The organism is Burkholderia sp. MSMB1835 (genome assembly GCF_001526365.1).
Classification (GTDB): Bacteria; Pseudomonadota; Gammaproteobacteria; order Burkholderiales; family Burkholderiaceae; genus Burkholderia.
The window spans coordinates 395285-452955 of record NZ_LOYP01000054.1; the positions used below are offsets into that span (position 1 = coordinate 395285).

Here is a 57671-nt window from a genome sequence, read left to right on the forward strand (position 1 = left end):
CGGTCGCGGTGCTGCACTGGCCGCTGGTATGGACCGTGCTGATCGGCGGCACGCTGAGCGTCGCGCTCGAATACCGCCGTGCGACCGCGGCGCCGGGCGGGAGCGACGCACGATGAACGCGTCCGCACGTTACGCCGCGCTGTTCGGCGTGTTCGCCCCGCTGTCGATCGCGACGATCGGCGGCGGGCAGGCGGTCATCGCGGACATCCAGCGGCAGGTCGTCGACGTCCATCACTGGATGAGCGCCACGCAATTCGTAAACGACTTCGCGATCGCGCGAATGGCGCCGGGCCCCGGCTCGCTGCTGGCGACGCTGATCGGCTGGCAGGTGGCCGGTTTCTGGGGCGCGGTGATCGCGACGCTCGCGCTGTTCGGGCCGACCGCGTTCCTGATCTACGGTGTCGCGCATCTATGGCGGCGACACCGAGGCGCGCGCTGGCAGATCGCGCTCGAAGCCGGCCTGCGCCCGGTCGCGGCCGGCATGATTCTCGCGTCGGTGTGGGTACTGCTGCAGGCGCTCGACGGCGGCTGGCCCGCGCGCGCGATCGCCGTCGCATCGACGCTGTGCGTGATCTACACGCGCGTTCATGCGCTGCTGCTGATCGCGGTGGGCGCGCTGCTGCTCGTCGGCATACACGCGCTCGGCATGTGATGCGCGGCGACGCGGCACGCGACGGAGGCCGCGAACGACGCAACCGGTACCCGCGCAGCGACGCGAATGCGTCCGCGCGTTTTTCGCCGCTTGCGCGCCCCGCTCGCACAAGACATCACCTAGACGCCGCGAAACACCGGCGCGCGGCGTTCCGCGAACGCGCGCAACCCTTCGTCGAAATCCGCGCCTTCGCACGCCTGCCGACGCAACTCGGCGATGCGTTCGAAGGCGTCGGCCGGCAATGGCCGCGCGTCCTGCAGCACGCGCAACTGCTCTTTCACCGCGTGCACCGCGAGCGGCGCCTTCGCGGCAATCGTGCGCGCGACGTCGAGCGCCGCATCGTCGACCCCGCCGGCGTCGGCCAGCCGGTTCACGAGCCCGTGATGCGCGGCGCGTTCCGCGTCGAGCGGCTGCGCGCAGAAAAACATCTCCTTCAGCATGTGGATCGGCAAGTTGTCGTAGAAGCGCAGCAAGCCGCTCGTCGAATACGGCAGGCCGATGTTCGCGGGCGTCATCGCGAAACGCGCGTCGCGCGCGGCCACGACGAGATCGCAACTCATCGCGAGATCGACCGCCCCGCCCCACGCCGATCCGGCCACCGCCGCGATCACCGCGCCCGGATAGGTCCGCACGCGCCGCAGCGCGCGTTCGAGCGGCTTGCCGTATGCGAGCGGATCGCGATCGTCGGCCAGTTCGCGCAGGTCGTGCCCCGCGCTCCACACGTCGCCGCTGCCGTCGTTCGACAGAATCACGACCGGCGGCGGACGATGTCCGGCCAACGCATCGAGGTGTGCAACGAGGGCGTCGAGCAGCGGCGCGTCGAGCGCATGCCGTCGCGCCGGGTTCGCGAACCGCACGCGCGCGATCCGCTCGCCGATCAGGTCGACCGTCACGGTCGACACCCCATCTCGTTTCGTCGTGTCGGTCATTGCACGGCCTCCGCCACCGCATCCGCCTGGAAGATCGCGCGCTCCGCCAGCAGCGCGTCGATCGCGTCGTCGCCGTAGCCGGCTTCGCGCAGCACGTCGACCGTATGCTCGCCGAGCAGCGGCGGCGCGTGGCGCGTGCGCGGCGCCGGCGGGTCGTCGCCCATCCCGCCGAGCGGCGTGACGACCTGACGCAGCGTGCCGAGCGTCGGATGCACGACCGGCTCGACCAGCCCGCAATGCGCGAGCTGCGGATCGTCGAATACTTCGTCGAGCGTATGGATCGGCCCGGCCGGCAGCCCGGCCTCGACGAACCGCTGCGTCCATTCGCGCTTGCCGCGCGTGCGCAGCCGACTTTCGAGCAGCACCTTCAGTTCGTCGCGATGGGCCACGCGCGCATCGTTGGTCGCGAAGCGCGGATCGGCCGGCAGTTCGGGCAAGTCCAGCAACCGGCACAGCCGCTCCCACATGTCGGTCGTGATCGGTGCGAGGTTGAGCGGGCCGTCGGCCGTCTCGAACACGCCGTACGGCGCGATCACCGCATGCGCGTTGCCGGTGCGGCGCGGCACGTCGCCGAGGCTCAGGTAGCGTTGCCCGTGCACGCTCAGCAGCGCAACGAGGCTTTCGAGCAGCGACGTGCCGACATGCTGGCCGCGCCCGGTGCGCTCGCGCTCGAACAGCGCGGCCATCACGCCGGTCGCGACCCACATTCCCGAGCTGAGATCGCCGATCGCGGTGCCCGTGCGGGTCGGCTCGCCGTCCGGGAAACCGGTGAGGCTCATCAGCCCCGCATAGCCCTGCGCGATCTGGTCGAAACCCGGCCAGTCGCGCAGCGGGCCGCGCGGGCCGAACGCGGTGACGCTGCCCATCACGAGCCGCGGGTCGCGCGCGCTCAGTGCGGCGTAGCCGAGCCCCATCGCGTCCATCGTGCCGGCCTTGAAATTCTCGATCACGACGTCGGCCTGCGCGATCAGACGCCGCACGACGTCGAGGCCGGCCGGCTGCCGAAAGTCCACGCAGATCCCGCGCTTGTTGCGGTTGCAGGACAGGTAGTACGTGCTCACGCCGCGATCGAACGGCCCCCACGCGCGGCTCATGTCGCCGTGCGGCCCCGACTCGACCTTGATCACGTCGGCGCCGAGATCGGCGAGCACCATCGAGCAGAACGGCCCCGACAGCGCGCGACTGAGATCGACGACCCTGATTCCCGTTAATGCCTGCATTCCGGACTCCTGATATTGACGACTGAGTGTGGCGTGTTGGCGAACGACGGCGGCGTGCCGCTCATTCGGGCAGTGTCTGGTGGCGCGTTTCGACCGCGAACGGCAGGATCAGGATGCCGAGCCCGAACACGGCCGCGGTCCATGCGACCGGCACGCCGAGCGATCCGTAACCGTGAATCGCGGCGCCGAGCAGGAAGTTCACGCCCGCGCCGATGAAGCGGCCGACCGACGCGTTGAACGCGAACGCGGTGGCCCGCACGCGCGTCGGATATTGCTCGGGCAGCCACAGCGAGAAGATCGCGAAGTTGCCGCCGAAGAAGCCGAGGAACGCGAGCGACACCATGAACGCCGCAAGCCCGTTCGGCTGGTAGAACGCCCAGCCGAACGCGAACACGATCGAGCCGGCCATTCCCGCGAAATACACGCCGAGCGCGGTGCGCCGGCCGAGCCGTTCCGACAGCCACGGCGCCACCAGACAGCCGGCGATCGTCGCGCACGACAGGATCGCCGCCCCGATCGACGCCAGTCGCAGCGCACCGACGTGATCGATGCCCGCGCGTGTCGCCAGCGTGGTGACCGCGCTCGCCTCGTAGACGGAGCCGGCCCACAGCCCGACGATCGCGACGCCGACGAGGCTCGCGCTCGTCAGCGTGCGGCGCAGGAACGCCGGCGCGAAGATCTCGCGCAGCGGATGCGCGCGGCGCGCGTCGGCCACGCTGCCGTCGCGCGCGTCGTGCCGGCGCCACTGCCCGGGCTCCTTCACGCGCATGACCGTAAACACCGCGAGCAGCGCGGGCGCCAGCCCGCACAGGAACATCGCGCGCCAGCCGTAGGCCGCGCCGATCGTGTAGTTCAGGCAGGCCGCGATGAAGAAGCCGAAGTAGTAGCCCGTCTGCAGGTAGCCGGCGCCCATCTTGCGACGGTCCTCCGGCCAGCTTTCGGCGACGTAGGTGCCCGCGAGCGCCCATTCGCCGCCGACGCCGATCCCGGCGATCAGCCGGCACGCGGCCAGCGCCCATACGTCGTGCACGAACGCGGCCGCGCCGGTGAACACCGAATAGATCAGGATGCTCGCCGCGAGCGTGCGCACGCGGCCGAAGCGGTCGGCGAGCGGCCCCCAGACGAACGACAGCCCCCAGCCGATCAGGAACAGCGCGAACAGGATCGAGCCGTACATCCCCAGATTCGCGGGCGTCGCCGCGATGCCGGAGGCCGGCAGCAGTTCGGTCAGCGCGGGGATCAGCACGAGCGCGTAGATCACCGAATCCACGCCGTCGAGCACCCAGCCCGCGTACACGGCCCAGAAGCCCTTGACCTGCTCGCGCGTGAGCGGCGTGCGCCGCGGCTTCGCGCCGGCCGCCGGCGCGTCGATCGCCTTGAACATCTTCGTCTCCTTGCCGGCGGGGCCGGCGCTTTCGCCGCGTCCGGTCCGGGATGGCCGGCAGTCGGGCTCTTGTGTGAGACGAGTATAGAAACGCGATCGATCACCGAAAAATATGATATTCATCTTGCTCGATCGGATTGGCTTATGGCTCGAATCGAGCGCGAATCGGGAGACGGCGGCGATGGACTTGAGACAGTTGCGCTATTTCGTGAAGGTCGTCGAATGCGGCAACGTCACGCATGCGAGCGAGGCGCTGCACGTCGCGCAACCGGCCGTGAGCCAGCAGATGCGCAATCTCGAGCAGGATCTCGGGATGCAACTGCTCGAACGAAGCGTGCGCGGCGTCGCGCCGACCGCCGCCGGCCGCACGCTGTACCGGCACGCGCTCGAACTGCTGCGCCAGGCCGACGGCACGCGCGAGCTGCTGCGCCGCGACGCCGACACGCCGCAAGGCCGCGTGACCGTCGGCATGCCGTCGAGCACGGCGCGCGTGCTGGCCATTCCGCTCGCTCGCGCGGTGCGCGACCGCTTTCCCGGCATCATGCTGGAGCTGATCGAGGCGCCGAGCGCCGATCTCGACACGCTGCTCGAACGCGCACGCCTCGATCTCGCGATCGTCGTCGATGCGGTCGACACGCGCGGCATCGCGATCCATCGGCTGCTGACGGAAACGCTGTACCTGATCACGTGGCCCGGATTCCCGGTGCCGGACGCCCCCGTGCCGCTCGACGCGATCGCGCGGATGCCGCTCGTGTTGCCGAGCGCGCCGAACACGATCCGCAACCGCGTCGACTGGGCGATGCGCGAGGCCGGGCTGTCGTACGAGATCAGCTTCGAGGCAAGCTCGACCGGGCTGCTGTTCGCGGCCGTGATGGCGCAGCTCGGCGTGACGATCCTGCCGTGGACGGCCGCGCACGTCGAGATCGAGGAGCGCAAGCTCAAGCTGTCGACGGTCGCGCACCGGCTGTTCGCACGCGACCTGTCGCTGTGCTGGCACGACACGGCGCTCGTCAGCAACGCGGTGCAGAAGGTGAAAGCCGAAATCGTCCGGCTGTTCGACACGCTCGGGCAGCGGCCGGAGTGGGCGGCCGGACACGCCGGTCGCGCGTGACGGACCTTGTGCCGCCCCGCCGCGCGTACTAAGCTCGTTTCATCCTGGGTACCGCTGACACCCCACTTTTCCTCGCCGCTCGGTATAAGCGTCGGGGGAAGGAGGCCGTCCGTGTCCCCGTTCCAGTTTGCCTGGCTTCTGCTGGGCGTCAGTGTCCTCGCCGAAGTGCTCGGCTCCGTTGGCCTGAAGTGCTCGGCCGGTTTATCCCGCCCGTTGCCGTCCGCGATCGCGATCGTCTGCTATGCATGTGCGGTATGGCTGATGGCGCTCGCGACGAAGCGAATCGAAATGGGGCTCGCGTATGCGAGCTGGGCCGCTGCCAGCACGGCGGCCACGGCCATGATCGGCATCGTCTGCTTCGACGAATCGGTGTCGTCGCTGAAGCTCGTCGGCATCGCGCTGACCGTCTGCGCACTCGTCGCGCTCAATCTCGGCGATGCGGCGGCACGTTGATCCATGCGCACGCATCCGGCGGGGGCATTGACAACGCTCCCCGCCAACCCTTAACGTTTCCCTCATCGTAACCATCACCGGTTCAGCTTAAGAGGTTGTCGGCCCGCTCGTGCTCGACACCTCCGCCTTCCTCGAAGGCCTGCTGCTTGGCGCCGGCCTGTTCACGTCGGTCGGTCCGAAGGACGCCTTCGTCATCAAGCGCTCGATTGCGAGCCCTCACCTGCTCTCCATCGCCCTCGTCTGCGCGGGCAGCGACGCACTGCTGATCGTGCTCGGCGCGCACGGGCTGTCGTCGTTGCTGTCGCGCCATCCCGGTGTGGTGGCGGCCGCACTGTGGGCCGGCATCGCGTATCTCGCCGGTTACGGGCTGCTCGCGCTGCGCGCGGCGCTCGTCGGACGGCGGCCCGCACACGTCGGCAGCGCGTCCGCTCGCCACGAACCCATCCGGTCGCGCACGGTGCTCGCGGCCGCCGCGGTTTCGCTGCTCAATCCGTATGCATGGATCGATACGGTGCTGCTGCTCGGGACCGTGATCGCGAGCCACGCGCCGTCCGCACGCGAGCCGTTTGCGATCGGCGCGATGACGGCTTCGCTCGCGTGGTTCCTGATGCTCGCGTACGGCGCACGCGCGTGCCGTGCGTGGTTCGCTCGGACGCTCGCATGGCGTGTGCTCGATGGCTTCGTCGCGATGACGATGCTCGGCTTCGCGGTGCGTTTCGCGATCGACGCGCTTTAGGCGTCAGCGGCCCGACGCCGAAACCGTGCGGAATGCGTCGTGCGCGCGGGCATGCAGTTCGAACCCGATACCCGGCGCCTGCGGCACGCGCGCGTATCCCGCGTCGACGATTTCGCCATCGGCGAGGCCGCTGAACGGATGGAAGGCGAACGGGCTGACTTCCGCGCCGCCGAGCCCGAGCGCCGCGACGACGTGCAGCGAGAACAGATGGCCGCCATGCGGCCAGAACGCGTCGCGCCGCCAGCCGCGCGACACGAAGTGATCGACGATCTGCAAATAGCCCGGCAGCCCGTAGCTGTGCACCGGATCGAACACCAGCACGTCGCGGTCGGCACGCAGGCCGCCGTAACGGTCGAGCAGCTTCGCTTCCGCAAGCGAGAACAACGCTTCGCCGGCCGCGATCGGCGGTGCGTACCGCGTAGCGACGTCTGCCTGGAGCGGCAGGTCGAGCGGGTCGCAGATGTCCTCGAACCACCAGAGACCGAACGGCGCGAGCATGTCCACGGCCTGGCAGGCGGTCGTCGCGTCGTACGTGTTCATCGCGTCGACCGCGAGATGCGATGAGCCGGCAAGATGCGCGGCCGCGGCTTCGATACGGCGCCGGTCCTGATCGAGATTCGCGCCGCCGATCTTGATCTTCGCGTGCGTGTAGCCGAGATCGACGATCCGGCGCATCTCGTCCGACAGGCGCGCGAGATCGTCGTGCGGATAGCGGTAGCCGCCGCCCGCGTACACGCGCACGCGCGGTGCCGCCGTGCGCTGGAGGCGGTCGGCGAGAAAGCGGTGCAGCGGCAGGTCGGCGATCTTCGCGGCGGCGTCCCAGATCGCCATGTCGAGTGTGCCGACCGCGACGCAGCGTTCGCCGTGTCCGCCCGGCTTCTCGCCGGCCATCATCGCGCGCCATGCGCGCAACGGGTCGAGGTTCGTGCCGGCTTCGTCGGCGAGCGTGTCGGCCGCGGTCAGCAAACGCGGCGCGAACCGTTCGCGGATCAGGCCGCCCTGCGCGAAGCGGCCGATCGACGCGTAGCCGTAGCCCGTTACCGGGCGGCCGGCGCGCACGACGTCGGTGACGACCGCGACGACGCTCGTCGTCAGGCCACCGGACGCAATCGCCGGATCGGCATAGCGGGACACGGGAATCGCGCGTTCGTGAATCGCGGTGATGCGCATGGTCGGGCTCCGGAGGGACGTCCGGCGCAGGCGGAAGAGTCGCGCTGCAGCGGAAACGATGGGCGGATCGCTGCATCTTAGGGGTTTGTGCGGCAGCGTGCAGGGCCGGCGGCGCGCGTCATCGTGTCGTCGCCGGACAACCGCGTGTCGCACACGTTACGTCGCGGGTTGCAGCCGGATAGCGGAGCGCGCCGAGCCCGTCACCACGCTCGGCGCGCCGTTTCCGAACCGGTCGACCTTCATTGAACCGGAATCCCGCGTTTGTCCGGCCGGCTTCGTGAACCGGGAGGATGGGGGGCTGGTATACGTGGGGCGAGGCGAATCAGCCGGCCCGCTCAGGCGAACACGAAGTACTTGCGCACCGTCTCCACCACTTCCCACGTCCCCTTCATGCCGGGCTCGATCACGAACACGTCGCCGGCTTTCAGGTGCACCGGCTCCTCGCCTTCCGGCGTGATGATGCAGTAACCGTCGAGGAAGTGGCAGTACTCCCATTTTTCGTAATTCACCTCGAACTTGCCCGGCGTGCAGATCCACGTGCCCATGATCTTGCTGCCGTCCTTCGAGACGTACGCGTTGAGGTTCACGGTGTGCGGATCGCCGCCGATGCGCTTCCACTTGGTCGCGTCAAGGACAGGCGTCGGGCAGGTTTTGCGCAGAACGGTGATGAAATCGGACATGTCGGCTCCAGGCTAACGATCGTGTGAGAGGCCTGTCACGTTAGTTCGAAAGCGTTGTCGCGACTTGTATGCGTCCGACACCGACTCGTCAATTTTCGACATCGGCTGGCGTGCAAGCTCGTTGCCCCCTGGTTCGGGCGAAATCCTCCTGCACAGCTGCGGCCAGTTCGCGAATCTGTTCGATGGCCAGTGATGCGAAGTCGTCGTGCGGTTGGATGTAAGTCCATGTAACGACGATCCCCGCGATATAGGCTGTCCCGCAATGGCCAAGCATCCCTCAGATCGAGAGTCCCCTTTCCAATAACTGGCTTTATCTCGACATCAGCAAGGCGACCGAGGACGCATGGAAATTCGAGCGCCACCGCGCTGCCCCCTTCATGAACAATGGATGGAGGCACTCGGGAGAGAAATAGAGCGGGAAACCAATCCTCATGCACTTTATGATCGAGTCATAAGGTGCCATTGCCTCTTGTCTCAACCGCTATTCAATTGTCCGGCTGAGGATCTGAATAGTGCCAAATGACCATCCCCCATGCCATGCGCTGAGGTCCCGGCATAGGCGCTCCAGCCCCGACATAAACCGAATCTTTCATGGCAGGGCTTTGCCAATAACCAGCGCGCGGACAGGGCTCCCCGGGCAGGACACGTAGCCTGGGTTGTGCGACAGGCTTGGGGAAGTAGGTTTCTTCTTCTGTCGGAATGCTGCCATCCCGGTAACGCTTGTCTTCCCACAACAGCCGCCAGCGCACCACATGTTCGTCGTTGGTACCTTCCAACAGGTACTTGTGGGCAATACTGCCTTTGAGAAAGTAGTTCGGACATCCGACCTTGCCAGCCGGAAACCATGGCTCCCAGATACCCTCGACAGGAATCTCTTGATCACTGTAGACCTCGCCGACCCCGGATTCATTCTTGGGCGGACAAGGAGGAAGTTCTGCGGGATAGCTTCGACCGGGCGGCCAATACCGCCATGCCGGAAGGGGCACATCTTCGAACATGGATTCGTAGGTCCAATGCTCAAAAACACGGGTTCCTCCATCCCCACGTGTTCCGTATGCAAGCATGCCAGTAAATCCGAATCCAACCGTGCACTTGAGCGCGTAGCAAATCAATCCCTCAATCCACACTCCCTCTGCGAACCCAGTGGCATACACGGGGTCCGCGAAGTTGGTGTCCTTCAGTCCTAGCGAATGAAAAAAAGGATCGTACTTCCGACCGATTTCAAGTGCACTCCGTCCAAATAAAAGGTCGCCACCTTGCTGGCTTCCTATAACCAGCGCGTCGTATGCCGCTCGTTTGTCAAAACCTCGGCGCAATGCATCAATGCCCTGGTCCATTTGCACCAGTGCCCCCAAGAAATCATGCGTGTACGCTTCCTCAAGCTCCCCCTGATTTGGGCTCGGCATATCCAATTGCTTGGCATACGCACCGAGAAAATCCCGATATAGTTCGACGGCGTGCTCCAGGAACGTGAAACTCGTCCATTTCTTGAGCAGATAAAACGCCTTCGCCCGAGCATCCTGCTCCTGATCGAGGGTCATGGTGAAAGTATTCAACATCATGGGGCCTGTTCGTCCGTCGGTTGTTTGCCAGCATCGGCTAATGCTCGCCGCGCATAGCCTTCCTGCCTGATCTTGGCCGATCGCTCGCGCTCTGCCAGCATAAGCGCTCGCGCAGTTGCTTGATTAGGCAGCTTAACGTCGGTCCAATGCGTCCGAAGCGCCTTGAGCTGCCCATTCGCAAGCTGCGCTTCTATCCATTTCTTCACTGGTGCATTGGACGAGTGAAGAAAGTCCACAAAGAACTGAACATCGCCCCCGACCAGCAAGCGCATAGTGGCAACCTCTTTTTCGTTGTCCCATTGCTCAGCAATCCGGCCCTTCCATAAGCGCATCCCGTCCCATCCAGCCGGGACTTCAATGCCAAGCTTTTCCATTGCCTCGCGCGTTGGCACTTGCATCTTCACATAGCTGCCATTCATGCTCCAGGCGTGTTTGATCGCGCTTCGTATACGCCATAAAAGTCCATTAGGAGCAAGGCGATCGGTCCAAAATTTGCCCGGAATTGTCCAGATAACGAGTGTCGACCACACGAATCATCATCTGGCCCGGCGCCTCCGTAATCGCTTCAAGCGGCACCTTGGCGCTGAACGTACCTATGGCCTCCCCCTCTTCCCAGTTGCGGAGATCAGGCCACCCTTCCTTATGCACGTATTGCTTGACGGTCATCGGCTTATGCCCCAGGCTCTTTGCATCCTCGGCCAGATGAGCCAAGCGCGCCTCCTCGGTCATCGTCCGAGTAGTCCCGCCCCCGACCTTCACGTCCGCCCAGGTGCCCTCCACCAAATGGCTTCGCACATGATCCAGCAAGCGCATCAGATCCTTGAAGGCCTGTGCGATTCTCGTGTCCCCAGCTTGCGCAGTTCCTCCAGCATGGGCAGCAGTTTCCGAATATAACTCTCCACCCTCGCCGGGATGACAGAACCGAGCCTGCTCAGAATGAAATTCAGCGCCTTGCCGATGCGATCCAGCATCATGCCGAATGCGTTGCTCACCACCAATTGATACTTGGTGAGGTCCAGTTGCCTGAACCACTGCACAGCGTCGCCGAAGCCGGCCTTGCGGATCAAGGCCAAGATTTCCTGGCATAGCTTGACCAGATCTTCGGATTTACTGACTGCTCGCATCAGCAACTTGCCTATGCCCTTGAGCAGACCTCCGACCACCGGAACGACCGCGATAAGGCAAAGCTCGAGCGCCACCCACTCCCAGCCGATGGGAGCGTTGCACTCGTGTGCCGACTTTGCATCGGCTCCAGCAGCTTAGTGACGCGTTAGACTGCTCCGTAGACCAGCTATTGCAGCGTGGATCGAGACGGCCGGACGACCAACTGGCCATGATCGCGGATGCACTTGATGGGCTGAATAGTGACGAACGGGGACTCGTCGTGAATTTCGTTCAGCAATTTGCCGACATGCTCAAGGCCAAACATCCAGCCAAGAGCAAGCGGCGCAAATAGCGATCAGGACTCGAAGCGACGGGCGCTGTATTCGGCACACGCCGATTCGATCAAGTCCGCAGGGACATCGCCCGTCTCGTAATCCGGCACGTCTTCCAGTAGAGCTAGTAGATGGTTGGCGAATATGGCTCGCGAGAAGTCATTGCCGAACGCGTCTTGAATGGATTCCACCAGATCCCCAATCTGGTCGGCAGTCAGCGGCGGGAAGTCGTCGTGGTGTTTGATGTCGTCCATGCGACGACTATCCCGGCAGCTCCGTGGTCAATACAACGAAGTCTCACCGGCTCAACCAGCTGTATGTCATCGTCGCGATATGTGATACTTCCACAAAAATTGAACTAGATACGGGGCGTCATCGTGGGGCTGATATTCAGAAAATCGATTAAAGTAGGGCCATTCCGCTTCAATCTTTCCGGGTCCGGCGTTGGAGTGTCTGTCGGGGTGCCGGGATTTCGGATCGGAACTGGCCCACGCGGTAACTACATATCAATGTCAGGCGGAGGATTTACCTACCGCACTTCTCTCGGCTCCCGAAGTCCTCACGGAGTATCATTCCCTGAGGCTATCCCCGCATCTCGCGAGGATGCAGAACCTCGTCAGGGACAACGTTTTATCCCAAGCGGTAGCACTACAGTCGCGCCGCTCGAGGTTATTCAGTCAGCTGATGTCCGGCAACTTTCTGATACTGATTCCGCGGACTTAGTCGAGGAAATCAATGTCAAGCGGCGCAAGTTCGCCGTTTGGTACTGGCCTCTCGTACTGCTTGGCGTACTTTGGTTTGAAGCACTGCAAGTTGATGGCGCTTCGAACTCCGTCTTTATCGGCGTACTGGCCGTGCTATCGATCGCGACACTTGCCGGATGCTACTGGTTGTATCTATGGGACGAGGCTCGCCGCAGCACCGTCCTCTTTTACGACTTTGACGACGTTGCTGCACGGACATATGAACATGTTCTGAGTGCCTTCGAAGCGCTACGCGACTGTCGTGCCGCATGGCGTATTTTAGCGAGCGGACAAGTTCTGGACGGACGATACAACGCAGGGGCGGGGCAGACTCTGAAACGCAAACCTACTTCGCTAGATACTGGCGGTGTGAAGCATGTCAAGTGCAACATTGATGTGCCTTGTTTGGAAGCCGGCCGCAATCGGTTCTATTTTTATCCAGACCGAGTATTCATAGTCAGCGGAAGACATGCAGCCGTGTGTACTTACGACTCGCTCGACATCCGGACACGACCGACACTCTTCGTTGAAGAAGAGCAGGTTCCATCCGACTCTAATGTCGTGGACCACACTTGGCGCTTCGTCAACAAGAATGGTACGCCGGATCGGCGCTTCAAGAACAACCGGCAGATCCCAATTGCTCAGTACGAGGAACTGCGGATGTCTTCTGCACAAGGCATCCAAGAGTGCTTCCAGTTTTCGAAAGTCGGTGCGGCGAAATCATTTGTTAGCGCGCTGACGCCACTAGGTCGATACGGAGCAACTGTCGGACGGTATTCGCCGCAACGCAGCCCACGTTGAGTTATCGACGCAGCTGACTTGGGCTCTCCTCAGCACGAAGATGCTCTCTCCAATGTCGAACCAGCACGACCTGCGAGGCACCAAGTTCTTGCTTGTCGTGGGTACGGGTCGCTAGCTATAGATCGACCGCGCCCGGCCGGCGCCATAGCAGCGGAATCTCACGTCGGCCACCAGCTTCAGCATCCTCTACTCCACGCCGCTCATTTCTTTCTAGTCGTTTGCCGCTGCGAAAGCGCCGAGCCAGCTGCACTCTTTGAAGCCGCACTTGTTCGACCATCACGAAGTACTTTCGAAGCACTGGATGCAGCACTTGATGATGTGACTTTCTTGGGAGCGGCCACCTGCGAGAGAGCACTGCCCGCAGCAGTTTTTGAATTTTTACCAGTGGAGCCGTTCGAGAGAACCTGCGACGCACTGTGAGCGGCCTTCGGTCCCGTAACTTTACTTTTCATGTTTTCCCCGAATAGATTGATCGTTTGGGATTATTACTGCACTCCAGTATCACACATCCCTTCCCAATCCCCCTGCATCGTTTACCCGAACCGGACTAGTGGCCGGAATCGTCCCGATATTGGGAACTCATCCATGCGACAATCCCTCTGATGGAGCGCCCGCTCAACGCAACGACTTAGGTCATTGGGATTTGATAGTCAGCTCGTGTCATCCCAATACGACCGTTCGAACCTACGACATCAGAGCCCGTGCCACGATCAAGCGCGTAATCACTGATAGGTCACCGTGCGCCTATCGATCGGCGCCCCTCTAGCATAGAAGTGTATCCCTACTATAACGAAGGAAAGGAGTTAGCAGTGTCAGAAGCACTGGATATTGCGGGAGAAGTAATTTTAGCAAGCCTGTTCACGGACTTTACCCAACGCAACCTCGGTTCCGAAGCATTGCATAGCGGGTACATTGGGCCCACTATCTCTGCAATCAAGCACGAGATTCTTGCGTCCGATAATTTCACGAATGTTGACTTCGATCTGGCGCTGAAGCAGTTGGAGGAGCAGAGATTCGTCGATACCGGGCCGTGGAAAGCGTTTGAAAACGACCCCTACTCGTCGGTAGTCTTTATCGGTGGTTTCTCTGCGCGAGAATACGTCTATCTAACCGAGCGTGGTTATCGACAGGCGAAACCGTCACCTCGGTCTAGTGGCAGTGGCCACAGTGTGGCCAGCGTCCATATTTCTGGCGGGACGTTTCACCAATCGCAAATCGGAATCGGAGATAACGTACATCAGCATCTTTGCGTTGATATCTCGAACGATGCAGCAACTGTCGACTATCTGCTCGACCTGCTAAAACGCTCAGGACAGCCTGTGGATGACGCAGCACGATCACATATCACGGAAATGGTAAGCAACGCGAACGCTGGAAATCTTGCGACAGTCAAGCCGGTATTTCAGCGCTTCTTCGGGGCGGTTGCGGACGGTGTGAAGCAGATCGCCTGGGGAGTGATCACAGCGATTATCACCAAGCAAATCGGCATGAGCTAACTGGTTATCATCTCCGCAGCCGAAGATCGTCGGCGGCCAAGGTGTATGCGCGGCCCGCTGGTTAGTTAACGGACCAAGCAACGCGAACAAAGACCCGTTAGGCGGCGCAATGTGCGCTGCCTAATTAGAGCGACAAGACGCTCTCTAATCTCAGGGGCTACATACTAGGCAACGTCCGCCACCCGCACTCAGTGGCAGTAGTAAGTGCTGCCAGCGACGCCCCCGCCCCAGCATCGAGCCATGCCAGTTTCGCTGCCACCGCCCAAAACCGCCCGCTTGCCATTCCCGCCGAAACCCCTGTACAATCACCCGTTCTGCGGGCGTCGTATAATGGCCATTACCTCAGCTTCCCAAGCTGATGACGTGGGTTCGATTCCCATCGCCCGCTCCACTTTCCGGCTGCACGGCAGCCTGCGCAAAAGCCGCCTCGTCGAAGGCGGCTTTTTTGTACCATGTGCCGGTTCCCCGGCGCACTGCTGCGCGCAACGGGCCCCAAGCCCGCAACAACGCCTTTCTCTGTACCGATGATGCACGACGATCCGAACGAAGCCGGCCTGCCGCCACGCGACGACGCCATTCCCGACGAAGCGCCCGAAGGCGCCGACGCAGTCAACCCGCTGCACCACCGCCGTATCCGCAGCTTCGTGACGCGCGCCGGCCGCGTGTCGACCGGCCAGCGCCGTGCGCTCGACGAATTCGGCCCGCGCTTCGTCGTCCCATATGCGCCGGCACTACCCGACTGGGACGCGATCTTCGGCCGCAGCGCGCCGCGCATCCTCGAGATCGGCTTCGGGATGGGCGCATCGACCGCGGAGATCGCCGCGAACCGCCCCGGCGACGATTTCCTCGGCGTCGAGGTGCACGAGCCGGGCGTCGGCGCGCTGCTGAAGCTGATCGGCGAGCAGGATCTGACGAACATCCGCATCATCCAGCACGACGCGGTCGAGGTGCTCGAGCACATGATCGCGCCGGAAAGCCTCGACGGCGTGCACATCTTCTTCCCCGATCCGTGGCACAAGGCGCGTCACCACAAGCGCCGGCTGATCCAGCCGCCGCTCGTCGCGCATCTCGCGTCGCGGCTGAAGCCCGGCGCCTACATTCACTGCGCGACCGACTGGCAGAACTACGCGGAACAGATGCTGGACGTGCTCGGCGCGGAACCGACGCTCGAAAACACGGCCGCCGACTACGCGCCGCGCCCCGACTACCGCCCGGTGACGAAGTTCGAGCGGCGCGGGCTGCGGCTCGGCCACGGCGTGTGGGACCTGGTGTTCCGCAAGCGCGCAGGCTGAGCGCCCGGCCGGCGCACTACCCGGCGGCCCCGCCAAATAAAACGGCCTGATCGGCAATTGCCGATCAGGCCGTTTTTCATGACGCCCGCGATGCGCGCCGGACGCGCCCGGCGTGTCCGCCCGGCATCACGCCCAATTCAACCACCCGCTGTACCCCACCAGCAGCACGAACAGCCCGAACGCGATCCGGTACCACGCGAACACCGTGAAGTCGTGCGTCGCGACGTAGCGCAGCAGCCAGCGCACGCACACGAACGCGCTGACGAATGCCGCGACGAGCCCGAGCGCGAACAGCCCGAGCGAATCGACGGTGAACGCCTGCCAGTCCTTGACGGTTTCGTACAGCGTCGCCCCGAAGATGATCGGAATCGCGAGGAAGAACGAGAATTCGGTCGCCACGCGCCGGTCGAGACCGAACAGCATCCCGCCGATGATCGTCGAGCCCGAACGCGACATGCCGGGCACGAGCGCGAAGCACTGCGCAATACCGACCTTGAGTGCGTCGAGCGGCGTCAGCGCCTCGACCGACATCACGCGCGGCGGCTCGCTGCGTTCGCGCTGCCGCGCCTCGGCCCACAGGATGATCGCACCGCCGACGACGAGCGCGAACGCGACGGGCACCGGCGAGAACAGCACGGCCTTGATCTTCTTCTCGAACAGGAGGCCGAGCGCGATCGCGGGAATCGTCGCGATCACGACGTTGAGCGTGAAGCGTTGCGCGTCGGGCCGGCTCGGCAGCCCGGACACGACGGACACGATCCGTTGCCGGTATTCCCAGCAGACGGCGAGGATCGCGCCGAACTGGATCACGACGTCGAACGTCTTCGCGTGCGAATCGTTGAAGTTCAGGAAGCTGCCCGCGACGATCAGGTGACCGGTGCTCGACACCGGCAGGAATTCCGTCAGCCCCTCGACGACGCCGAGGATCAATGCCTTGCAGATCAGGATCCAGTCCATCCGTGGCCCAACTCCGAAATGGTCGAAAGAAAAGGCCACTCTTGCGCGCGCGGCCCGCCCGGCCGTGCGCGCCCCGTCGTCACTTCTCGACGATCGCCACGCGTATGCCGTTTGTAAGGATCGTAATTGTACCGGGTTCGTAGTTCACCCCGGCAAATTGCAGTTGTTCCGGCTTGAACGTGTAGATCGGATAGTTGGTCAGCAGCTGCGTCGCGAGCAGGCCGGCGGCCGCGCCGACCTGCTGCGCGTACATCTGCGCGTCGCCGTCGAGCGCGAGGCTGTCGACGGCCGGCGCCTTCAGCACGACCGAGCGGCTCGGCGCGTCGTACGCGAGCTGGCCCGACACGGTGAACTTGCCGCTGACGGGGCCGCGCAGGAACGGGCTCGCGAAATGGGCATCGAGCTGCACGGCGACGCGGTTCTGGTCGGGCAGCAGGTTGACGGCCGGGTTCGCGAGCGACACGTCGACCACCTGCGCGACCGTTTTCTGGTACGGAAACTTGCGCGCGACGGCCTTCTGCACGTCGCCGCGCGAGAACGTGTAGTGATCGGGGATGAACGGGAACGTCGACGCGCACGCGGCCAGCGATACGCACACGCCGACGGCGCCGACAGCGGCAGCGAGAAAACGGCGCCGACCGGGCGCGCGAGGGATGGTCATGCTGAACGCTCTCCTGGATGCGCCGGCCGCGTCGCGACCTCGAGGCGCGTGAGCCACGCGAGCGCGTCGTCGCGCGACGCGCCGCACATGTCGGCGGACGGCTGCAGCCCGGAACAGCACGCAGGGCGCTCGGGCCGCCCGAAAATCATGCAGCGGAGGTCGTCGCCAAGCTGCGCGCAGCGCACGCCGGCCGGCTTGCCGCCGGGCATGCCCGGAATCGGGCTGGAAATCGACGGCGCGATGCAGCACGCGCCGCAGCCCTCGCGGCACGCGTGCGGCGGCGGGACTTCGGCGGGCGCCGGGCGAACAACAAGCATTTCGACGGACACTCGGCTCTCTCGACGAACAACGAAAAACGGTGCGGCAACCGGACGCGGCATCCGGCAGCCCCACCCCGCATTGTGCCATCGCCGGCTGCGACGTTATTACACAATGCAGCCCGATCGGGCGTTCATATACTCGAAAGCATCTAAAAAACGCGAGACCGTCATGCGTTCTGGTTCTGCCGACACGATGTTCCGTCCCGATTTGCTCGCGAAATACGGCGCGAACGGGCCGCGCTACACGTCGTACCCGACCGCACTGCAATTCCGCGACGATTTCGATCCGGCCGACTACGTCCGCGCGGCCGGCGACCCCGGCGCATCGTCGAGCGACCTGTCGCTGTACTTCCACATCCCGTTCTGCAACACCGCGTGCTTCTACTGCGGCTGCAACAAGATCGCGACCAACAACCACCGCCGCGCGCGCCCGTATCTCGACCAGCTCAAGCGCGAAATGGCGCTGCAGTTCGCACTGTTCGATCCGTCCCGCCCCGTCACGCAACTGCACTGGGGCGGCGGCACGCCGACCTTCCTGTCCGACGACGAAACGGCCGAGCTGATGGCGGCCACGCGCGAGCATTTCGCGCTCGCGCCGGATGCCGACGCCGAATTCTCGATCGAGATCGATCCGCGCACGGTCACGCCGGCGACGCTCGTCCACCTGCGCACGATCGGCTTCAACCGGCTGAGCCTCGGCGTGCAGGATTTCGACCCGGTCGTGCAGCAGGCGATCAACCGCATCCAGCCGCGCGCGATGACCGCCGACCTGCTCGCCGCCGCACGGGCGACGGGCTTCCATTCGGTGAGCGTCGACCTGATCTACGGGCTGCCGCACCAGACGGTCGCCGCGTTCGCGCGCACGCTCGAGACGATGATCGAGCTCGCGCCCGACCGCCTGTCGGTGTTCGGCTACGCGCACATGCCGCACCTGTTCAAGATGCAGCGGCAGATCGACGATGCGGCGCTGCCGCCGCCGGAAACGCGCATCGCGCTGCTCGGCCTGGCGATCGACATGCTGACGTCGGCCGGCTACGTGTACATCGGGATGGATCACTTCGCGCGGCCGTCCGACGAACTCGTGCGCGCGCAGCGCAACGGCACGCTGCAGCGTAATTTCCAGGGCTACAGCACGCGCGCGGATACCGACCTGATCGGCTTCGGCGTGTCGTCGATCGGCAAGGTCGGCGACGTCTACGCGCAGAACGCGAAGGACCTGCCCGCCTACGGCGCCGCGCTCGACGCGGGCCGCCTGCCGATCGCGCGCGGCGTACGGCTCACGCCGGACGACCGGCTGCGCCGCGACGTGATCACGCAACTGATGTGCAACCTCGATCTGCCGTTCTCGCATGTCGAGGCCGCGCACGGCATCCGCTTCGCCGATCATTTCGCGCGCGAGCTCGACGCGCTGCGCCGGTTCGAGCGCGACGGGCTGCTGACGATCGCACGCGACCGGCTGACGATCCATCCGGCCGGCCGGATGGTCGTGCGCAACATCGCGATGTCGTTCGATGCGTACCTCGGCCAGACGCCGCGACAGCGCTATTCCCGCACGGTCTAGGGTGCGGTTCGCGCGGGCGCCGGCCGCATGCGGGCGGCCGGTTTGATAGAGTGTGAGGCTTACATCCGCTTCGCCAGCCCCCAAGATGCGCACCACCAAAGCGACCCACGCGGTCGAACGCCTGAAGACCCGCTCCGGCAACCCGCAATTCGCGGCCGTCGCGATGGCGGGCGGCCTGTTCTATCTCGTCGACCGCTCGGGCGGCACCGCCGAGAAACGCTGCGAGCCGCTGCCGCTCGACGAGTTCGTCAAGTTCGTCGACGAATTTGGCCCCAAAAAGCCGCGCAAGGCGAGCAAGCTCGACCTCGCCTTCGAGGCGCAGATCAAGAAGAGCAAAGGGTAAAGGTCTGTTGCAGGCCGCCTGAAGGCTTCGCGGCCGTGCCGTTTGGTACAATCACGAAGTTTCTCTATCCCCGCTGATGGCCGACCAGGCTGCGTGACCACACCATGAATATCGAAAACGCGCGTTTCAACATGATCGAACAGCAGATCCGTCCGTGGGACGTGCTGGATCTGGATGTCCTGGGCCTGCTGTCGATCGTCAAGCGTGAAAACTACGTGCCGGCCGAATACCGCGATCTCGCGTTCGCCGATCTCGAACTGCCGCTGCCCGGCGGCGCCAGCAAGATGCTGTTCCCGCGCGTCGAAGCGCGCGTGCTGCAGGAACTGGCCGTCAAGAAGCACGAGAACGTGCTCCTGATCGGCGCGGGCTCGGGTTACCTGGCCGCGCTGTTCGCGCACCGCGCGCAGCACGTGACGGCCGTCGAGATCGATCCGACGATCGCGAAGTTCGCGGAAGACAACCTGCGCAACGACGGCGTGACCAACGCCGAAGTCGTGCTCGGCGACGGTTCGCGCGGCTGGGCCGCGAAGGCGCCGTACGACGTGATCTGCGTCGCGGGCGGCCTGCCGGTCGTGCCGCAGGAAATGCTCGAACAGCTGAAGATCGGCGGCCGCCTGTCGGCGTTCGTCGGCGGCCGTCCGGTGATGAAGGCGCAGATCATCACGCGTATCGACGACAAGCAGTACCGCGTCGCCGACGTGTTCGAAACGTACATCGACCACCTCGTCAACGCGATCGAGCCGTCGCGCTTCAAATTCTGAGCGGCGGAGCCTCCATGCAGATCCTGACACCCGCGATGCTCGCGGAATGGCTCGGCGACACGGCGCGCCCCGCGCCGATCGTGCTCGACGTGCGCGAGCCGTGGGAAATCGCGACCGCGCAGATCGCCGGCAGCGTGGCGATTCCGATGCAGCAGATTCCCGCGCGCAGCGAAGAGCTCGACGACGAAGCCGAAATCGTCTGCGTGTGCCATCACGGGATGCGCAGCGCACAGGTCGCGATGTTCCTCGAATCGCGCGGCTTCACGAAGCTGTACAACCTGCAAGGCGGGATCGACGCGTGGTCGCGCGACGTCGATCCGTCCGTGCCGCGCTACTGATCGATCCTCCCGGCGGCGCATCGTGCGCCGCCGCGCCGCCCGGCACCCTGCCGCCGGCCGCACGAAATCGCCGAACGGGCGCGCACTGCGCGCCCGTTTCTCTTTTCCGCTCCTGCGTTTCCTGCGTTGCGACGCCGCAGCACCGCCGTGCACCATTTGCGCCCGTACGTCTGCACCGCAACGGACCGCGCATGCTGCACGGCGCGTCATCCGCACCGTCCCGATGCTCGCCCGCACCCCGCGCAGGCACGCCGGGCGTGCATCCGCACGACTGGCACATGCCTTGCGTTACACGATGGCCGGCGCCGCCACGGCGCACGCACATCCAACACGACAAGGGGATCCCGATGAAACGTCGCAGTCTGTTGAAGTTCGGTTCGATGGCCGGTGCACTCGCGCTGGCGGGCAAGAGCCCGTTCGCGCACGCGGCCGATGCGGGCACCGGCCCGATCAAGGTCGGCATCCTGCATTCGCTGTCGGGCACGATGGCGATCTCGGAGACGTCGCTGAAGGACACCGCGCTGATGACGATCGCCGACATCAACAAGAGCGGCGGCGTGATGGGCCGCAAGCTCGAACCTGTGGTGGTCGATCCCGCGTCGAACTGGCCGCTGTTCGCCGAGAAGGCGCGCCAGTTGCTCACGCAGGACAAGGTCGCGTGCGTGTTCGGCTGCTGGACGTCGGTGTCGCGCAAGTCCGTGCTGCCGGTGTTCGAGGAACTGAACGGGCTGCTCTACTACCCGGTGCAGTACGAAGGCGAGGAAATGTCGCGCAACGTGTTCTACACGGGCGCCGCGCCGAACCAGCAGGCCATTCCGGCCGTCGAGTACCTGATGAGCGCGGAAGGCGGCGGCGCGAAGCGCTTCTTCCTGCTCGGCACCGACTACGTGTATCCGCGCACGACCAACAAGATCCTGCGCGCGTTCCTGAAATCGAAGGGCGTGAAGGACGCCGACATTCAGGAGGTCTACACGCCGTTCGGCCACAGCGATTACCAGACCATCGTCGCGAACATCAAGACTTTCTCGCAAGGCGGCAAGACGACCGTGGTCTCGACGATCAACGGCGACTCGAACGTGCCGTTCTACAAGGAGCTGGGCAACCAGGGGATCAAGGCGACCGACGTGCCGGTCGTCGCGTTCTCGGTCGGCGAGGAAGAGTTGCGCGGGATCGACACGAAACCGCTCGTCGGCCACCTCGCCGCGTGGAACTACTTCATGTCGGTGAAGAACCCGACCAACACGAAGTTCAAGGACCAGTTCGCCGCGTGGGTAAAGGCGAACAACCTGCCGGGCGGCGCGAAGCGCGTGACCAACGATCCGATGGAAGCCACCTACGTCGGCATCCATATGTGGAAGCAGGCCGTCGAGAAGGCGAAGAGCACCGACGTCGACAAGGTGCGCGTCGCGATGATCGGCCAGACGGTGGCCGCGCCGTCGGGCTTCACGCTCGCGATGGACGGCAACCATCACCTACACAAGCCGGTGATGATCGGCGAGATCCGTGGCGACGGGCAGTTCAACGTCGTGTGGAAGACGAAGACGGCCGTGCGCGCGCAGCCGTGGAGCCCGTTCATCGCGGGCAATCAGGGCAAGCCGGACGTCGTCAGCTCGATTCCGGCGTTCCTGCGCCGGCAACGCGCGGCGCTGGCCTGATGCGGTGCGGCGCGTCGCGCTTCGTGCGCGACGTGCCGCTCGGTCGCCCGCTGCCGATGCGCCGGCCGCGCTTGCCGTGACGCACCGCTCGCGCCGGCGCCGCTCCACTTCCCCACGCCCGACAGGACTTCCCGATGCCTACACGCTTTCGCCGAGCCGCCCGCGCGATCGCGGCATGCGCCGCCCTCGCGGGCATGCTGCCGCACGCCGCGTTCGCGCTGACGGCGGCCGATACCGCCGCGCTCGCCGGCGACGACTTCGACGCGAAGACGGCCGCGATCGAACGGCTCGCCGCCGACACCGATCCGCGTGCCGTTGCGGTGCTCAACGCGCTGTCGAGCGGCGATGCGCTCGCGACCGGCGACGGCCGCCTGCTGATCCAGGCCGGCGACACCGCGCACGACGCGCTCACGCAGGCCGCGACGCCGGCCGGCGACGCGCAGCCGGTGATGCTGAACAACCTGCTGCGCACGAAGATCGCCGGCGCGCTGTCGGGCCTCGCGCTCGCGTCGCCCGACGTCGCCGCGCGCCGCGACGCGATCGACGCGCTGCTGAAGTCGCCCGACCCGGCGCTCAAGCCGATGATCGACCGCGCCCGTGCCAAGGAAACCGATCCGGCATTGAAACGTCGTCTCGACGCGCTGTGGGCGATCGCCGCGTTGCACGACGCCGATCCGGCCAGGCGTCTCGAAGCCGTGCAGGTGGTAGCCGCACGCAGCGATCTCGACATGATCGAACAACTGCGCCCGCTGGTCGCGAAGAACGCCGACGGCAGCTACGCCGAACCCGATGCGCAGGTCCGCGCCGCGGCGCAGCAGGGACTCGACGCGCTTCACGCGCTGCAGCGCCGCGGCGAAATCGCCGGCACGCTGTTCGCCGGCCTGTCGCTCGGCAGCGTGCTGCTGCTCGCCGCGCTCGGTCTCGCGATCACGTACGGGCTGATCGGCGTGATCAACATGGCGCACGGCGAATTCCTGATGATCGGTGCGTACGCAACCTATGTCGTGCAGACGCTGATCCAGCGCTACGCGCCCGGCGCATTCGACTGGTATCCGCTCGTCGCCGTGCCCGTGTCGTTCGCGGCGGCCGCGCTCGTCGGCATCGTGCTCGAGCGGCTCGTGCTGCGGCACCTGTACGGCCGCCCGCTCGAAACGCTGCTCGCGACCTTCGGCGTGAGCCTGATCCTGATCCAGGCGACGCGCATGCTGTTCGGCGCGCAGAACGTGCAGGTCGTGAACCCGTCGTGGATGAGCGGCGGCGTGACGGTGATGCAGAACCTGATCCTGCCGTACAACCGGCTCGCGATCCTCGCGTTCGCGCTCGCGGTGGTGTTCGTTGCGTGGGCCGTGCTGACGAAGACGCGGCTCGGGCTGTTCGTGCGCGCGGTCACGCAGAACCGCCGGATGGCCGCCTGCGTCGGCGTGAAGACCGCACGCGTCGACGCGTATGCGTTCGCATTCGGCGCGGGCATCGCGGGCCTCGGCGGCTGCGCGCTGTCGCAGATCGGCAACGTGGGCCCCGATCTCGGCCAGAACTACATCATCGATTCGTTCATGGCCGTCGTGCTCGGCGGCGTCGGGCAGATCGCCGGCACCGTGCTCGGCGGCTTCGGGCTCGGTCTCGCGAGCAAGGCGATCGAACCGTTCTGGGGCGCCGTGCTCGCGAAGATCGCGGTGCTCGCGATGATCGTGCTGTTCATCCAGAAACGCCCGCAGGGCATGTTCGCCCCGAAGGGCCGCAGCGCGGAGGCTTGACGTGACTTCATTCACCGATTCGATGCCGAACCCGGTCACCGATACGTCGAAGCCCGCCGCCGGCGCGCGCGCGGCGGACGGCTTCGCGCTCGGTCTGCCGCCCCGCCCGGCGCTGCTGTCGCGCCGCGCCTGGCTCGCGCTCGTCGCGCTGTGCGTGGCGATCGGCATCGGCGTGCCGCTCGCCGCGCTCGTCGTGCCGGAAACCAGCGCGCTGCATCTTTCCGCGTACACGATGACGCTCGCCGGCAAGCTGATGTGCTACGCGATCGCCGCGCTCGCGCTCGATCTCGTGTGGGGCTACTGCGGAATCCTGAGCCTCGGCCACGGGTTGTTCTTCGCGCTCGGCGGCTATGCGATCGGCATGTACCTGATGCGCGAGATCGGCCGCGACGGCAAGTACGGCAGCGACCTGCCCGACTTCATGGTGTTTCTCGACTGGCACCAGCTGCCGTGGTACTGGAGCGGCACGCAGCATCTCGCGTGGGCGCTCGCGCTCGTCGTGCTCGTGCCGGCCGTGCTCGCGTGGGTGTTCGGCTTCTTCACGTTCCGCTCGCGCGTGAAAGGCGTGTACCTGTCGATCATCACGCAGGCCATGACGTTCGCCGCGATGCTGCTGTTCTATCGCAACGAGACGGGCTTCGGCGGCAACAACGGCTTCACCGATTTCAAGCGCATCGCCGGCTTCGCGATCACGTCGCCGGGTACGCGCACGGTGCTGTTGCTGCTGACGTTCGCGACGCTCGTGCTGGCGTTCATCGCCGCGCGCGCGATCGTCACGAGCAAGCTCGGACGCGTGGTGACCGCCGTGCGCGACGGCGAGACGCGGCTGATGTTCCTCGGCTACAGTCCGCTCGCGTACAAGCTGTTCGTGTGGACCGTGTCGGCCGTGCTGTGCGGCATCGCCGGCGCGCTGTACGTGCCGCAGGTCGGCATCATCAACCCCGGCGAGATGTCGCCGGGCAATTCGATCGAAATGGCGATCTGGGTCGCGGTGGGCGGGCGCGGCACGCTAATCGGGCCAATCGTCGGCGCGTTCGCGGTGAACGGCGCGAAGAGTTTCTTCACCGCATACTTCGCCGAATACTGGCTGTTCTTCCTCGGCCTGATCTTCGTGCTCGTGCCGCTGTTGCTGCCGCGCGGCATCATGGGCCTCGTCGAAACCGTGCTCGCAAAGGGGAAACGCGCATGAACGGAACGGCGCTCTACCAGTTCACGCCGCCGCCCGAGGACGAACTGCTCGCCGTCAGCGGCAGCGCGTCGATGGGGCGCGTCGTGCCGCCCGGCATCGACACGTCGCACGGCACGATCCTGTATCTCGAGGATATCGAGGTGAGCTTCGACGGCTTTCGCGCGCTGAAGAAGCTGTCGCTCGCGATCGACGCGGGCGAGCTGCGCTGCGTGATCGGCCCGAACGGCGCGGGCAAGACGACGATGATGGACGTGATCACCGGCAAGACGCGGCCCGATGCGGGCAAGGTGTTTCTCGGCCAGACGATCGACCTCGCGCGGATGAACGAGCCCGAGATCGCGCGTGCGGGCATCGGCCGCAAGTTTCAGAAGCCGACCGTGTTCGAACAGCACCCGGTGTGGGAAAACCTCGAACTCGCGATGCAGACCGACAAGGGCTGGCTCGCGTCGCTGCGCGCGCGGCTCGACCGCACCGCGCAGGCGAAGATCGAGGAGACGCTCGCGCTGATCGGCCTCGAAAGCCACGCGTATCGCGCGGCCGGCGAACTGTCGCACGGACAGAAGCAACGGCTCGAAATCGGCATGCTGCTGATGCAGCGCCCCGCGCTGCTGCTGCTCGACGAGCCGGCGGCGGGGATGACCGACCACGAGACGATGGAGCTCGCCGAGCTGCTGAACACGCTGCGCGGCACCTGCTCGATGATGGTCGTCGAGCACGACATGGAATTCGTCGCGGCGCTCGCGGGCGACACGGGGCGCGTGACGGTGATGGCCGAAGGCGCGGTGCTCGCGCACGGCACGCTCGACCAGGTCAAGCGAGACGACGCGGTGATCGAGTCTTACCTCGGACGATGATGCGATGCTGAAAATCGAAGCGCTGAACCAGTACTACGGCGGCAGCCATATCCTGCGCAACGTGAACCTCGCCGCCGACGACGGCAAGCTCACCGTGCTGCTCGGCCGCAACGGCGTCGGCAAGAGCACGCTGCTGCGCTGCCTGATGGGCGTCGTCGCCGCGAAGAGCGGCAGCGTGTCGTGGCGCGGCACCGCGCTCGCCGCACTGCCGCCGTATGCGCGCGTCGCGGCCGGGCTCGCGTATGTGCCGCAGGGCCGCGACATCTTTCCGCGGCTCACCGTCGAGGAGAACCTGCTCGTCGGCGCGGCGAGCCGCAAGGCGCCCTCGAAGGTGCCCGATCGCATCTACGACCTGTTCCCGGTGCTCAAAGACATGCGCGCACGGCGCGGCGGCGACCTGTCGGGCGGCCAGCAGCAACAGCTCGCGATCGGCCGCGCGCTGATGAGCGAGCCGCAGTTGCTGATCCTCGACGAGCCGACCGAAGGCATCCAGCCGTCGATCATCCAGGACATCGGTCGCACGCTGCGCCAGCTCGTCGACGAATCGAAGATGACCGTGCTGCTCGTCGAACAGTATTACGATTTCGCGCGATCGATCGCCGATCGCTACTGGGTGATGAGCCGCGGCGAGATCGTCGCGGGGGGCGATGCGCGCGACATGGAGACGAACGGCGTGCGCGAGCTGATCGCGGTGTGATGCGCGGCACGGCGGTAGGCACCGCGCATGACGACGCAGGAAACACGGGCGGCCGGCTCGCGAAGCGTGCGCACGCGGTGCTTTCGACGAACGCGGCATCTGCATTATTGTTCCGGTAGCATCCACGTTCTTCACGCCCGTTTCCTTCGTTTCCCGTTCGCCGCCGATGTCCGCCCCCGATTCGCAAGCCCCGCTGTCCCGCCCTGCCGTCGCCAAGTCGTGGCGCGGCCGCCTCGAGCTCGGCTTCGAGCGGCACGGCGCGCGCACGACGCTCGTTCACCGGCTGCACGATGGCCCGCTGCGCGTGCAGCGGCCGCTGTATCCGGAAGGCGACGCGATCTGCCACGCGGTGATCGTTCACCCGCCGGGTGGCGTCGCGGGCGGCGACCGGCTCGACATCGACGTCGCGCTCGGCAACGGCACGCACGCGGTGCTGACGACGCCCGGCGCGACCAAGTGGTACAAGTCGAACGGGCTCGATGCGACGCAGCGCATCGGCGTGACCGTCGGCGAGAACGCGAAGCTCGACTGGCTGCCGCAGAACAACCTGTTCTTCGACGCCGCGCACGCGTCGCTCGACTTCACGGTGACGCTCGGCGCCGGCGCGAGCGCGATCGGCTGGGACGCGACGCAGCTCGGCCGGCAGGCGGCCGGCGAAACCTGGTCGGCGGGACGCCTCGCGTCGACCTCGGCGCTCGTCGATGCCGACGGCCGGCCGCTGTGGACCGAGCGCGCGCTGCTCGACGCGCGCGACCCGCTGCGCGGCGCGCTGCAGGGCCTCGCCGGCTTTCCCGTCTACGGCACGCTGTGGGCCGCGGGTGCCGCGTGCGACGCCGCGCTCGCCGAATCGCTTGCCGCGCGCATGCCGTTCGACGACACGCTACGTGCGGGCGCCACCTGCGTGACGCCGGGCGTCGTGCTCGTGCGTGCGCTCGCGACGTCGATGGAAGCGCTGCAGCGCCACTTCGCCGATTGCTGGCTGCAGTTGCGGCCGATCGTGCACGGCGTCGACGCGCGGCCGCTGCGTCTCTGGCAAACCTGAGCGCGCTCGCGCCACGCACCGTTTCGGCGCATTCCACGTCGAGCGCCGCACGTTACTCATGCATCGCGCACCACGAACGCGCATCGCGCTGCATTCGATGCACATGGCACGCGCCTTGCTGCTTACATAACCGATACACGGCGCGCACCGAACAGCGCGGTGCTACGATGCCTCGTGCGTCCGTCCGGTCACGGGTGCACCGACAAAAATTACGTTTTACTGAACGTTTGCCTTCATGAAACTGACTCCCCGCGAAAAGGACAAGCTGCTGATCTTCACGGCGGCGCTGCTTGCCGAACGCCGCCGCGCGCGCGGCCTGAAGCTCAACTATCCGGAGGCGGTCGCGTTCATCACCGCCGCGCTGATGGAAGCCGCGCGCGACGGCAAGACGGTCGCCGAGGTGATGCACTACGGCACGACGCTGCTCACGCGCGACGACGTGATGGACGGCGTGCCGGAAATGATTCCCGACATCCAGGTCGAAGCGACCTTCCCCGACGGCACGAAGCTCGTGACCGTCCACCACCCGATTCCGTGAGGCAACGCATGATCCCCGGCGAAATCCTCACCGACGACGGCGAGCACGAACTGAACGCGGGCCGCGAAACACTGACGCTCGTCGTCGCGAACACCGGCGATCGCCCGGTGCAGGTCGGCTCGCACTATCACTTCTTCGAGGTCAACGACGCTTTGTCGTTCGACCGCGCGGCCGCGCGCGGCTTCCGGCTCAACATCGCGGCCGGCACGGCCGTGCGCTTCGAACCGGGCCAGACGCGCACCGTCGAGCTCGTCGCCCTTGCGGGCGAGCGCGCCGTCTACGGTTTTCAGGGCAAGGTGATGGGGCCGCTGTAAGCCGCGCCCCGCTCTTCAGGAACAGCAACATGACACTACGCTTGAGCCGCCGCGCGTACGCGGAAATGTTCGGGCCGACGACGGGCGACCGCGTCCGGCTCGCCGATACCGAACTGCTGATCGAGATCGAGCGCGATTTCACGACCTACGGCGAGGAAGTGAAATTCGGCGGCGGGAAAGTGATCCGCGACGGAATGGGCCAGTCGCAGCGCGTGGCCGCCGACGTGCCCGACACGGTCGTCACGAACGCGGTGATCCTCGATCACTGGGGTATCGTGAAGGCCGACATCGCGATCAAGCACGGCCGCATCGCCGCGATCGGCAAGGCCGGCAACCCCGACATTCAACCGGGCGTGACGATCGCGATCGGCGCGGCCACCGAAGTGATCGCCGGCGAAGGGCTGATCGTCACCGCGGGCGGCATCGACACGCACATCCACTTCATCAGCCCGCAGCAGATCGACGAGGCACTCGCATCGGGCGTCACGACGATGCTCGGCGGCGGCACGGGGCCGGCCACCGGCACCAACGCGACGACCTGCACGCCGGGCCCGTGGCACATGGAACGGATGCTGCAGGCCGCCGACGGCTGGCCGATCAATCTCGGCTTTCTCGGCAAGGGCAATGCGAGCCTGCCGCAGCCGCTCGTCGAGCAGATCGCGGCCGGTGCGATCGGCCTGAAGCTGCACGAGGACTGGGGCACGACGCCCGCCGCGATCGACAACTGCCTGTCGGTTGCCGACGATACCGACACGCAGGTCGCGATCCATACCGACACGCTGAACGAAGCCGGCTTCGTCGAATCGACGGTCGCGGCGTTCAAGGGCCGCACGATCCACACGTATCACACCGAAGGCGCGGGCGGCGGCCATGCGCCCGACATCCTGAAGGTGTGCGGCGAGGCGAACGTGCTGCCGTCGTCGACCAATCCGACGCGCCCGTACACGATCAACACGCTCGACGAGCATCTCGACATGCTGATGGTGTGCCATCACCTCGATCCGTCGATCGCCGAGGATCTCGCGTTCGCCGAATCGCGGATTCGCCGCGAGACGATCGCGGCCGAGGACATCCTGCACGATCTCGGCGCGCTGTCGATGCTGTCGTCCGACTCGCAGGCGATGGGCCGCGTCGGCGAGGTGATCATCCGCACGTGGCAGACCGCGCACAAGATGAAGGTGCAGCGCGGCGCGCTGCCGGAAGACGGCGCGCGCAACGACAACTTCCGCGCGAAGCGCTACGTCGCGAAATACACGATCAACCCGGCGCTCACGCACGGCATCGCGCACGAAGTCGGCTCGATCGAGCCCGGCAAGTGGGCCGACCTCGTGCTGTGGGAACCGGCGTTCTTCGGGATCAAGCCGTCGATGATCCTGAAGGGCGGGATGATCGCCGTCGCGCAGATGGGCGACCCGAACGCGTCGATCCCGACGCCGCAGCCGGTCCACTATCGCGAGATGTTCGCGACGCGCGGCGGCGCGCTCGCGCGCACGTCTCTGACGTTCGTGTCGCAGATGGCAGCCGATGCGGGCATCGCGCAGCGCTATGGTCTCGCGAAACGGATCGTGCCGGTGCGCAACTGCCGCACCGTGACGAAGGCCGACATGATCCACAACGCATGGCGCCCGTCGATCAGCGTCGATCCGGAAACCTACGACGTGATCGCCGACGGTCAGTTGCTCACCTGCGAACCGGCAACGGTGCTGCCGATGGCGCAGCGCTACTTCCTGTTCTGATTCGGAATCCTTGGTTTCATGCGCACCCTCGACAAACGCATTGCCCCGAACGTGAAGCTCGCCGCGTCGCTCGTCGCACGCGCGCCGACGCTCACGCTCGCCTATGACGCCCGCTGCAAGAGCCGCCTCGCGGCGACGCTCGACACCGGCGAGGACGTCGCGGTCCTGCTGCCGCGCGGCACCGTGCTGCGCGACGGCGACGTGCTCGTCGCCGACGACGGCGCGCTCGTGCGCATCGCCGCGGCGCCCGAAACCGTGCTGCTCGTGCGCGCGGCCGACCCGCTCACGCTGATGCGCGCCGCGTACCATCTCGGCAACCGCCACACGCCGGTCGAGATCGGCGAAGGCTACCTGAAGCTCGAGGCCGATCCGGTGCTCGCGGACATGCTGCGCCGGCTCGGCACGCAGGTCGAATCCACGCATGCACCGTTCCAGCCGGAAGCCGGCGCGTACGGCGGCGGCCACAAGCACGGACACGACGCGACGTTCGCCGAGGATTACGCGCTCGCGCAGCAGGTGTTCGGCGAACACCACGGGCATTCGCATTCGCATTCGCACGATCACGATCACGATCACGATCACGATCACGATCACGATCACGATCACGATCATCAGCATGGTCCCGGCTGCACGCACGGCCACCACGGTCATGACCACCACTGAACTCGTCGCGCTGCTGCACCTCGCGTCGCCCGCGTTGCCGATCGGCGCGTACAGTTACTCGCAGGGGCTCGAAGCCGCGCTCGACGCGAACCTGATCCGCGATGCCGATTCCGCGCGCGACTGGATCGCGAGCGGCCTGACCGACGTGCTCGCGCACGGCGAATTGCCGTTCCTCGCGCACCAGCTCGCGCGCTGGCAGACGCACGACACGCACGCGCTCGCCGCAGAAAACGCCTGGTTCGTCGCGAGCCGGGAATCGGCCGAACTGCGCCGCGAAACCGAACAGATGGGCTGGTCGCTCGCGCAGCTGTGCGCGTCGCTCGAATGGGGCGACGCCGCACGCCGCGCGACGCTCGCATCGCTGTCGCCGGTCGCGCTGCCGACCGCGTTCGCGTATGCGGCCGCCGCCCACGACGCCAGCGCCGACGCGACGCTCGCCGCGTATGCGTTCGGCTGGGTCGAGAACCAGACGTCCGCCGCGCTGAAGGCCGTGCCGCTCGGCCAGCTCGCCGGGCAACGCATCATCGTCGCGCTGCGCGGCGCGATCGACGCGGCCGTGCGCCGCGCGCTCGCGACGCCGCCCGACGCCGTCAACACGTTCGCGCCGCAGCTCGGCATCCTGTCCGCGCGGCACGAAACCCAGTATTCGCGGTTGTTCCGCTCCTGAACCTCATCGCCCGACCATGAACGCACCTGCTCCCTCCTCCGCTCGCCGCACGAAGAAACTGCCGCCGCTGCGCGTCGGCATCGGCGGCCCCGTCGGCTCCGGCAAGACCACGCTGCTCGAAATGCTGTGCAAGGCGATGCGCGAGCGCTACGACCTCGTCGCGATCACGAACGACATCTACACGAAGGAAGACCAGCGGCTGCTGACGGTCGCGGGCGCGCTGCCCGAGGAACGCATCATGGGTGTCGAGACGGGCGGCTGCCCGCACACGGCGATCCGGGAAGATGCGTCGATCAACCTCGAAGCCGTCGACCGGATGCTCGCGCGCTTTCCCGATGCCGACATCGTGTTCATCGAGTCGGGCGGCGACAATCTCGCGGCGACCTTCAGCCCCGAGCTGTCGGACCTGACGATCTACGTGATCGACGTCGCCGGCGGCGAGAAGATTCCGCGCAAGGGCGGCCCCGGCATCACGAAGTCCGACCTGCTCGTGATCAACAAGACCGACCTCGCGCCGCTGGTCGGTGCGAACCTCGACGTGATGGCGTCCGACACGAAGAAGATGCGCGGCGAGCGGCCCTACGTGATGACGAACCTGAAGGCGCTCGACGGCGTCGCGGACGTGATCGCGTTCATCGAGAAGAAGGGTTTGCTGACGGTGTGAGCCGCGTGGCGGCGCGCGGCGACGCCGCCGCGCGTGTCCGGGCGGCATCGCGCCGCCCGTCCCGCCGTCTATGCGTCGTCGGCGGCGTCCGGCAGCGCACGCGCGCCGGCTTCGGGCGGCGGCAGCAGCGCGGCGAGCACGTCGACCGTGCGCGCGGTCGCGCCGCGGTGACGCGACGCGAAGGCCGCACCGGCCGCGCCCATCGCGATGCGCCGCGCCTTGTCGGCGAACAGCGCGTCGAGCACGTGTGCGAGATCGAGCGGATCCTCGACCTGCATCGCCGCACCTGCCGCGACCGCATCGGCGGTCGCCTGCGTGAAGTTGAACACGTGCGGCCCGATCAGCACCGGCACGCCGACCGCGCACGCTTCGATCAGGTTCTGCCCGCCGAGCGGCAGCAGGCTGCCGCCGATGAACGCGATGTCGGCCGCCGCGTAATACGCGCCGAGCTCGCCCATCGAATCGCCGAGCAGCACCGTCACGTCGTCCGGCAGCGGGTCGGCGGCCGGACGGCCCGCCGCGAGCGCGGCCGCATCGGCGGCCCAGACCGAGCGCCGCACGCATTTGAGCCCGCTGCGCGCGACGAGCGCCTCGACTTCGGCGAAGCGCTGCGGATGACGCGGCACGAGCACCAGCAGCGCGCCGGGCGTGCGCATTTCCGCGAACGCCTGCAGCACCAGCGCCTCTTCGTTCTCGCGCGTGCTGGCGGCGACCCACACCGGCCGCGCACCGATCGCGTCGCGCCACGCATGGCCGCGCGCCGCGAGTTCCGGCGGCGTCGTCATGTCGAACTTCAGGTTGCCGAGCACGGCCACGTTGCGTGCGCCGAGCGACGTCAGCCGCTCCGCATCGGCCGGGCTCTGCGCGAGCACGCGCGAGAAGCCGCCGAACACGTCGCGCGTCGCCGCGCCGAACTTCGCCGCGCGCCGGAACGAACGCGCGGACATCCGCGCATTGGTCAGCACGAGCGGCACGTCCGCGCGGCGGCACTCGTCGATCAGCGTCGGCCACACCTCGGTTTCCATCACGAGGCCGAGCGTCGGCCGCCATGCGTGCAGGAAGCGCCGCACCGCGCCCGGCATGTCGTACGGCAGGTAGCAGCGCAGCACGCGATCGCCGAAGATCTGTTCGCCGGTCGCGCGGCCGCTCGGCGTCATGTGCGTGAGCAGGATGCGTGCATCGGGACGCGCACGCAGCAGCGCATCGATCAACGGCTGCGCCGCGCGCGTCTCGCCGACCGACACCGCATGCACCCAGATCAGCGGCGCGCGGTCGTCGCGCGAGCGGCCCGCGACGTGGCCGAAGCGCTCGCCGATATGCTCGCGATAGCCGCGCTCCTTGCGCGAGCGCACGTAGAGCCGGATGACCGCGGCCGGCGCGACGAGCCACCACAGCGCGCGATAGATCGCCCTCAGCATGCGGCCGCCCGGGTGTGGCGTCGAAGCAGGTGCGCGCTCAAACCAGCGCCCTGCCCGTCAGGCGTTCGAGAATGCCGAGCGGCGCGCACTCGCGGCGGACCATCGCATCGACCGGCAGGAAGAAGGTCTGCTCGAGCATGAACTGGCCGGACATCACAGCGTGCGAAGTCTGATCCGAGAAACATATCCACACGCTGCCCGGCGGAAACGGCATCGTTTGCTGCGGGCAAGTCTTCTGATAGTCGAGATCGGCCTTCATCCCGTCGTGCAGGTTCAGCATCAGATGGTCGTACGCGCTGCGCGGCGATTTCGTCACGTGCAGCAGGTTCAGCAGCCACGCCGAGCCCGGGAGCTGCGGCCGGATCGTCGGCAGGAAACGCTTCGCGACGTCCTCGAACGGCTCGCCGACCCGCCACACGCGCGGCACGCCGGCCGGATTCACGTTCGTGAACACGCGCAGGATGCGCTCGCCGTAGTTCGGCCGCGACGGGAACGCGTCGACGTGCAGCCGGCTGTCGTCCTTGCGCCACGACGTCTGGCGCGTCTCGACCTGCATCAGCCGCAGGCTCGTCGGCGCGACGCGCAGCTTGCCGCGGTATTCGGGAAAGAGGCCGTCGACGAGCGTGCCGGCCTGCTGCTGGAAGCGCGCGACGAGCGCGCGCACGGCCGATTGCGTGACGCTGTCGCCGAGCACGCCGGCGAGCGCGCCGCCGTTCGGCGCGAGGCTGATGTTCTTGCGTTTCGGATCGGCGAGCGCCGGATCGAGCAGCGCTTCCTCGCCGCCTTCGATCGCGAAGCGCAGGTGCGGGAAATACAGCACCTTGCCTTCCTCGACCGCGGCCAGCAACTGCTCGCGCGGCGCCGACAGGTTGTGTCCGCTCCAGTCGGCGGACGGGACTTCGATGATCTGGGATTCGCTCATGATCGGTTCGCGTGTGGACAGCGTTACAGGAGACCGAAGCCCGCGAGCGCCGACTTCACCTGCGCGATCGACGGGGGCTGCCCCGCCGTGCCGAGATTGACGACGTTCGGCGACCAGTAGCCGCCGGTCCGCCAGGCCGTCGCGAAATTGTACAGTTCGATCGTCGGACGCTTCAGCGCGGCCGCGATGTGAACCAGACCTGTATCAACCCCGACCGTCGCGGCCGCACCGTCGATCAGCCCGACCACGGCCGGCAGCGACAGCTTCGGCGGCACGATCGCCGCCGCGCCGAATTCCTTCGCGAGCCGCTCGCTGGTCGCGCGCTCCGCGTCGTTGCCCCACGGCAGCACGAGCGACGCACCGCGCCGCACGAGCGCCTGGCCGAGCTCGATCCATGCGGCGTCCGGCCACTGCTTGTCGGCGCGCGACGTCGCATGGACGAACACGACGTACGGCACCGGCAGGTTCAGGCCGAGCGCGGCTACCGCGAGCGCCGCCGCGCGCGTGTCGAGGCCGAATTCGACCGGATCGGCCGGGGTCGGCGCCGGGTCGTCCAGCGCGGCCGCGACGAGCTGGCGCGAGCGCTCGACCACGTGCGTGCGCGGCGCGATCGGCACGCGCTTGCGGTAGAAGAAACGCACCGGCCATTCGTAGCCGGCGCCGTCGGTGCGGTTGCCGAGCCCGACGAGCGGGCCGCGCGCCCAGCTCGCGACCCACGCCGTCTTGATGAGGCCCTGGCAGTCGATCACGAGGTCGTACTGCTCGGCCGCGAGGCGCCGGCGGAAGGCGCGAATCTCGCGCCACGTCGCGCCCGAGAACGGCTTCTTGCGCCAGCGGCGCAGCGAGAACGGCAGCACGTTGCGCACGCCGTCGACGAGCCGCACGAGGTCGACGAAGCTTTCCTCGACGAGCCAGTCGATCTGCGCATCGGGGTGACGGCGCCGGATATCGGCGATCACCGGCATGTTGTGCACGACGTCGCCCAGCGACGACACGCGCACGATCAGGATCTTTTGCACGCTGAAAAAACGCCGGCTGGCAGCCGGCGACGGACATAAAGGGGGGATTTTATCCCGGCCGAAGGGCCGGATAGACAAAAAGCGGCCGCGCGCCGGGGGCGCGCGCCGCTTTTCGGGACGAGCACGGCCGACGAACGGCCGTCGTACGGGCGGCCCGCCGGCCGCCGGCGCTCAGAACGGCAGCTTGACGTCCGGCTTCGCGGCCGTCAGCACGCGGCGGAAGTCTTCCTGGATGCGCTTGAGCCCTTCCTGCGTCTCGGCCTCGAAACGCATCACGACGACCGGCGTCGTGTTCGACGAACGCGCGAGGCCGAAGCCGTCCGGGTACTCGACGCGCAGGCCGTCGATCGTCACGACTTCCTCGGCGCCGTCGAACTTCGCCTCTTTCTGCAGCTTGTCGATCAGGCGGAAATTCTCGCCTTCGTCGAGCCAGAGCTGCAGTTCGGGCGTGCTCATCGCGTCCGGCAGGCTGTTGAGCAGCGCGCTCGGATCGGCCGTCTTCGCGAGGATCTCGAGCAGCCGTGCACCGGTGTACAGGCCGTCGTCGAAGCCGTACCAGCGATCCTTGAAGAACACGTGGCCGCTCATTTCGCCGGCGAGCGGCGCACCGGTCTCGCGCAGCTTCGCCTTCACGAGCGAGTGGCCCGTCTTCCACATCAGCGGCTCGCCGCCCTTCGACTTCACCCACTGCGCGAGGTGGCGCGTGCACTTCACGTCGTAGATGATCTGCGCGCCCGGATTGCGCGACAGCACCTCTTCCGCGAACAGCATCAACTGGCGGTCCGGATAGATGATCTGACCGTCCTTCGTGACGACGCCCAGGCGGTCGCCGTCGCCGTCGAACGCGAAGCCGAGCTCCGCATCGGTGTCCTTCAGCGCCTGGATCACGTCCTGCAGGTTTTCCGGGTGGGCCGGATCGGGGTGGTGGTTCGGGAACGTGCCGTCGATGTCGGTGAAGCGCTCGACGAGTTCGCAGCCGAGCGCCTTGAACAGGCGCGTCGCGAGCGGGCCCGCGACACCGTTGCCGGCATCGACCACGAGCTTCAGCGGCCGGGCGAGCTTCACGTCGCCGACGATGCGTGCGATGTATTGATCCGCGACGTCGATCGCTTCATACGTGCCGCTGCCCGTCTCGAACCGCTCGTCGACGATGCGGCGGTACAGCGCCTGGATCTGCTCGCCGTAAATCGCGGCGCCGCGCAGCACCATCTTGAAGCCGTTGTAGTCGGGCGGGTTGTGACTGCCCGTGACGACGATGCACGAATCGACGCGGCGCTCGCCGCCCTTCAGCGCCAGCGGCACGTTCGCCGCGAAATAACCGACCGGCGTCGGCACCATGCCGACGTCCACGACGTCGACCCCGGCCGCACGCAGGCCGTCGGCCAGCGCGCCGACCAGCTCCGGCCCGGACAGGCGGCCGTCGCGCGCGACGACGACCGCATCGCCGCCCTGCGCACGCACTTCGCTGCCGAATGCCCGACCGATGCCGCGCGCGGTGTCGACGTCGAGTGTCTTGCCGACCACGCCACGAATGTCATATGCCTTGAAGATGGATTGGGAGATCATCGATTCTCTTCTCTCGGTTGCGTGCATGGAAAATTGTCTGGCTTGCGCGGCCGCCGCTCGCGGGTCCCGCACATGATACGTGCCTGCCGGCACGACACGGCGAGCAACGGCTGGAGCAGCCGCGATCCCACTTATAATCGCGGGTTTTGATGACGCGCATGTCGCCCATTTTAATGCCTAGCCGTCCCGCCGCCGCCCACCCGCCGTTTCCGGCCGCCCGCCGCGCGCGCCGCCGCTGCCGCGCATGCTGAAGCGCTTCGGCAACCCGGACGTCGCGAAGGCCGTCGCGAACCTCGTCTGGCTGGGGCTCGAACGGCTCACGCAGATCGGCGTCGCGATCGCGATCAGCGGCCTGCTGGCCCGTTATTTCGGGCCAGATGTGTTCGGCAAATGGCAGTATGCGAATACGCTTCTCCTGGTACTGGCGCCGCTCACCTGGGTGTGCGGCGCGGAAATCCTCGTCCCGACCATCGTCCAGCGCCCGCCCGCCCAGCTCGGCGCGGTGCTCGGCAGCGCGTTCGTGCTGCGCATCGCCGTGTCGGCCGCCGCGCTCGTCGCGACCTGGATCGCGATCGCCGCGGGCGCCTTCGACCCGCTGGTCGGCGCGATGCTCGCGGGCCTGGCGGTCACGATGGTGTTCCGCGAGCCGTTCGTCGGCGTGATCAACGCGTGGCTGCAGAGCATGACCTACAGCAAGCCGCAGCTCGTCACCAGCATGGTCACCGCGCTCGCCAAGGCGCTGCTCGTCTGGCTGCTGGTGCGCGCGGCCGCCGGCCCCGCCCGCTTCGCGTGGCTGTGGGCGCTGGAAGCCGCCGCGATCGGCTTCGCACTGCTGCTGTACTACCGTCACCGTAACGGCGGTGCGCTCGGCTGGACGTTCGATACCCCGCTGTTCCGGCACTTTGCGACGGCCGGCACCGTGTTCTGGCTCGGTCTCATCTGCATGTACCTGTTCCTGAAGCTCGACCGCCTGATGCTCGAGCGCCACGTGTCGTTCGCCGACCTCGGCCGCTATTCGGCCGCGCAGCAGCTCAACGAGAACTGGATCACCCTCGCGCTGATGCTCGCGCAGACGATCGCGCCCGCCTTCGTCTACCGCGTGCAGGACGTCGCCCGGCTGCGCCGCAACATCGTCCGGCTGATCGCGATGACGGCCGGCCTGATGACCGCCGGCGCGCTCGTGCTCGACGCGGCCGCCCCGCTGATCGTCGGCAAGGTGTTCGGCCGCGGCTACGAGGCGTCGGTCGACATCTTCCGCTGGGCCGTCTGGCTGTCCGTGCCGGCCGGCATCGAGGCGATAGGCAATCTTATCGTTCTCAAATATCAAGCAAAATTCGTGTTGCTGACGAAATGGCTGCTCGCGCTGGCGATCGCCGCGCTCGTCAACCTGTTCGCGATCCCGCGGCTCGGCCTGTACGGCGCGCTCGTCGGGCTGGCGGCCGGCTACCTGGCCGCCGCCGCCGTCAACTTTTATTACATCCGTTTCAAGCTGCGAACATGACGTCCCCCGATTGCCCGCCCCCGCTCGACGACGTGGCCGTGCTGATGCCGGCCTACAACGGGCACGACGACGTCGTCCGCACCCTCGCGTCGTTTCGCGAGGATGCGCCCGTGCACGTGCTGATCGTCGACGACGGCAGCACGCCGCCGATCGTCGCGCCCGACTTGCCGGGCCTGTCGATCGACGTGCTGCGCATGCCGCGCAACGGCGGCATCGAACGCGCGCTGGCGGCCGGCATCGATGCGCTCGCGGCGCGCGGTTTCCGCTACGCGGCCCGCATCGACGCGGGCGATCTCGCCGCGCCGCAGCGCCTCGCGAAAGAGCGCGCCTATCTCGGCGCCCACCCGCGCGTGGCCTGCGTCGGCATGTGGACGCAGGTCGTGTCGCGCGCCGGCGAGCCGCGCTTCATGCTGACGCCGCCCGCCGATCCGCGCACGCTGCGCCGCACCCGCTTCCTGCGCTCGCCGCTCGTGCATCCGTCGGTCATGTTGCGCATCGACGCCGTGCGCGAAGTGGGCAACTATCGCGCGAAGTACCGCGCGGCCGAGGATCTCGATCTTTTTTTACGGTTAATGCAACGCTACGATTGCGCGAACCTGCCGGAACTCGGCCTGTATTACGAGCTTAACGAGGGCGGGATCAGCGCGACCAAACGCCGGCGCCAGCTGGTGTCGACGCTCACGCTGCTGCTGCGCCACTTCAACGTGCTGAACCCGTACGACTGGGCCGGCCTCGCCAAGAACCTGCTGCATTTCGTGACGCCGTACCGTACGCTGCAGCGGATCAAGCAGACGCTGTTCGCCGCGCGGCCGTCCGCCTGACGCGTATCCGGCCCGCTCGGCAATTTCGACGCTTTATTTTTTCTTTTTTTCATGTCCGCCACCTCCCCGCTGCGCATCGCGCTCGTCTGCAACACGGCCTGGGCGATCTACACGTACCGCCACGGGCTGATCCGTGCGCTCGTCGCGCGCGGCGCCGAGGTCGTCGTGATCGCGCCGCACGACCGCACGGTGCCGCTGCTCGAGCAGATGGGCTGCCGCTACGTGGCGCTCGCGGTCGCGTCGAAAGGCACGAGCCCGCGCGAGGATCTCGGCACGCTCGCCGCGCTGGTGCGCCACTACCGCGCGCTGCGGCCCGATCTCGTGTTCCATTACACGATCAAGCCGAACATCTACGGCTCGGTGGCCGCATGGCTCGCGCGCGTGCCGTCGATCGCGGTGACGACGGGGCTCGGTTACGTATTCATCCAGAAGAGCCGCGCGGCGAGCGTCGCGAAACGCCTGTACCGGTTCGCGTTCCGCTTTCCGCGCGAAGTCTGGTTCCTGAACCGCGACGATCTCGCGACCTTCGCCGACGAACGGCTGCTCGCGCATCCCGAGCGCGCGCGGCTGCTGCACGGCGAAGGCGTCGATCTCGACCAGTTCGCGCCCGTGCCGCTGCCCGCCGGCGACGCGCCCGTCTTCATCCTGATCGGCCGCCTCCTGTGGGACAAGGGCGTGCGCGAATACGTCGAAGCCGCGCGCCGCGTGCGCGAGCGCGTCCCGAACGCGCGCTTCCAGCTGCTCGGGCCGCTCGGCGTCGACAATCCGAGCGCGATCGGTCGCGCGGATGTCGACGCGTGGGTCGGCGAAGGCATCGTCGAATATCTCGGCGAAGCGCACGACGTGCGCCCGCACATCGCGGCGGCCGATTGCGTCGTGCTGCCGTCGTACCGCGAAGGCGTGCCGCGCACGCTGATGGAGGCATCGGCGATGGGGCGGCCGATCGTCGCGACCGACGTGCCGGGCTGCCGCGACGTCGTCGCCGACGGCGAAACGGGCTTCCTGTGCCGCGTGCGCGACAGCGGGAGCCTCGCGGAGCAACTGAATCGCATGATCGCGCTCGGGCCGCAAGGCCGTGCGGCGATGGGCGCACGCGGCCGGCACAAGGTCGCGGCGGAATTCGACGAACAGCAGGTCGTCGAACGCTACAGGGAGACCATCCATTCGTTGACAGGATTCACACTCTGAAGGAGCGCATCAGCAATGACCGCTAAAGGCACCATCCTCGTCACCGGCGGCGCCGGCTATATCGGCTCGCACACGGCCGTCGAACTGCTCGACAACGGCTACGACGTCGTGATCGTCGACAACCTCGTCAACAGCAAGGCCGAGTCCGTGCGCCGCATCGAGCAGATCACGGGCAAGACGCCCGCGTTCCACCAGGTCGACGTGTGCGACGAAGCCGCGCTCGCGAAGGTGTTCGACGCGCACCCGATCACCGGCACGATTCACTTCGCGGCGCTCAAGGCCGTCGGCGAATCGGTCGCGAAGCCGCTCGAGTACTACCAGAACAACATCGGCGGCCTGCTCGCCGTGCTCAAGGTCATGCGCGAGCGCAACGTCAGGCAGTTCGTGTTCAGTTCGTCCGCGACCGTGTACGGCGTGCCCGACCGCTCGCCGATCGACGAATCGTTCCCGCTGTCCGCGACCAACCCGTACGGCCAGTCGAAGCTGATCGCCGAGCAGATCCTGCGCGATCTCGAGGTCTCGGACCCGTCGTGGCGCATCGCGACGCTGCGCTACTTCAACCCCGTCGGCGCCCATGCGAGCGGGCTGATCGGCGAAGATCCGGCCGGCATTCCGAACAACCTGATGCCGTACGTCGCGCAGGTTGCGGTCGGCAAGCTGGAGAAGCTGCGCGTGTTCGGCTCCGACTACCCGACGCCGGACGGCACCGGCGTGCGCGACTACATCCACGTCGTCGATCTCGCGAAGGGGCACATCGCCGCGCTCGACGCGCTCGCCAGGCGCGACGCGAGCTTCGTCGTGAACCTCGGCACCGGCCAGGGCTACAGCGTGCTGGAAGTCGTGCGTGCGTTCGAGAAGGCGTCGGGCCGCCCGGTGCCGTACGAACTCGTCGCGCGCCGCCCGGGCGACATCGCCGAGTGCTATGCGAACCCGCAGGCCGCGGCCGACATCATCGGCTGGCGTGCGACGCTCGGCATCGAGGAAATGTGTGCCGACCACTGGCGATGGCAGGAGGGGAACCCGCGCGGTTTTGTATAATCCGCTGTCCATTTTTCGAGCGATCCCATGCTCAGCTTCGCGTCCGGCTTCATCGTCTCCTTGCTCGTCACGCTGTTCATCGTGCGCTACGCGCACCTTCACGAGAAATTCTCGATCGACAGCGACCTGGCCGGCGTGCAGAAATTCCACGTGCGGCCGGTGCCGCGAGTGGGGGGCATCGGGATCCTCGCCGGGGTCGTCGTGGCCGGGCTGCTCGTCTCGCGGCGCTATCCGACGATCGCCGGCAGCATTCTCGGGATCGCTGCCTGCGGGTTGCCGGCGTTCCTGTCCGGCCTCGTCGAGGACCTGACCAAGCGCGTGTCGCCGCGCGCGCGGCTGCTCTGCACGATGGGCGCGGCCGCGCTGGCGTTCTGGCTGATGGGCATCGCGGTCAAGCGCATCAGCGTGCCGCCGCTCGATTTCCTGCTCGGGTATGTCGCCATCTCGGCGTTCATCACGGTGCTCGCGGTCGCGGCGCTCGCGAATGCGATCAACATCATCGACGGCTTCAACGGGCTCGCATCGATGGTCAGCTTCATGATGTTCGCGTCGCTCGCGTACGTCGCGTTCCACGTCAACGACCCGGTCGTGATGTCCGCGTCGATCATCATGATGGGCGCCGTGCTCGGCTTCTTCCTGTGGAATTTCCCGGCCGGGCTGATCTTCCTCGGCGACGGCGGCGCGTATTTCATCGGGTTCATGCTCGCGGAACTCGCGATCATGCTCGTGATGCGCAATCGCGAAGTGTCCGCGTGGTACCCGGTGCTGCTGTTCATGTATCCGATCTTCGAGACCTGCTTCTCGATCTACCGGAAGAAGTTCATTCGCGGGATGTCGCCGGGGATTCCGGACGGCGTGCACCTGCATATGCTCGTGTACAAGCGGCTGATGCGGTGGGCCGTGGGGACGAAGCATGCGCACGATCTGACGCGACGCAATTCGCTGACTTCACCTTATCTGTGGCTGCTGTGCCTCGTCGCGGTGATTCCGGCGACGCTGTTCTGGCGGCATACGGTGCATTTGTTCGTGTTCGTCGTGCTGTTCGCGCTCACTTATGTCTGGCTTTATCTCAGCATCGTGCGGTTCAGGGCGCCCAGATGGATGGTCGTGCGCAAGCACCGACAGAGCCGCTGAGCGATACGCCGCTTCCAGACAAAAAAAGCGCCCATGCCGGGCGCTTTTTTGTTCGTCTCAACGTGCGCGGCTCACAGCCTGATCGCGTCACCCGTTGGATGCGACGCGCACCGACGGCACGCTCTGCAACACGGGAGCAACGGCCGTCTGGTATTCCGGCACCCAGCGCCGCAGATCGCGCCGCACTTCGTCGTCGGACAACACGCGATGCTGCATCAACCACGGCAGCAATTCATCGAGCAGGTTGTCCGGTACTTCGCGCGCGCGCGCGATCCGCAGTTTCGGGTGCGGCGTACGCGTCGTCGCCTCATCGTCCGCCAGCAGTTCCTCGTACAGCTTCTCGCCCGGCCGCAGCCCGGTGAACTCGATGCGGATCTGCTCTTCCGAGAAGCCGTACAGGCGGATCAGGTCGCACGCGAGATCGACGATCTTCACCGGCTCGCCCATGTCGAGAATGAAGATCTCGCCGCCCTGCCCCATGCTCGACGCCTGCAGCACGAGCTGCGACGCTTCCGGAATCGTCATGAAGAAACGCGTGATTTCCGGATGCGTGACCGTCACCGGGCCCCCCTTCGCGATCTGCTGCTGGAACTTCGGGATCACGCTGCCCGCGCTGCCGAGCACGTTGCCGAATCGCACCGTCTCGAACTGCGTGCGCCCGCTCGTCTGCTGCAACGCCTGGCACGCCATTTCGGCGAGGCGCTTGCTCGCGCCCATCACGTTGGTCGGATTGACGGCCTTGTCGGTCGAGATCAGCACGAAATGACGCACGTCGTGGCGGATCGCCGCCCGCGCCACGCGATAGGTGCCGAGCACGTTGTTGCGCAGCGCCTGCCATGCGTTGTGCTCTTCCATCAACGGCACGTGCTTGTAGGCGGCCGCATGGAACACGATGTGCGGCGCATGGCGCGACATCACCTGGTCGAGCAGCAGCGAATCCTTCGCATCGCCGATGATCGGCAGGACGGGAAGATCGGGGAAGCGCTCGCGCAGCTCCTCGGTCAGCCGATACATCGCGTATTCGGACAGGTCGAACGCAACGAGCTGCGCCGGCGCGAAGCGCAGGATCTGCCGGCACAGCTCGGAGCCGATCGAGCCGCCCGCGCCCGTCACCATCACGACGCGGCCGCGCAGCAGCGCCTCGACGTGCGGCGTGTCGATCGTCACCGCATCGCGGCCGAGCAAATCCTCGAGATCGATGCTTCGTACCTGCGACAGGAAGCCCTGCCCCGGCATCAGTGCGGTCAGCGAAGGCAGCACCATCGCCTTGACGCCGGCGCGCACGCACAGGGTCGCGACGCGACGCTGAGTTTCGACCGACGCCGACGGAATCGCGATGATCGCGTATTCGACCTTCATCGCATCGGTCCAGTGCTTGAGATCGTTGAACGAGCCGAGCACCTTGTAGCCGTAGATCTCGCGGCCCTGCTTCGTGACGTCGTCGTCGAGCAGGCCGACGAGGCGCCATTCGCCGGAGCGCGACAGTTCGCGCGCAAGGCTCGCGCCGGCCGTGCCGGCGCCGAGCACCAGCACCGGCTTGCCCTTGCCGACGAGCCCGCCGTACAGGTAGTACTCCTTGGTCGCGCGATACAGCGCGCGTGCGCCGCCCATCGCCAGGAACAGCATCAGCGGCGACACGAGCAGCACCGAGCGCGGAATGATCGGCTGCGGCTGGAACATCACGGCGCCGATCATCACGATCACGCCGCCGCCGACTACGGCCTTCGAGATCCGAACGAGGTCGGGAAGGCTCGCGAATACCCATAGGCCGCGATACAGGCCGAACACGAGGAACATCAGCGCATAGACGGGCAGCACCCAGACGAGCGCCGTCAACGCGCCGCCAAGGAAATCAGACGGAATACTGCCGTTGAATCGGACAAGATAGGCGAACAACCACGCGGCGGTGACCGCCGTCAGGTCAAACAGGAAAGCGCTTAGCGAAAGCCATGATGCTTTGGATCGCAACATCGGCGGGAAACCTCAAGAGTTATTTTCGGCGGCCGACTGAAACCGGCGCCAACGCATGTCGATCACCAATCCGATACATGCCAGGACGCCATACCACGCGAAGAACGACAGCCACTGCTGCAGTTCCGGGCGGCCCTTTGCCCACACGGCGACGATTATGCCTGCGAGCATGATGAGGTACCAATAAAGAGCAGTCCGGCGGTGACCTACGCCCGCCCGGACCATCCTTTGATAATAGTGCTCCCGGTGCGCCTGCCAGAACTTTTCGCCACGTAACAGACGTCTCAAAAGTGTTACAGATGCATCGGCAATAAAGGGCGCAAACACCAACGCCGGGAACCAGATCGGCCACACGCCCCCGCTCCAGCCCCAGTAGCCAAGCGCTCCAGCCAGGAATCCGAGCGGAATCGAGCCGGCATCGCCGAGAAACAGCCGAGCGGGATGGAAATTCAGCAGCAAGAAGCCGAGTGCGGCGCCGGAGATAGCCGCCCCGGCCACGACCAGATCCGGCGACGGCGTCGGGCCGGTCAGCGCCGCGACCGCGTACGCGCCGAAGCCGAACAGCGCCATGCCGCCCGCGAGGCCGTCCGCGCCATCCATGAAGTTGTACAGGTTCGTCAGCCAGACCATCGCGAAACCCACGCCGGCAAGCAACCACCAGGGTGCGGCGGCAGGAAAGACGACGATCAGCGAGACGACCGCCGCAAGATGTGCCGAGAACCGCACGCGTGCCGGCAGCCCGCGCCGGTCATCGATCTGCGACATCGCGGCCAGCCCCGCGGCGGCGGCGACGATGAGCCACAACCGCGGCGCCAGCGCCAGGAGCACAACGATGCATACCGGCACGATGCCCCATCCGCCGACCCGCGGCGTCGGCAGCGTATGGAGCGAACGGTCGTTCGGAATGTCGGTGGCGAGGCGCCATGCGAGGCCGGTCGCGAGCAGCATGCGCAGGGCGGCCGTCGATGCGAGGGCAGCGACCAGCGCCACCACGACCGCGGCAGGCCATGTGGAAATCGAGAAATGCATGTCGACTATTGTTGTGTATCGCGCGAACGATACCATGCGGCGGTCGCTTCGAGGCCCTGGCGAGTCGTATAGGGGGGATGCCAGCCAAGTACGCACGTGATCCGGCCCGTATCGAGCTGGAGACTGCCGGTCAGGCGGTCGATCGCCGCCCGACGCCCGGTCAGCGCGCCGAGCGCCCGCAGCACGACGGACGGGACGGCAATCAGGCGTGCCGGTTTGCCAAGTGCATCGCCGACCAGGCGCAACAGGTTCGTGACCGACGGCGCGTCATCGTCGGCGACGTGGAAGCACTCGCCGGCCGCGCGCGGATCGATCGCGCATTGCAGCAGTGCGTCGGCCAGGTTGTCGACGTAGACGATGCTGCGGCGCGCCGGGATGGAACCGAGCGGCAGCGGCATCCCACGCGCAACCGCGTCCATCATGCGCAGAAAGTTGGCGCGGACCGCCGGACCGTAGACCAGCGGTGGTCGAACAACCACGACCTCGAACCCGTTCGACACACCGAACTGCGCAAGCTGCTGCTCCGCTCGCAGCTTCGAGCGGCCGTACGCATCCTGCGGACCGGGACGCGCGGTTTCCGACAACGGCACCCCGCCATCGTTCTCGCCAACTGCCTTGATGCTGCTCGCGTAGACGATGCGGCGCACGCCGTGGTGGCGCGCCGCCTCGGCGAGACGCAGGGTGCCGGCGACGTTGGTCGCGTCGAACGCAGCGTCGGGATCGGGCGATTCGTCGCGCATCACGTGCACGCGGGCCGCGAGGTGGATCACACAGTCGGCGACCAGATCGGCTGGCCAACCTGCATCCACGCCTTCGAAATCGGCTGCGTCATGCACCCATTCGCGTACGCCGGCGATGCATCCTCCCGCGCGCCTTACCAGGGCAGTAACGGTATGTCCGGCGTCCAGCGCGCGGCGGCAGACCGCGCGACCGACGAAGCCGTTTGCACCGGTCACGACGAGACGGCTCACCACAGCCTCCAGCCGAAGCGGTTGTAGAACTTGAAGGCCGACGCGGCGAACATCCGGATATGCGCGAAGCCCTTGCGCGATGCGCCGCCGCCGTGATGGATCACGCGCACCGACGGGACGTAGGCGACGCGGGCGACGTCGTGGGTGCGCAGGCTGAGGTCGTAGTCTTCGAAGTACAGGAAATAGCGCGGGTCGAAACCGCCGAGTTTCTTCAGGACTTCAGTGCGGAACAGCATGAAGCAGCCGCTGACGATGGGCGGATCCCAGACGATGTCGCGGTCGTTGATCACGTCGCGCATCTCGTAGCGGGCGAGGCGTACGTCGAAAAACTGCCGAATTCGCGCAGGTAAAAATCCGCGCGCGAAAAGGTCGAATAAGGTCGGGAAGCGACGGCACAAGTACTGGATGCCTCCTCCGTCCTCGCCAATGTACGGCGTCAACAGTCCGGCGTCCGGATACGCGTCGAGAAAATCGAGCGCTCGCTCCAGCGCATCGGGAGTTGTATCGATATCGGGGTTGAGGACGAGGTGATAGTCGCTCTCAACCACATCGACCGACAAATTATGGCCACGTGCATAACCGATGTTGCCGTGACCTGTCAGCACGCTGCATTCGATGCTCGCCTCAAGAAAAGCGTCTCGAGCCACCGCCAGTTTCGCCGCGTCGCCTCCGTTGTCGATCAGGAAAACACGGACGGCAAGCCCGGGATGCGCCTTGCGCAATTCCCGGCAGGCGACGAGCAAACTCGAGAAAGTCTGCACAAGCATTGCTGCATCGGAGTGAAAGGTCACTACGGAAACAGACAACACCTCGTCTTTGGGCGTGGACGAACAAGAAAGAAGAGACTCGGAGCAAGGAGATACCACGTTTTAACAGAATCCGTAAGGTCACGGGCAAGTGTGCCACATTCATCGCGCCCGGAGACCGCACTTGTCCAATTTTCACAACCACGCCTCACCCGCGAGCCAACGCGCCAATTCTCGTGCCGCTCGTATCCGGTGCCGTTACACCGCCTTGCTGATGCGTACCTCGGGTTACCCCAACGCAGAACTGCGTTGCAATCAACCTACCTATCGCATCGAAACACCGTGACATCTGTATGCGGGCCGACAGATTGAACGGATCTGAGTCTCGCAATCTTGCGAAGCGATGCGTGAAGGGGCTCAGAGAAGTACACCATCGGATTTCTGGCGCGCCCGTCATAGTCGCCGCCATACCCGGAAACAGCGGTGTTCTCTCGGTTGCGCGCCGTCGGTCACTTCCTGAAGCCGTGCTAGCTCTCGAGCCCCATACGGCGATGCCTTCCCAAGTGCGTCGGGCGTTTGGCGCTCCAAAGCATGCTTTGTCAGATATGGCCGCGACAGGCAAGACCATTTGCGAATAGTTACGGCGCTAGCGCCCCCGTGACATTTCCGCGAACATGGACGAACGCTTCGTCGGAACCGCCTCCCACAGCCCGCCTACGCCGTCATATCGGGGTACGCGGTCGGATCCCACTGGATGATGACGCAAGAGGCGTAAGGTAAAATATGCCTCTCCGCCGCTCCATATCGCGGCTGATCCAGCCCCACGGAAACAATAGGCGTTATCTCGACGCTATCGCCTGAGAGTATCGAATGAATACGGCCAAGTTCCGAGTCCTCCTGCTTGACACGAAATATCGCAACCCGAACCACTACATCTGCCTTGCGGTGCTCGGTGCCCTCAAACGCCATCCGGACGTCGAATTCGTGGCAAACGCCGATCCTATCGATGCCATGTCGGCAGCAGTCAAGAACCGTTGCAACTTGTTTATTGCGTTCGACGGCGAGGAACTGGACACCACGCTCTGCGCTCAACTCAGCCGGGCCTGCGGACGAGCCGCTCTGTGGGTAACGGAAGACCCTTACGAGATCAATATCAATGTCCGACATGCCGAGTACTTCGATCTGGTATTCACGAACGATTCGTCCAGCGTCGATGCGTACGGGGGCAAGGGCAATCATCTGTCTCTCGCCGGCTCCACCGAATTCCATTCGCTACCGGTCTGTCCGGTAGATCGTCCGCTGCGGTATGAGTTGTTTTTCGCTGGAACGGCATGGCCGAACCGAAGCGCCTTTCTTCGTTCGATCCTCAAACGCTTCCCGACCGACTGGAAGTGCAAGATTGCGCTGCCGACGAACCAGTTCCTCCCGCCTCATGGCGTCGACCTGCCGGAGAGCACGCTTTCGTGGCGCACGTCTCCAGTCGACTTCGCGCGATTCGTCAATCGCAGTGCTATCACGTTAATGCTTCCTCGCGTTTTTTCGGCATCCGGAGGACGCGAGTTTGCGGAAACGCCGCCACCCCGTTTGTTCGAGGCTGCGCTGGCTGGTGGGGCACAAATGATTCACGAGTCACTGGCAGAAATCGACCAATCGTTTGAGCCCGGCAAGGAGGTCATACTTTTCTCCTCGGAGCTGGACTTCCTCGAGAAAGCGACCGAACTCGTCAACAACCGACCATACCGTAATACGATCGCCGAGGCGGCTCGCAAACGCGCACTTGAACAGCATACGTACGACTCTCGGATCCATACGATGTTGACTCGCGTGGCCACTCTTCCAGTCAGGCCAGTCACGTCGAAACAGGATAAGACACATACACTGCTCTTCGTCACCCACAACATTCCCAGCCGAGGCAATTTCGGCGGAGTGGAAGTCTATCTCGACTATCTAAAGCAATCGCTGCCAGAAAACTGGAAGATCCTGTTTTACGCCCCCGACATGCGTGGACGGAAAAATTCGACCTGTGTACTTTCTGATAGCTACGAAGAAATTGCGCGTTACCAGTTCAGCACCGGTTACTCGCCTGCGCTGCTGACGTGCGATGAACGTGAACGCGCGTTCCGCGAAGTGCTTCGCGATCACGGCGTCGATTTGGTCCACTTCCATCACTTCGTCGGACACGTCCCGTCGCTTGCGCACGTTGCCAAGCACCTCGGCATTCCGACCGCGTTCACAGCCCACGACTTCTTCGGGGTGTGTCATGAATTCAACCTGTTGTCTTACAAGAAGGAGTTTTGCGGCGCTCCCGACGTCTCGATTTCGCAATGCGATGTTTGCCTGGGAAACAAACACAATATCGCCAGCGGATCGCAGGCCGCACGCAGGAATTTCTGGAACGACGTGCTGCGTCATCTGGACATGCTCGTGTTCAACACCGAATATAGCAAGCAAACGTTCGCGCAGATCTATCCAGCTGTCCGACAGCATCAGCACACGCGAGTACTGCCGGTTCCTATCCCGGACGGCAGTATCCAGCGACAACACCACACGGCACGACCACTGAAAATAGCGCTACTCGGCAATCTCACGTTCCAGAAAGGCGGCGACGTGCTAGCGCGAGCACTACCCTCGCTCGCAACCGCTCCCGTCGAATTTCATATCTTCGGGCGCGTAGATCCGCAGTACGACTGGCTGTCGAACCGGAACAAGCACAAGAACATCACCGTTCACGGTACGTACGACGTCGGCAAATTACCCGACGCGCTTCGCGAATGCCAAGTATCCCTTCACGTCTCGATCTGGCCTGAAACCTACTGCCTTACCTTGTCCGAGGCATGGCAACTCGGCTTGGTACCGATCGTAGCGGATATAGGCGCACTAGGTGAACGTGTCACACACATGGTGAACGGTATCAAGATCAAGCCGAACGACGAAGGCTCGCTCATTGATTCGATCCATGCCCTTGCTAACGCGCCCGACCTGCTTGAGTCGCTGAGGAGCGGTGCGACCGAAGCGAACTACTCGCAACTTTCCCGGCATGCCGAACTGCTTCGCAGGGAATATTCAGTGTTGCTCGACGATACTCCTCGTGCGCTGATGAAGGATGTTCCTCTGACACATCCCCCGATTCAAGAGTTGGGTGTCGTTCTCCCATCGCCCAATTGGCAACTCGGAACCGCGCAGTCGATCATCGGGCCATCCTATCTGACACAGATTCGGCGCCTGCATCATTTCTACAAGACAAACGGACTTCGCCCGACCGTGCGCATCCTGACTAATCGTATTCGCACCTCGCGATGACCTACGCAATGAACGTACTCATTTCTGGCGCGTCGCCTGACTCGATCAACAACAACGCCACCTTGCGCGGTTACGTCGCAAACGGATTCAAGGGTCTACCTGGTGTGACGAGTGTTCAAGCATGTTCGCTCGAAAGCGCCGCAACACTCGCACGTTCGACCCACCCCAATTTGATCATTGTGTTCGGATCATGCATGCCTTCCGTTTGCCATTACCTCGATCTCAAGCAGGTCGCACTCGATACTGGCGCCTGTGTCGCCTTCTGGCTGCATGACGACCCATATGAGTTCGACTATTCACAGAAGATCATTCCGTTGGCCGATATCGTATTTTCGAACGACCGCTGGAGTTCAACGCACTACGACCATCCGAACGTACATCATCTACCGCTCGCCGCAGATCTCGATGCTCATTTCCAAGAGCCGGGGCAAACAAAGTCTCGCGACGTCTTCTTCTGTGGCGTAGGCTTTGCGAATCGCATTCAACTGCTGCGAGACTGTGCAAGTTCTCTTGATGGATTCAAAGTGGAAGTTCTCGGCGCCGAGTGGCCAGACGATTTGCCTTTTGCTGCAAATCGCAGGGTACCGAACGCCGATCTTCCGAAACTACACGCCACATCCCTCGTCACATTGAACATGGGCCGCCGTCTCGATCTGGCTAACGAGCGCTTCAAGCTCGACGCATCTACGCCCGGCCCTCGTACTTTCGAAGCCGCCGCCGCAGGTACCGTACAGTGCATGTTTGTCGAAGGGCTTGAAATCGACGACTACTACAGCGAACAGAACGCAGAAATCCTGTTGTTCGATTCACCCGAGGAACTTCGCCGACATATCGAGATGCTACGAGATGACCCAAAACGGGCAATGGACATCGCACTGGCCGCGCAACAACGAACCCGCCGAGATCACACATACAAGAATCGCGCCGAAACCATACTGTCTCGAATCACGTTCACCGTTCAACACTAGGCTCGATCGATATCCGACAGCACCCATTTCAAGGGATAACCGTTATTTGAAGTGAACCATGGCCAGAAAGCTCTTCGTCCATTGCGGCCTTCACAAGACGGCAACGACAGCCTTGCAGGCCGCATTCAGTAACAACAGCGAAAAAATGCGCTCAATGGGCCTCTTATATCCGCGCACTGGGCGTCTGTCGGATGTGAGCGGCCATCACAACATCGCGTGGCAATTGGCGCGGGATCGTCGTTTCAACCGATCCTTCGGCACCCTGGACAGGCTATTCGACGAAGTCTCATCCTTCGATGGCGACGTTGTGTTGTCTTCAGAGGATTTCGAAAGCTCGCTCACCCGCCCTGAAAGATGGGGCCCACTTCTGCAAATGGCAGAGCGATGTAATTTGGAGCCCGTCGCGATCATCTACCTTCGCAACCAGGCGTCGTACCTCGAATCCTTATACTTGGAGATGCTGAAACATGGGTTCGGCGAAGAGTTTTCCATTTATGCGATGGATGTACTCTCGAATGGATCGCTTCGGCTCAAGGAATGGATCTTCCATTTCGACTACGTAATTGCCCTCCGAACCATGTCGTCGATTCCGGGGCTCAGAATAGTGCTCCGAAACTATGATGCCTGCGCCAACGGTTCGATTGCCGCCGATTTCCTCAACGCCGTAGATATCGTGAAACCCATTCACATTGAGGTACCACACGCGAATCAACGGGATACACTGGTCGATGCACTGACGAACTTCTATCGGAATCGCGTCGAACGGCCACTTCAGGAAAACGAAATCGCCGCGGTCCATCACCTCTGCTCGCACGTGTCGGAACAGCCTGCGATTTCCCGCAACCTTCGCGACGCGCTGCGCGAGCGATTCTCGACATCGAATCTCGAGATTTGCAGCGCTCACGAACTGAATCGCGTGCGGCTGACCGACTTCTCACATCAAGAGCCATTGACACGTTCAGTATGCATGGAGAGAGTCTTCTCCTTTGAAACGCATGTGTCACTGTCCACCGTTGCAGCGATCCTTGACGGAAATCTACCCGAACCCGGCCCGGGGCTGCACACAATTGTAGAAAACTGGTCTGCGTGGGTTCACGCTCAATAACGAAACGTTACCGTGCGCGATCGAATGCCGCCGGACCTTATTGTCGTCACGCATACGAACCGACCGTGGCAATCTATGCCGGGCTTGCGGGTTCATCGATTCCCCCGGCTCAAATATCCCAGTAAAAGTGCGGTTAACTTTACGAATCGATTGGCACTTCGACAGTTATCGGACACAGTCCAGCCTGAGTATGGAAGGCCGGCCGAATAGCTGCGGACGCAGCCATACCAGCCCCCGTTACTCTCACTGTTATTCGACTGCGCTTCCTTCGATATAACTCGTCAGATTCATGCGTGCATTGCGTGTGCTGGCCCAAGCGTCGAAATTTTCGACTCCAGCCAGCAGTTCGAGCGATGCCTGATCGATGCGCTCGACATAACGAATGAGCGGAGCCACTGTATCGAGCGGATCTTCCTTTAATTCCAACAGCGCTCTCATCGCCCTGAACTGTCGGCCGAAAGCCAGCATACCGGCGACGATTTCGTTCGATATGTCGCGCTGCCGTGGCATCGGATCACGCCCTGGATCTTCGACCGATCCGACTTGGCCATCCGATGCGGGTTCGTAACCGATCACCGCATCGTGCGGCGCCGAGAAGAACAGTTCGACCGCCACTCGGTTCGCATATACTTTTGCGAGACGTGCAGGATCGATCGACGTCCGCGACAGCAGCGCGCTCATTCGCATAGTCCGTTCACGCGCCCGGGTCTGCTCCGAGTCGTTCAGGCAGAAATAGTAGCCATGCAGATCGATATCCATGAGCCCCTGCAACGCACGCACGAGCATTTCCTGTGCGGTACCGTTCCACCCGACGTCGACGACGGCGACCCGCATGCCTGGCCTGATACCGAGTTCGACCAGATACTGAAATAATCCGCGGCGATTGCGGCGGCATATGCGCAAGATATCCGCCCGGCACGCACGCAACAGACCCCGCACCTTTTCGATGTTGCGATCATCAACGACAACATTCGCCCCGAGCCCGATGTCATTCATCACGGTATCGGCAGGCGGCGTCACGCCAATCCGTTCGAACACCTCGATCGGTCGCAGACCGTGTGCACCAGCGATAAAAAAATCGGTCAGCTCGTCGAAGTTCGCTTCGTTCGCGGCCGCCGTCGCAAATGCGACACGTGACCCCTTGAAGTAAGAGAACGGCGGCAGCACTTGACCGGTTAGCTCGCACGCCATGCGCTCGAGCACGTAACCATCGCGCGACACAAACAGCAAATGATCGATACGGTCCCGCCGTGACTGATCCACGATCCAATCGAGGAAGCCGACGGCGCCAGGCCCACCGTAACGTAACCCGAGGTCACCAAACGTGCCAACCGGCGGCCCCTCTGCAATCACTCGGGGCAACCCGCTTCCTAGTGAAGCAAGGGGCGTCGACTGATCGACCTCACTCGCCGTGACCGTATCGACGTAATGAAACGTCGAGAAGCCGCGCTCCTGCGCTCGGGTAATATCCGACACCGGGTTGTCGCCGATATGCAGGATGCGTGACGGCACGACGCCCAACTCTCGAGCAACGATGTCGAACAATGCACCGCGATCGCGTTTCGTCGCATTACGCTCCGACGACACGAACACGCCCGACGGACGCAGCCCGTGACGGCGAAACAGTTCATCGAAGAATGCGCGTGGCAGGTACATGTCCGACGTGATCACGACTGGCTTGTCCACGATGGCCGCATTGAATGCCTCAATCAGGCGCGGGTTCGGCACCGTGACGGCCAGCTCAAGATCGAGTTCGGCGTCGCGCAGCGTCGCGGCGGGCACGGCGACCGAGTCGAAGCACGCGTAGATCCCGTCGAGCGTGATCTCCTCGTCCCCGGCTTCATGCATCCGTTGAAACGCGCGTTGCTGCGCCTGCTGGCGAAGCGTGCGGAAATTTGCAATGCCGTACCGGTGTCCGAGCAGGTCGAAAACATCTTCCGGATCGCGCAGCAAACGCAGGAACAGCGTATCGAAAATGTCGAACGAAACCGCCTCGGCCGAGGCGATCAAATTTTTCAGTTGGGTCAGCGTCGACTCAGGCACGGCATTATTCAGATTTCGGGTTTCCATGATCGATCCTGATGTCGCTTATGCCGCAGGAATCACGAAGTTAACATCCTGCTGATCCAGATTCGGATTGTGAAACGGATCGAACATATAGAAGTCGGGATGCTTGAGGTACAGGAGCGTCTTGTCTCGCGCGAGGCGCTTCAGCTTCTCCGCATTCGCGTCGTCACGCCCCCTGCTTAGCGATTCGTAATGAATCAGCTCGACGCTCGGACAAACGACGTTGTACCAGCCCGCCTTGACGAGGCGGAAGCACAGGTCAACATCGTTGTATGCGACAGGAAATGCCTCGTCAAATCCGCCGATCCGATCGAACCTCTCTCGGCTCAGCATCAAGCACGCGCCGGTCACGCCGATCCAGTTGTACTCGAGCAGGTTTCGCGCAAAGTATCCCGGAGAATCAGCGTTCAGCAATAGGAACGCGTGATTCGGACCGTCCGCGAGATTCACCAGTCCGGCGTGCTGCACCTGACGCCCGCCCGGGTAGATCAGTTTTGCGCCGACGGCTCCGATGTGATCGAGCTGTGCATATCCGAGCATGTCGGAGAGCCACGTTTCAGTGACGACTTCCGTGTCGTCGTTCAGAAACACCAGGAATTCGCCGACCGATTCGCGAACACCCACGTTGTTGATCTCGGAATAGTTAAACGGCACGTCATGGCGAAGCACTTTTACGCCGTCCATCCGAGCCATGTCGCTGAACGACCGAAGCGCGTCTGCATCCGTCGACCCGTTGTCGATCAAGATGATTTCAAAATTGCGGTACGTGGACTTGTTCCGAATGGATTCAACACACCGCTTCAGCACGCGGCCATTGTTCTTGCTCGGAATGATGATCGAGATTTTTGGTTCGCCTTTGTACGCATAGCTTGCGCGAAAATATCCGGGCAACTGCCGCACAGGTTCCATCGTCCCGGTCAAACCGCGCCGCTCTATCGCCGCTTGGCGGGCACGGCGCCCGGCATCAACTGCGTACGGCTTCGCGTTCAGGTCGGACGCAACCGACGCGGGGATCACGCGCCAGTGATACAGTACTTTTCGGACGTGACTGATCTTGTTCGCTTGCTCTGTGACGCGCAGCACAAAATCCCAGTCCTGGCTGCCATCGAACTCGGACCGCAAGCCACCGACGCGTTGCTGCAGCGATCGACGAACGCACGACACGTGGCACGTATACATCGTGCTCATCATCGTGTCCGGAGACCAGTCCGGTTTGAAGAACGGCTGACCGTACATTCCGTCCGCCTCGATCTTGTCCTCGTCGCTGTACAAGAAGTCGGGATCCTCGGCAGCAATGCATTTCGCAAGTTCGAACAGGCAGTCGCACGTCAATTCGTCATCGTGATCGAAGAACACGATGTAGTCTCCCTGCGCCGCATCGAGACCCGCATTGGTCGCACCTGAGATGCCGCGGTTGTCGTCGAGCCGAATGATCTTGATACGCGGGTCATTGAGCTTATCAAGACGCTCGCGAACGACCGGCGACGGACTCTTGTCATCGACCAGCACGAGTTCCCAGTGTGGATACCACTGCGCGAATACCGAACCGATCATCGCGTCGAACAGATCAGGCGGCGTGTTGTAGAGCGGCACGACTATCGAGAACGTTGGTCGCACGGTCAGCGCGGCAATGCGTGCGTCGAGGTCGTCAGGCTTGCGCGGCGGGATGTATACGTAGCCACCCGCCGTACCTGAGAGATCGTACCGTCCGCCGCGAGCGCCCGCGTCGGTCCCGCCCGTCGGCGTGTATACGAGATACTGACCTTCGGGATAGCGCACGTGGTCGGAAACGTTACCGCGTGCTGCACTCGCGGCCCGTCTCGCAGACAGAAAACGCAGGCGTGCCAACATGCGGTGTGGCGTCGCAGCCCACCACGCGGCCTTCAGCACTTTGCGTACTGTCATGCGGAGACCGGGTGGCATCATCACGGCTAGCGCACGCACCTTGAGAAACGCGCGCCACATCGTGCTGGTCCGAATATTGTTCAATTCCTGCTCGGTTCGCATCGCCGTCGCTTGCCATTCTCGCTGGCGAACCTCAGTTAGAGCCATTTCCTGGCGCAACTCGTCGATCGTCACCTGAAGCTCGTCGAGCTCGTCGCCCAACTTGTTCGATGTGGCTTCGCGACCATCGCGCGATGCAGTCGGACTCCGCTGCAACGTCGCCTGAATATCGGCACGACCACGTCCGCGAGCAATATCTCTAATCGACTCGATGCGCGCTGTGCTCTGGTCAATCACGCGTTGCTGTTCGCGGATCGCATCCACATGTTCACCGAGTTGCACGCCCAATTGCCGGGCTTCGTCGGATCGTTCTGCGAGGCTACGTGTCGTCTCATGCAGCCGCTCCTGCAATTGCGTAACGGCCATATCGCGCTCTTCAATCTGGCCGTGTGCGACCTCTAACTGACCGTGTGCGGCATCCAACTGTTGACGAACCGCTCCTAACTGGCCGTCCACAACGTCAAGCTGGTAGCGAAGCGAGACCGCAGCACCCAAGCGGGCATACATCCGACGAATGCGCTCCC

Annotated in this window: 55 protein-coding genes and 1 tRNA gene (2 of these 56 running past the window's edge); 33 read left to right on the forward strand and 23 right to left on the reverse strand. The window is 64.8% G+C overall.

From position 1 onward, the window contains the following. Nucleotides 1-116, forward strand: partial view of a chromate transporter gene (locus WS96_RS27830; protein WP_059836896.1) — the 3' portion only. 484 nt of this gene lie to the left of the window's left edge; 116 of the gene's 600 nt are visible here — the last part of the coding sequence; its start codon lies off the left edge, out of view; its stop codon occupies nt 114-116. Continuing rightward, nucleotides 113-652 carry a chromate transporter gene (locus tag WS96_RS27835; protein WP_059836898.1) on the forward strand — a complete coding sequence of 180 codons (540 nt, stop codon included), beginning with the start codon at nt 113-115 and terminating at the stop codon, nt 650-652. The genes WS96_RS27830 and WS96_RS27835 overlap by 4 nt, the downstream gene beginning before the upstream one ends. 119 nt (nt 653-771) lie before the next feature. Here the strand turns inward: WS96_RS27835 and scpB are convergent, their stop codons facing one another. The 3 genes from scpB to WS96_RS27850 form a co-directional block, all read right to left on the reverse strand. Then, nucleotides 772-1581 (reverse strand): methylmalonyl-CoA decarboxylase, encoded by an 810-nt coding sequence (gene scpB / locus WS96_RS27840; protein ID WP_059836900.1) that lies wholly within the window; start codon nt 1579-1581, stop codon nt 772-774. After that, nucleotides 1578-2801 carry a CaiB/BaiF CoA transferase family protein gene (locus WS96_RS27845; RefSeq protein WP_059836902.1) on the reverse strand — a complete coding sequence of 408 codons (1224 nt, stop codon included), beginning with the start codon at nt 2799-2801 and terminating at the stop codon, nt 1578-1580. Before WS96_RS27845 ends, scpB begins: the two co-directional genes overlap by 4 nt. 61 nt (nt 2802-2862) lie before the next feature. Beyond that, a complete protein-coding gene (locus WS96_RS27850) occupies nt 2863-4185 on the reverse strand; it encodes an MFS transporter (protein WP_059836903.1) in 1323 nt (440 codons plus the stop codon). Nucleotides 4186-4366: 181 nt separating this feature from the next. Between WS96_RS27850 and WS96_RS27855 the strand changes: the two genes are divergently transcribed. From WS96_RS27855 to WS96_RS27865, 3 genes are all read left to right on the forward strand, one after another. Beyond that, on the forward strand, nt 4367-5296 hold the full coding sequence (locus WS96_RS27855; protein ID WP_059836994.1) for a LysR substrate-binding domain-containing protein: 930 nt from the start codon (nt 4367-4369) through the stop codon (nt 5294-5296). A gap of 111 nt (nt 5297-5407) precedes the next feature. Further along, nucleotides 5408-5749: a DMT family transporter gene (locus WS96_RS27860; protein WP_059791622.1), complete on the forward strand. Its 342-nt coding sequence runs from the start codon at nt 5408-5410 to the stop codon at nt 5747-5749. A 109-nt stretch (nt 5750-5858) separates the two neighbouring features. After that, nucleotides 5859-6485 carry a LysE/ArgO family amino acid transporter gene (locus tag WS96_RS27865; protein WP_059836905.1) on the forward strand — a complete coding sequence of 209 codons (627 nt, stop codon included), beginning with the start codon at nt 5859-5861 and terminating at the stop codon, nt 6483-6485. 3 nt (nt 6486-6488) lie between these two features. On the opposite strand, the gene WS96_RS27870 is transcribed toward WS96_RS27865, so the two are convergent. From WS96_RS27870 to WS96_RS27885, 7 genes are all read right to left on the reverse strand, one after another. Continuing rightward, the gene (locus tag WS96_RS27870) at nt 6489-7655 is read right to left on the reverse strand and encodes an enolase C-terminal domain-like protein (RefSeq protein ID WP_059836907.1); all 1167 of its coding nucleotides are present in this window, start codon (nt 7653-7655) and stop codon (nt 6489-6491) included. Nucleotides 7656-7990: 335 nt separating this feature from the next. Beyond that, complete coding sequence (locus WS96_RS27875) at nt 7991-8335, reverse strand: cupin domain-containing protein (RefSeq protein ID WP_027783759.1); 345 nt, start codon at nt 8333-8335, stop codon at nt 7991-7993. A gap of 485 nt (nt 8336-8820) precedes the next feature. Next, nucleotides 8821-9897 carry an Imm72 family immunity protein gene (locus WS96_RS33185; protein WP_082720375.1) on the reverse strand — a complete coding sequence of 359 codons (1077 nt, stop codon included), beginning with the start codon at nt 9895-9897 and terminating at the stop codon, nt 8821-8823. Then, entirely contained in the window at nt 9894-10316 is a 423-nt protein-coding gene (locus WS96_RS34655; RefSeq protein ID WP_257128069.1) for a hypothetical protein, read from the reverse strand. Before WS96_RS34655 ends, WS96_RS33185 begins: the two co-directional genes overlap by 4 nt. 46 nt (nt 10317-10362) lie before the next feature. Then, nucleotides 10363-10710 (reverse strand): hypothetical protein, encoded by a 348-nt coding sequence (locus tag WS96_RS34660; protein ID WP_257128070.1) that lies wholly within the window; start codon nt 10708-10710, stop codon nt 10363-10365. Next, nucleotides 10710-11096: a hypothetical protein gene (locus WS96_RS34665; RefSeq protein WP_257128071.1), complete on the reverse strand. Its 387-nt coding sequence runs from the start codon at nt 11094-11096 to the stop codon at nt 10710-10712. Before WS96_RS34665 ends, WS96_RS34660 begins: the two co-directional genes overlap by 1 nt. 260 nt (nt 11097-11356) lie before the next feature. Continuing rightward, complete coding sequence (locus WS96_RS27885) at nt 11357-11587, reverse strand: hypothetical protein (protein WP_059836910.1); 231 nt, start codon at nt 11585-11587, stop codon at nt 11357-11359. A 123-nt stretch (nt 11588-11710) separates the two neighbouring features. Between WS96_RS27885 and WS96_RS33195 the strand changes: the two genes are divergently transcribed. The 4 genes from WS96_RS33195 to trmB all read left to right on the forward strand — a co-directional run bounded on the left by WS96_RS33195 (nt 11711) and on the right by trmB (nt 15665). Next, complete coding sequence (locus WS96_RS33195; RefSeq protein ID WP_179949988.1) at nt 11711-12877, forward strand: DUF4236 domain-containing protein; 1167 nt, start codon at nt 11711-11713, stop codon at nt 12875-12877. An 809-nt stretch (nt 12878-13686) separates the two neighbouring features. After that, a complete protein-coding gene (locus WS96_RS33910; protein ID WP_156443700.1) occupies nt 13687-14373 on the forward strand; it encodes a hypothetical protein in 687 nt (228 codons plus the stop codon). Nucleotides 14374-14689: 316 nt separating this feature from the next. Further along, nucleotides 14690-14764, forward strand: a tRNA-Gly gene (locus WS96_RS27890). A 133-nt stretch (nt 14765-14897) separates the two neighbouring features. After that, nucleotides 14898-15665: a tRNA (guanosine(46)-N7)-methyltransferase TrmB gene (gene trmB, locus WS96_RS27895; protein WP_059824328.1), complete on the forward strand. Its 768-nt coding sequence runs from the start codon at nt 14898-14900 to the stop codon at nt 15663-15665. A gap of 126 nt (nt 15666-15791) precedes the next feature. Here trmB and WS96_RS27900 read toward each other — a convergent pair whose 3' ends face one another. From WS96_RS27900 to WS96_RS27910, 3 genes are all read right to left on the reverse strand, one after another. Continuing rightward, nucleotides 15792-16622 carry an undecaprenyl-diphosphate phosphatase gene (locus WS96_RS27900; protein WP_059836911.1) on the reverse strand — a complete coding sequence of 277 codons (831 nt, stop codon included), beginning with the start codon at nt 16620-16622 and terminating at the stop codon, nt 15792-15794. 79 nt (nt 16623-16701) lie between these two features. Beyond that, a complete protein-coding gene (locus WS96_RS27905; protein WP_059836913.1) occupies nt 16702-17283 on the reverse strand; it encodes a DUF1439 domain-containing protein in 582 nt (193 codons plus the stop codon). Then, nucleotides 17280-17600: a YkgJ family cysteine cluster protein gene (locus tag WS96_RS27910; protein ID WP_059836996.1), complete on the reverse strand. Its 321-nt coding sequence runs from the start codon at nt 17598-17600 to the stop codon at nt 17280-17282. The genes WS96_RS27905 and WS96_RS27910 overlap by 4 nt, the downstream gene beginning before the upstream one ends. 172 nt (nt 17601-17772) lie before the next feature. On the opposite strand from WS96_RS27910, the gene hemN reads away from it, so the two are divergent. The 16 genes from hemN to ureG all read left to right on the forward strand — a co-directional run bounded on the left by hemN (nt 17773) and on the right by ureG (nt 32379). Next, nucleotides 17773-19164, forward strand: a complete 1392-nt coding sequence (hemN, locus tag WS96_RS27915; RefSeq protein WP_059836915.1) for an oxygen-independent coproporphyrinogen III oxidase — start codon at nt 17773-17775, stop codon at nt 19162-19164. A gap of 85 nt (nt 19165-19249) precedes the next feature. Beyond that, nucleotides 19250-19507 carry a hypothetical protein gene (locus tag WS96_RS27920; protein ID WP_006488573.1) on the forward strand — a complete coding sequence of 86 codons (258 nt, stop codon included), beginning with the start codon at nt 19250-19252 and terminating at the stop codon, nt 19505-19507. Nucleotides 19508-19611: 104 nt separating this feature from the next. Further along, the gene (locus WS96_RS27925; RefSeq protein ID WP_059499871.1) at nt 19612-20268 is read left to right on the forward strand and encodes a protein-L-isoaspartate O-methyltransferase family protein; all 657 of its coding nucleotides are present in this window, start codon (nt 19612-19614) and stop codon (nt 20266-20268) included. 14 nt (nt 20269-20282) lie between these two features. After that, complete coding sequence (locus WS96_RS27930) at nt 20283-20606, forward strand: rhodanese-like domain-containing protein (protein ID WP_059779501.1); 324 nt, start codon at nt 20283-20285, stop codon at nt 20604-20606. Between the two features lie 347 nt (nt 20607-20953). Continuing rightward, the gene (urtA, locus tag WS96_RS27935; protein WP_034206613.1) at nt 20954-22261 is read left to right on the forward strand and encodes an urea ABC transporter substrate-binding protein; all 1308 of its coding nucleotides are present in this window, start codon (nt 20954-20956) and stop codon (nt 22259-22261) included. A gap of 134 nt (nt 22262-22395) precedes the next feature. Further along, on the forward strand, nt 22396-24015 hold the full coding sequence (gene urtB, locus WS96_RS27940) for an urea ABC transporter permease subunit UrtB (RefSeq protein WP_059836917.1): 1620 nt from the start codon (nt 22396-22398) through the stop codon (nt 24013-24015). A 1-nt stretch (nt 24016) separates the two neighbouring features. Beyond that, a complete protein-coding gene (gene urtC, locus WS96_RS27945) occupies nt 24017-25204 on the forward strand; it encodes an urea ABC transporter permease subunit UrtC (RefSeq protein WP_059836919.1) in 1188 nt (395 codons plus the stop codon). Continuing rightward, a complete protein-coding gene (urtD, locus tag WS96_RS27950; RefSeq protein WP_034206610.1) occupies nt 25201-26058 on the forward strand; it encodes an urea ABC transporter ATP-binding protein UrtD in 858 nt (285 codons plus the stop codon). Before urtC ends, urtD begins: the two co-directional genes overlap by 4 nt. Before the next feature lie 4 nt (nt 26059-26062). Beyond that, nucleotides 26063-26755, forward strand: coding sequence for an urea ABC transporter ATP-binding subunit UrtE (urtE, locus tag WS96_RS27955; protein ID WP_059836921.1), 693 nt, complete (start codon nt 26063-26065; stop codon nt 26753-26755). A 166-nt stretch (nt 26756-26921) separates the two neighbouring features. Next, entirely contained in the window at nt 26922-27797 is an 876-nt protein-coding gene (locus WS96_RS27960; protein ID WP_059836923.1) for an urease accessory protein UreD, read from the forward strand. A gap of 235 nt (nt 27798-28032) precedes the next feature. After that, complete coding sequence (ureA, locus tag WS96_RS27965; RefSeq protein ID WP_006406310.1) at nt 28033-28335, forward strand: urease subunit gamma; 303 nt, start codon at nt 28033-28035, stop codon at nt 28333-28335. 8 nt (nt 28336-28343) lie between these two features. Beyond that, nucleotides 28344-28649 (forward strand): urease subunit beta, encoded by a 306-nt coding sequence (locus WS96_RS27970; RefSeq protein WP_034206607.1) that lies wholly within the window; start codon nt 28344-28346, stop codon nt 28647-28649. A 29-nt stretch (nt 28650-28678) separates the two neighbouring features. Further along, entirely contained in the window at nt 28679-30385 is a 1707-nt protein-coding gene (gene ureC / locus WS96_RS27975) for an urease subunit alpha (protein WP_059836924.1), read from the forward strand. 18 nt (nt 30386-30403) lie between these two features. Further along, nucleotides 30404-31048 carry an urease accessory protein UreE gene (ureE, locus tag WS96_RS27980; protein ID WP_059836927.1) on the forward strand — a complete coding sequence of 215 codons (645 nt, stop codon included), beginning with the start codon at nt 30404-30406 and terminating at the stop codon, nt 31046-31048. Next, complete coding sequence (locus WS96_RS27985) at nt 31035-31715, forward strand: urease accessory protein UreF (protein ID WP_059836929.1); 681 nt, start codon at nt 31035-31037, stop codon at nt 31713-31715. The genes ureE and WS96_RS27985 overlap by 14 nt, the downstream gene beginning before the upstream one ends. Before the next feature lie 16 nt (nt 31716-31731). Next, nucleotides 31732-32379 carry an urease accessory protein UreG gene (ureG, locus tag WS96_RS27990; protein WP_034206603.1) on the forward strand — a complete coding sequence of 216 codons (648 nt, stop codon included), beginning with the start codon at nt 31732-31734 and terminating at the stop codon, nt 32377-32379. 68 nt (nt 32380-32447) lie between these two features. On the opposite strand, the gene waaA is transcribed toward ureG, so the two are convergent. The 4 genes from waaA to WS96_RS28010 all read right to left on the reverse strand — a co-directional run bounded on the left by waaA (nt 32448) and on the right by WS96_RS28010 (nt 37304). Then, entirely contained in the window at nt 32448-33797 is a 1350-nt protein-coding gene (waaA, locus tag WS96_RS27995) for a lipid IV(A) 3-deoxy-D-manno-octulosonic acid transferase (RefSeq protein WP_059836931.1), read from the reverse strand. Between the two features lie 37 nt (nt 33798-33834). Further along, on the reverse strand, nt 33835-34719 hold the full coding sequence (locus WS96_RS28000; RefSeq protein ID WP_034206601.1) for a Kdo hydroxylase family protein: 885 nt from the start codon (nt 34717-34719) through the stop codon (nt 33835-33837). 23 nt (nt 34720-34742) lie between these two features. Next, nucleotides 34743-35738, reverse strand: coding sequence for a lipopolysaccharide heptosyltransferase I (waaC, locus tag WS96_RS28005; RefSeq protein ID WP_027783735.1), 996 nt, complete (start codon nt 35736-35738; stop codon nt 34743-34745). A gap of 171 nt (nt 35739-35909) precedes the next feature. Next, nucleotides 35910-37304 carry a phosphomannomutase/phosphoglucomutase gene (locus WS96_RS28010; protein ID WP_059499854.1) on the reverse strand — a complete coding sequence of 465 codons (1395 nt, stop codon included), beginning with the start codon at nt 37302-37304 and terminating at the stop codon, nt 35910-35912. Nucleotides 37305-37548: 244 nt separating this feature from the next. Between WS96_RS28010 and WS96_RS28015 the strand changes: the two genes are divergently transcribed. The 5 genes from WS96_RS28015 to WS96_RS28035 are packed head-to-tail and all read left to right on the forward strand — an operon-like array spanning nt 37549 to nt 42986. Next, entirely contained in the window at nt 37549-38805 is a 1257-nt protein-coding gene (locus tag WS96_RS28015; RefSeq protein WP_034206599.1) for a lipopolysaccharide biosynthesis protein, read from the forward strand. Then, nucleotides 38802-39626, forward strand: a complete 825-nt coding sequence (locus WS96_RS28020; protein WP_059836933.1) for a glycosyltransferase — start codon at nt 38802-38804, stop codon at nt 39624-39626. The genes WS96_RS28015 and WS96_RS28020 overlap by 4 nt, the downstream gene beginning before the upstream one ends. Nucleotides 39627-39677: 51 nt before the next feature. After that, nucleotides 39678-40814 carry a glycosyltransferase family 4 protein gene (locus tag WS96_RS28025; protein WP_059836935.1) on the forward strand — a complete coding sequence of 379 codons (1137 nt, stop codon included), beginning with the start codon at nt 39678-39680 and terminating at the stop codon, nt 40812-40814. Between the two features lie 15 nt (nt 40815-40829). After that, complete coding sequence (gene galE / locus WS96_RS28030; RefSeq protein ID WP_059836937.1) at nt 40830-41852, forward strand: UDP-glucose 4-epimerase GalE; 1023 nt, start codon at nt 40830-40832, stop codon at nt 41850-41852. Nucleotides 41853-41879: 27 nt separating this feature from the next. Then, nucleotides 41880-42986, forward strand: coding sequence for an MraY family glycosyltransferase (locus tag WS96_RS28035; RefSeq protein WP_059836939.1), 1107 nt, complete (start codon nt 41880-41882; stop codon nt 42984-42986). Between the two features lie 87 nt (nt 42987-43073). Here the strand turns inward: WS96_RS28035 and WS96_RS28040 are convergent, their stop codons facing one another. Genes WS96_RS28040 through WS96_RS28055 form a run of 4 tightly spaced genes read right to left on the reverse strand, consistent with a single transcriptional unit; the run spans nt 43074 to nt 47823 of the window. Continuing rightward, complete coding sequence (locus WS96_RS28040) at nt 43074-44957, reverse strand: polysaccharide biosynthesis protein (RefSeq protein WP_059836940.1); 1884 nt, start codon at nt 44955-44957, stop codon at nt 43074-43076. A gap of 12 nt (nt 44958-44969) precedes the next feature. Further along, nucleotides 44970-45986: an MraY family glycosyltransferase gene (locus WS96_RS28045; protein WP_059836942.1), complete on the reverse strand. Its 1017-nt coding sequence runs from the start codon at nt 45984-45986 to the stop codon at nt 44970-44972. A gap of 5 nt (nt 45987-45991) precedes the next feature. After that, complete coding sequence (locus WS96_RS28050; RefSeq protein ID WP_059836998.1) at nt 45992-46957, reverse strand: UDP-glucose 4-epimerase family protein; 966 nt, start codon at nt 46955-46957, stop codon at nt 45992-45994. Beyond that, entirely contained in the window at nt 46954-47823 is an 870-nt protein-coding gene (locus WS96_RS28055) for a glycosyltransferase family 2 protein (RefSeq protein ID WP_059836943.1), read from the reverse strand. The genes WS96_RS28050 and WS96_RS28055 overlap by 4 nt, the downstream gene beginning before the upstream one ends. A gap of 750 nt (nt 47824-48573) precedes the next feature. On the opposite strand from WS96_RS28055, the gene WS96_RS28060 reads away from it, so the two are divergent. The 3 genes from WS96_RS28060 to WS96_RS28070 are packed head-to-tail and all read left to right on the forward strand — an operon-like array spanning nt 48574 to nt 53076. Beyond that, complete coding sequence (locus WS96_RS28060) at nt 48574-51003, forward strand: glycosyltransferase family protein (protein ID WP_059836944.1); 2430 nt, start codon at nt 48574-48576, stop codon at nt 51001-51003. An 8-nt stretch (nt 51004-51011) separates the two neighbouring features. Further along, the gene (locus tag WS96_RS28065; RefSeq protein ID WP_218920991.1) at nt 51012-51971 is read left to right on the forward strand and encodes a CgeB family protein; all 960 of its coding nucleotides are present in this window, start codon (nt 51012-51014) and stop codon (nt 51969-51971) included. A gap of 58 nt (nt 51972-52029) precedes the next feature. Continuing rightward, a complete protein-coding gene (locus tag WS96_RS28070; protein ID WP_059836947.1) occupies nt 52030-53076 on the forward strand; it encodes a hypothetical protein in 1047 nt (348 codons plus the stop codon). Nucleotides 53077-53325: 249 nt separating this feature from the next. On the opposite strand, the gene WS96_RS28075 is transcribed toward WS96_RS28070, so the two are convergent. Both WS96_RS28075 and WS96_RS28080 read right to left on the reverse strand, forming a co-directional pair. Next, complete coding sequence (locus WS96_RS28075; RefSeq protein ID WP_059836949.1) at nt 53326-55146, reverse strand: HAD family hydrolase; 1821 nt, start codon at nt 55144-55146, stop codon at nt 53326-53328. 18 nt (nt 55147-55164) lie between these two features. Continuing rightward, nucleotides 55165-57671: the 3' portion of a glycosyltransferase gene (locus WS96_RS28080; protein ID WP_059836951.1), read on the reverse strand. Its footprint extends 664 nt past the window's final position; only the last 2507 of its 3171 coding nucleotides appear in the window; its start codon lies off the right edge, out of view; the stop codon is at nt 55165-55167.

Excerpts from the sequence above, each read along its gene's own strand:
- WS96_RS27835 (WP_059836898.1), top strand. The coding sequence starts at position 113 with ATGAACGCGTCCGCACGTTACGCCGCGCTGTTCGGCGTGTTCGCCCCG.
- scpB (WP_059836900.1), bottom strand. The coding sequence starts at position 1,581 with ATGACCGACACGACGAAACGAGATGGGGTGTCGACCGTGACGGTCGAC.
- WS96_RS27845 (WP_059836902.1), bottom strand. The coding sequence starts at position 2,801 with ATGCAGGCATTAACGGGAATCAGGGTCGTCGATCTCAGTCGCGCGCTG.
- WS96_RS27850 (WP_059836903.1), bottom strand. The coding sequence starts at position 4,185 with ATGTTCAAGGCGATCGACGCGCCGGCGGCCGGCGCGAAGCCGCGGCGC.
- WS96_RS27855 (WP_059836994.1), top strand. The coding sequence starts at position 4,367 with ATGGACTTGAGACAGTTGCGCTATTTCGTGAAGGTCGTCGAATGCGGC.
- WS96_RS27870 (WP_059836907.1), bottom strand. The coding sequence starts at position 7,655 with ATGCGCATCACCGCGATTCACGAACGCGCGATTCCCGTGTCCCGCTAT.
- WS96_RS27875 (WP_027783759.1), bottom strand. The coding sequence starts at position 8,335 with ATGTCCGATTTCATCACCGTTCTGCGCAAAACCTGCCCGACGCCTGTC.
- WS96_RS33185 (WP_082720375.1), bottom strand. The coding sequence starts at position 9,897 with ATGATGTTGAATACTTTCACCATGACCCTCGATCAGGAGCAGGATGCT.
- WS96_RS34655 (WP_257128069.1), bottom strand. The coding sequence starts at position 10,316 with ATGAATGGCAGCTATGTGAAGATGCAAGTGCCAACGCGCGAGGCAATG.
- WS96_RS34660 (WP_257128070.1), bottom strand. The coding sequence starts at position 10,710 with ATGCGCTTGCTGGATCATGTGCGAAGCCATTTGGTGGAGGGCACCTGG.
- WS96_RS27885 (WP_059836910.1), bottom strand. The coding sequence starts at position 11,587 with ATGGACGACATCAAACACCACGACGACTTCCCGCCGCTGACTGCCGAC.
- trmB (WP_059824328.1), top strand. The coding sequence starts at position 14,898 with ATGATGCACGACGATCCGAACGAAGCCGGCCTGCCGCCACGCGACGAC.
- WS96_RS27900 (WP_059836911.1), bottom strand. The coding sequence starts at position 16,622 with ATGGACTGGATCCTGATCTGCAAGGCATTGATCCTCGGCGTCGTCGAG.
- WS96_RS27905 (WP_059836913.1), bottom strand. The coding sequence starts at position 17,283 with ATGACCATCCCTCGCGCGCCCGGTCGGCGCCGTTTTCTCGCTGCCGCT.
- WS96_RS27910 (WP_059836996.1), bottom strand. The coding sequence starts at position 17,600 with ATGCTTGTTGTTCGCCCGGCGCCCGCCGAAGTCCCGCCGCCGCACGCG.
- hemN (WP_059836915.1), top strand. The coding sequence starts at position 17,773 with ATGCGTTCTGGTTCTGCCGACACGATGTTCCGTCCCGATTTGCTCGCG.
- WS96_RS27920 (WP_006488573.1), top strand. The coding sequence starts at position 19,250 with ATGCGCACCACCAAAGCGACCCACGCGGTCGAACGCCTGAAGACCCGC.
- WS96_RS27925 (WP_059499871.1), top strand. The coding sequence starts at position 19,612 with ATGAATATCGAAAACGCGCGTTTCAACATGATCGAACAGCAGATCCGT.
- WS96_RS27930 (WP_059779501.1), top strand. The coding sequence starts at position 20,283 with ATGCAGATCCTGACACCCGCGATGCTCGCGGAATGGCTCGGCGACACG.
- urtA (WP_034206613.1), top strand. The coding sequence starts at position 20,954 with ATGAAACGTCGCAGTCTGTTGAAGTTCGGTTCGATGGCCGGTGCACTC.
- urtB (WP_059836917.1), top strand. The coding sequence starts at position 22,396 with ATGCCTACACGCTTTCGCCGAGCCGCCCGCGCGATCGCGGCATGCGCC.
- urtD (WP_034206610.1), top strand. The coding sequence starts at position 25,201 with ATGAACGGAACGGCGCTCTACCAGTTCACGCCGCCGCCCGAGGACGAA.
- urtE (WP_059836921.1), top strand. The coding sequence starts at position 26,063 with ATGCTGAAAATCGAAGCGCTGAACCAGTACTACGGCGGCAGCCATATC.
- WS96_RS27960 (WP_059836923.1), top strand. The coding sequence starts at position 26,922 with ATGTCCGCCCCCGATTCGCAAGCCCCGCTGTCCCGCCCTGCCGTCGCC.
- ureA (WP_006406310.1), top strand. The coding sequence starts at position 28,033 with ATGAAACTGACTCCCCGCGAAAAGGACAAGCTGCTGATCTTCACGGCG.
- WS96_RS27970 (WP_034206607.1), top strand. The coding sequence starts at position 28,344 with ATGATCCCCGGCGAAATCCTCACCGACGACGGCGAGCACGAACTGAAC.
- ureC (WP_059836924.1), top strand. The coding sequence starts at position 28,679 with ATGACACTACGCTTGAGCCGCCGCGCGTACGCGGAAATGTTCGGGCCG.
- ureE (WP_059836927.1), top strand. The coding sequence starts at position 30,404 with ATGCGCACCCTCGACAAACGCATTGCCCCGAACGTGAAGCTCGCCGCG.
- WS96_RS27985 (WP_059836929.1), top strand. The coding sequence starts at position 31,035 with ATGACCACCACTGAACTCGTCGCGCTGCTGCACCTCGCGTCGCCCGCG.
- ureG (WP_034206603.1), top strand. The coding sequence starts at position 31,732 with ATGAACGCACCTGCTCCCTCCTCCGCTCGCCGCACGAAGAAACTGCCG.
- waaA (WP_059836931.1), bottom strand. The coding sequence starts at position 33,797 with ATGCTGAGGGCGATCTATCGCGCGCTGTGGTGGCTCGTCGCGCCGGCC.
- WS96_RS28000 (WP_034206601.1), bottom strand. The coding sequence starts at position 34,719 with ATGAGCGAATCCCAGATCATCGAAGTCCCGTCCGCCGACTGGAGCGGA.
- WS96_RS28010 (WP_059499854.1), bottom strand. The coding sequence starts at position 37,304 with ATGATCTCCCAATCCATCTTCAAGGCATATGACATTCGTGGCGTGGTC.
- WS96_RS28015 (WP_034206599.1), top strand. The coding sequence starts at position 37,549 with ATGCTGAAGCGCTTCGGCAACCCGGACGTCGCGAAGGCCGTCGCGAAC.
- WS96_RS28020 (WP_059836933.1), top strand. The coding sequence starts at position 38,802 with ATGACGTCCCCCGATTGCCCGCCCCCGCTCGACGACGTGGCCGTGCTG.
- WS96_RS28025 (WP_059836935.1), top strand. The coding sequence starts at position 39,678 with ATGTCCGCCACCTCCCCGCTGCGCATCGCGCTCGTCTGCAACACGGCC.
- galE (WP_059836937.1), top strand. The coding sequence starts at position 40,830 with ATGACCGCTAAAGGCACCATCCTCGTCACCGGCGGCGCCGGCTATATC.
- WS96_RS28035 (WP_059836939.1), top strand. The coding sequence starts at position 41,880 with ATGCTCAGCTTCGCGTCCGGCTTCATCGTCTCCTTGCTCGTCACGCTG.
- WS96_RS28040 (WP_059836940.1), bottom strand. The coding sequence starts at position 44,957 with ATGTTGCGATCCAAAGCATCATGGCTTTCGCTAAGCGCTTTCCTGTTT.
- WS96_RS28045 (WP_059836942.1), bottom strand. The coding sequence starts at position 45,986 with ATGCATTTCTCGATTTCCACATGGCCTGCCGCGGTCGTGGTGGCGCTG.
- WS96_RS28060 (WP_059836944.1), top strand. The coding sequence starts at position 48,574 with ATGAATACGGCCAAGTTCCGAGTCCTCCTGCTTGACACGAAATATCGC.
- WS96_RS28065 (WP_218920991.1), top strand. The coding sequence starts at position 51,012 with ATGAACGTACTCATTTCTGGCGCGTCGCCTGACTCGATCAACAACAAC.
- WS96_RS28070 (WP_059836947.1), top strand. The coding sequence starts at position 52,030 with ATGGCCAGAAAGCTCTTCGTCCATTGCGGCCTTCACAAGACGGCAACG.
- WS96_RS28075 (WP_059836949.1), bottom strand. The coding sequence starts at position 55,146 with ATGGAAACCCGAAATCTGAATAATGCCGTGCCTGAGTCGACGCTGACC.